The following is a 56,514-nucleotide window of genomic DNA, read 5'->3' as shown; positions in this document are numbered from 1 at the left end:
AACTGAATTCTCTACAAAATCTACTGAACCGGTTGTAAGACTGGATGGAACTTTTGTAGAAGTCGATTTAATAAGCTGGGGAAATAGCTGTTTCAGATATCAAGTGAGGATTGTAGTTGTGCATGAAGGCAGAAGGAGTATAGGGCATTCAGCTATTATTCAAACAGGAGCAGGGTGTGATGAAGAAGGCTTAGTTACTAATAGTTACGAAGGCGATTATAAAGGCGATTTTATTATTAAAGATGAGCTTCCTACGGGACAACCAATAAGAACTTACTTTGACAATAATCAGGATGTTTACCAAGACTATGTGAATGAGAGAGATAAAGTAATTGCAGATATAAGGTAAGCTTTAAACAAAATACAAATAATAAAAAGGATAGCTATCAGCTATCCTTTTTTTATCAATAATTTTCCTTATTTTCGACCCTATAAAAATTATGATATGCTCGTAAAAGTTTTCGGGAGCGCAGTGTTTGGTGTAGAAGCCACAACCATTACAGTAGAGGTAAATATTGATAAAGGCATTGGTTATCATTTGGTAGGACTGCCCGATAATGCTATAAAAGAAAGTAGCTACCGTATTGCTGCCGCTCTAAAAAATAACAGTTACCAGCTTCCCGGAAAAAAGATTACCATAAACATGGCTCCTGCCGATTTGCGTAAAGAAGGCTCTGCCTACGACCTCACGCTTGCCATAGGCATACTCGCAGCGAGCGGGCAGATAAAAGCCGATGAGATAGACAAATATATTATAATGGGTGAACTTTCGCTTGATGGCGGTTTGCAACCCATAAAAGGAGTATTGCCTATTGCCATAAAAGCAAAAGAAGAAGGGTTTAAAGGCTTTTTTCTGCCAAAGCAAAATGTAAAGGAGGCTGCAATAGTAGCAGGTTTGGATGTGTATGGCGTAGAGAATGTAACCGAAGTGATTGATTTTTTTGAGGGCAGGGGTACACTCGAACCTACTATTATAAATACTCGCGAAGAGTTTTATAAAACTATCGATTTTCCTGAGTTTGATTTTAGTGATGTAAAAGGACAGGAAAGTATAAAGCATTGTATGGAAACAGCCGCTTTAGCGGCTGTTTTTTAACTTTACCAGGACTTACCATAAACTTTTTCCCTCTCTCCACCAGACACCACCCATTCATTATAGGATAATTCAATAGGCTGAAATTCAATACCAGTACAACCGGCATCTTCTATTTCCTTTTTAAGTTTTTCAGATACCACGAAACTTATACCTCCAAAAGTTCTTTGTAACACAAAAAAATCTTTATCCAAACTCTCTTCTTTTAGATATATTTTCTCTATAGTCACAATCTCTATCTTTTTATCTGCCTCTTCTATTTCAGAGTTAAATTGATTTAAATCTTTTACCTCTAAATCTTCTACATATGTTCCGCCTCCAACTTTTTTTCTTCTGATTATTATTTTACTTTTATTAAAATCTACAAATTGATTTAAACTTTCGTATGGATTTACCACCCAATACTCCTCATCCTCAATGCCTTTATGAAAGACTGAGTTCCTGAAATACTGAATTCCATAATCATTTTTTTGAAGATAACTTTTAAGTTTGGTACTTATCAAAATTTTACGCGATAATTGTCCACCACCTTCAATTAAGTCTGTTTTGTTAGCCTTAGCAAATAATACCGGATTAACAGGAATGGGCTCAAAATCTACTTTCTCGAAATGTATTCTCCCTATAAATTTAGGATCTTCAATACTCCCATGATAGATATACTCTTTTATTGTGCTGTTACCCGCTCCTCTAATTTTTGTATTGAGGGTATAATTTAATCTAAAATATTTCATACCTAAAAATTTAAATTAATGAAGATTGGTAAAAACAGCCGCCGAAGCGACTGTTTTTTAATCTACCAAGACCTACCGTAAACCTCATCTCTAGGTCCGTCTCTTTTTACCCATTCGTGATATGATAACTCGCTGGATTGAAATTCAATACCCGTACAACCGGCATCTTCCATTTCTTTTTTTAATTTTTCAGAAACAAAATAACCAGCCCCTCCTTCTATATATCTAAGAATAAAAAAATCTTCTTTTATATCCTTTTTCAGAGAAATTTTCTTAACGTGTAGTATCTCTCTATTAGTTCTAGCTTCCTCTATTCTTTCATTAAAGTTATCAATATCTGAAATGTTAATAATTTCAGGTACTTTCCCCGGTTCTTCTTTTTTTTTCTTCCAAAGAATTATTTCACTACCACTATAATTAATATATTCATTATTTGCAATATACATATTCAATAGCCAGAAATCGTTGTACTCAATACCATTCTGAAATACACTACATTGAAAAAACTGCATACCATCATCTCTATACTGTTCCAAAATGAGTTTTAATTTCCCACTAATTAAGACAGTAAAGGTTGAACCCATACCAAATGGAGCTATTAAATCTGTAAGTATAGCTTTAGGGTGTAAGACCGGGTTAGCAACAACAGGTTCAAAATCAACTTTAGTATAATAAACTCTATCCACAAAGTTATGAGCTTCTACATCTCCATTATAAATAACTTCTTTCACTTGGGGAATTTTCCCCATATGTTTCTCATTAATACTGGATTGAATTCTAAAATATCTCATATAATTTAAAAATTTATTTCATTTAGATGCTTGGTAGGATTATTTATAATCGCAGCTTTTGCTTGTGCAATTATATCTGTTAGCTCATCATAACATTCTGCAGGAGTAGCACTTGGATTTTCTTGAAGATATGTCTGTAATTTACCATAAATTTTATTGTTATATGCCTGATGGTTGGGTTGATTACGCCATGCCGCTACAGGTATCCCATTAAGAGCACTATCTATATGAAAACCTTCATTACCTGTATGTTTTGCGGCACGTTGTACCACAGGATGCCCTGTTATAATATCAGCCCTTGATATAATATGGTGTGCCTGCCGTGGGTCGCCCGGCACCAGCCCACAGGCTTGCCTAAACTTTTTACTGTTTCGCGCACCAAAATCGATAATATTGTCAGCACCTTTTACTAAAAACAGCAACCCGTCAGCCCGCTTTGCCATTTTTACCCCTGCGGCAAACCACCCCGCAACAGGTATAGCCGAGGCATAACTTAGCGAAGCATTAATACCATCGCCCTCTATGGTATAAATAATGCCGTTGGCAACATCGGCAATTTCGCCATAAACAGGAACAAAACCAACAATATCGAGTGCTAAGTGCAGCATTTCTTTAGTAGCTTCCAAATATACCCTAACAGTAGAATATTCCGGATGTTCCAGCTTTATTTGGGCACAATATAATGTAAAATAAAAGTCAAATCCGGGACTAACCGCACTATTTGAAAGGTCAGCATCAATATAAGGGTCTATAATACTATAAAAATCATTATCTATCGGGTTGGTAAAATACCCATTAGTCAATACCTCGGTTGCAGCCTGAAATGCCAGCAAGTTATCCGCATCAGTAAGGTCAATAGCTACAGCCGTTTCCAAAAATTCTTTTGCAAACTGTTTACTTTCCACACTAAAATTCTCATTATCTAAATAGGCTGTTATGTCATTATAAGTCGCTTGATTAGCTAATGCCCATTGTTGCTGCTGGGGGCTAAGCTCTGAAAAAAACGTTTGATACAAACTTACTAATACCGGTTGTGTAACGATGGTTTGTCCCTCTACAAAGCTATAACTGGGGTCAGGTTGAGAACCGCCAGAGCCACTTCCGCCTCCGGTGTTACCTCCATTATTCCCAGAACCATCATCGTTTCCTGAACCACCACCCGAACCACCTGAACCGCCTGAACCACTACCTCCGGGACCGCCGATAGCATTACCGTCACAACCTACATATACATAGCTTAATGTTGATTCCTCAATAACCCATGTACTGCCTCCTACCTGGCAATTAGGATTTCCGGGTTCATGTTCATTCCCCGCTTCGCATCGCCATTTCCCCACATAGTTTTGTACTGCTTCAAAACAACTAATGTTAATTAGTCCGCCTCCGTTTCCTGATACTAAAGGAACTATTTGAGTTTTGGAAAGTATGGTTTCAGTAGGTAGTTTATCCAATTCGGCAAGTTCTACGGTGGTAAAATCATACTTGAAATAATATCCGTTATACTCCCCATCAGCAGGGCGATATTCTAAAACTATATTTTCAATTTCGTTACTTGTTCTAATATCTCTGCGGGTGTTAAAAGTAAAGGTATGTTTCCCATCATACTCTGCATAGAGTGCTACCTCATCTTCGATATAAAGGTCAGGGTCAATATTTTCTTTTAATCGTGTTAACTCTTGGTTTACAACCGCTGAATTGGGGTAGTTTTCTTTATTTAGCTTTTTGTAAACAATTTCACTTGCCGGGAGCGATTTTGGTTTAACACCAAATTGTCGGGCTTCGGGGGTTACATCATTATTATCTGACGAACAAGAAAAAAATGATAATGCTGCCGTGCCTAAAAGCACAGATAAAAGGAATTTTTTCATAATTGTTAATAATTAATTGGTTGATAAATACTTAAGATAAAGCATGATAACTTTATCTGCCACAATAATAACAAATAAAATTCTAAAATAGTATTTACAATCAAAAATTGTATTACCAAACAAATGTTAATCCCTATTAATGGGTATAAAGGCACAGTTCATTAAAGCCCATTTTTATATGGAGCGATTAAACCTCTCGGCTCGTGCTTATGACAGAATATTGAAAGTGAGTCGTACTATTGCCGACCTTGAAGGGGTTGAAAGCATTGCTTCGCACCATATATCAGAGGCAATACAATATCGTAGCTTGGATAGAGAAGGGTGGCTGGGATAATATTTAGATGTTTTATATTCGATTAATTAAAATTCATCCAGTATCAGTCATTGTACTAATTGATTATTTTTTTAGAAAGAACATATTAATAATATCTGTTATTGCACGTTAGTATATATCATATCAACAGCAGCACATCTAACGATTTTTTTAAATCATTAATTTTTCTGGTAATATATTCTTTGATCAGTATATTATCACTACTATCATTTATAACTTCATTCAAAATCATGTTCCAAACTTCAATTTTTTTTTGAATACTGTTTATAGCTTCTGTTTTATAATTTTTTGCGTACATTATGGTAATATTTAGCTTTTTAAATCGGAATACAAATATATTAAAAACAGTTAAATATGACTGGATAAAAACGTTACTGCTTTTTTATTATTGGAATGATATATTTGGGTATGGCAAGAAAAAAAGAAATCCCCGAAATCGTTATCCACATAGGAAAACGGATAAAAGAAGTAATACAGGAAAAGGGACTGAAAGTGAGACATGTGGCTGCCGATGCTGATTTGGACGTGGAAGCATTAAGGCGGTATATGGCTGGCAAACAAGTTATGGGGATTGATAAGCTAATTATGATTGCTAATGCTTTGGGTATTGATGCAGGGGAGTTGCTTAAATATAAAAATTACTAACTGTTAAAAATAATTATGATGTTTAAAAAAGAGCTTGGAGAATTATTTAATGATATGCCCCAACCGGTAAAAGATAAATTAAAACCTGTAATGGAAAATATTTTAGAAAGTGCAGGGGAGTATGATAAGTATAAGGGCGAAGACCCTGAATATTATGAAGAAGAAAGAGAGCTTATCATGAAAGAGGTACATAAAGTAAAATATCTAAATGACCAATGGCAGATTATGAATTCTAAAAAAAAACAATTAAAAACGGTAAAACAGTAAATAGTTTTAATTATATTTAACATACTGAAATAATTACTGATATGAAAAAAATATTTTATTTATCTTTTACTTTTATAACTGTTATGGTATGCTCTTGCAGTACAGAAGATACAGCATCTGAAACCGAAATACAGACAGTTGTTGACAATCAAGAAACGGTTGTTGCAGAGAAATTTGATAAAGATGCTTTAGCAAAAGCTTTTGCATCGGCATGGGAAAATTTAAATATAGATTTTACTAAACTGTTTATTTATGCCACGACCGAAGAAGCCAATAAAGAAATTCAGGAATTTTTATTGAATGTGCAGCAAGAAGCCAAGTGGGGGATAGAAGAATGTCAGGGTAGTGATACTATGGTTTTTCGGTTTAGCTTACAAAAAGGTGTAGGCAGAACACGAGAAATCCATTTCATTAATATACAAAATAATAAAGTTATCAAGTCAATAATCAATGATGGGGAAAATAACTTAAAAGAAAAGGAAATTGCAGGCAGTATAAACCAAATAGGTCTTAACCGGAATACAACAGGTTGGTTTGCTGTTGATGTCAATGATGCGAACCTTTCTGGTTATACACAATTTGAAGTTATTGCAGATGCTAATTCCGTACAGGTATTTGCTGCCCAATAACCGCTTTATTAAGATATTATTAAACAAAAACAGCCATTTTAATGGCTGTTTTTGTTTGTTTTACAATTTATAAGTGTTTAAAAACCAACTCGAAAACCCATATAAGCATCTGCCTGATTAGTATCGCCAAGCATTGCCGAAAGTGCAGAACCTGAACCGATAAAGAACCCTCCGAGCCTTACGCCTATACCTGCTGTAAATCCTGAAATTTCATTGTCGGCAAGAGGGGTATAAGCTTCAAAAAAGCCTGTAGAATAACGAGGTGTAATACTTATAATGTTTTGTACCGCTATTTGGTCATTATCATTATCTTCATTCATCCGTTGCTGTATGTAGGCTGTTGCATACCAATTGCCATAGATGTTTACATCGGCATAGCCGGATAATATAGCAGGTAGTTTTACTTTAAAATCCTTGCTTGCCTGCTCCATAGTCAAGTAGCCGCTTGCTAAAAGTATATCTTCCACATCCTGAATACTTTCAGCATCTTCAAACTGATTTAGGTCTAAATAACTCCCTGCAGGAACATCAAGACTATAGTTAGTCGATTCATTATTATCATCTTTAAAGGTCATACTGCCCAAATTGCGTATTGCCAGCCCTGCATTAAGCTTATACCGGGTAGAGTCTATAGCTTTCCATTGATAATTAACCCCAATATCAGTAGAGAAACCATTAAGTCCTCCGGCAAAGAATTCGGTAAAATTGCCAGTTTCAGAAAAATCGCCTGCTAAAGAACCGGAGTATGCAAAGTTAACTTCGGCATTTGCATCGGTAAGTCTTACATCGCCAAAATTATTCTCTATAGTACCTTCAAATTCACTTGCTCCCATATTGGCATAAGTACCGGGAAATAACAACTTAAAAGTGGCTCCGACAGAAATGCGATGCTCTTCTGTATCATATACTTCTCTGGCTATAGACAGTCCTATTTCGCCCCATGATGTTCCTGTGGCTCTTTGATTTTCGCTTGCAAGTATCTCATATACTTCGCTAACGTTTTCTACACCACCATTCGTTACGGCATTACCAAGAGTAGTATTAACATCTACCAATGAGGCCTTTATTTTAGCGGAAGATGATATGGCAAATGCCCATTTTTCATACCTGAAAGCAAAAGCAGGGCCTAATATTTCTACATCGGCACGCATATTAAGAGGTTCGCTTCCGGCAAAAAGCATTTCTTCAAAATTATCATTACCGCCTACAAGGTCGCCAAAGGTCATCTTATTATTTGCTACATTGACACTAAAGTTAAAAATATTAACCTCATATTTACCTTTTAGGCTGGTAAGTTGTGCCGGGTTAATTTCTGCGTTTAGTAATCCTACTCTTCGTGAGGTATTGATACCCGAAAAATGCTCTTGAGCAAATACAGATGTTCCTAAAATAGCAAAAATAAATAGTAGAGTTCTTTTCATATTGTTTATAAATGTTTATTAAAATAAGCAAGCAGTTAGTGATAGATACCATAAATTTAATAAAAATAATATTGAATTGCTAATATCTTATTACTGTTGCAAGAATATATATTGCAAATTTATATTTTATAAATAAATATCGAAATACCTATTGTTGTGTATTTATATGGCATTCCATACCACATCGTCAGGCGTAGGGGCAGTAAGTATAAGCTCCTCTTTTGATACCGGGTGAATAAAAGACAATTTACGAGCATGCAGGTGAATGCCTCCATCAGGGTTGCTCCTGTCAAAACCATACTTTAGATCGCCTTTTATGGGAGAACCTATAGCGGCAAGTTGCGCTCTAATTTGGTGGTGTCGCCCTGTATGTAGGTTTATTTCTAAAATACTATAGCTGTTCAGTACTCGTATTACTGTAAAATCGAGGCTGGCTTTTTTGCTGTTGGGCACTTCTTTAGGATGAGCTTTTGAGGTATTATTTTTTTCATTGCGAACAAGATAATGTACAAGTGTACCATTTTCGGTATCAGGTTTTTTCTTTACCGCAGCCCAGTATGTTTTTTGAGTTTCTCGATTTTTAAATAAATCATTTAGCCGTGTAAGTGCTTTTGTTGTACGCGCAAAAACGACTATGCCGGTAGTGGGGCGGTCTAACCTGTGTACAACACCCAAAAAGACTTCTCCCGGCTTGTTATATTTATCTTTAATGTACTCTTTTACAACATCACTCAGCGGTTTATCTCCCGTTTTATCGCCTTGCACAATATCGCCTACACGCTTGTTTACAGCAATAATATGATTGTCCTCATAGAGTACTTGCAGATTGTTTTTATTTGAGAACTCTTTCATTAAGCTATTAATACTGCTCCGTTTCGTTAGGAAAATCTTTCGATTTAACATCGGTAACATACTGTGATATAGCCGTTGTCATACCTTCAAATAGATTCATGTATCTGCGTAGGAAACGTGGATTAAACTCGTTATTCATACCCAGCATATCGTGTATAACAAGTACCTGTCCGTCAACACCACCACCTGCACCAATACCTATTACAGGAATAGAAATGCTTTCGGCAACTTTTTGAGCGAGCTGTGCCGGTATTTTTTCGAGTACTATGGCAAAACAACCTATTCTTTCCAGCATTTTGGCATCCTCCATGAGTTTTTCGGCCTCAGTTTCTTCCTTAGCCCTTACGGTATAAGTACCAAATTTATAAATAGATTGCGGTGTTAAACCTAAGTGCCCCATAACGGGTATACCCGCATGAAGTATTTTTTTGATAGAATCTTTTATTTCACTTCCGCCCTCCATCTTAACAGCATGTCCGCCACTTTCTTTCATAATACGGATAGAGGAACGAAGCGCTTCTTTAGGATCAGACTGATAACTGCCAAAAGGAAGATCAACCACTACAAGTGCTCTTTGAGTAGCCCTTATTACCGATGAGGCATGATATATCATTTGGTCTAACGTTATGGGTAACGTTGTTTCGTGACCTGCCATTACATTAGAAGCCGAGTCACCTACCAATATAACATCTACTCCGGCGGTATCTACTATTTTTGCCATAGTAAAATCATATGCCGTGAGCATTGAAATTTTTTCGCCATTGGTTTTCATTTCGATTAACGACTTTGTAGTAACTCTTTTATAATCCTTTTTCGCGGTTGACATATCTGAAGTTTTTAGAGCCGTAAAAATACTAAATTGTGGGAAGAATAAAGGAAATACATATGTTTTATTGCTCTGATAGTGTAACACAATCACCCTAATCCGTACTAACTTATTATATACTATAAATAACTATACACATATGAAAAGAGTAATATTATTATCTGTACTTTTTATCACTACACTATTAAGTGCGCAGGAAAGTGATGTTAAAAAAGCAATTATTACTTTTTTTGAAGGTATGCATACTGCCGATACTCTAAAAATGAAATCGGTGTGTGCCGAAGGGCTATTGCTACAATCTGTAGCCGAAGCAAAAACAGGTAATAGCCTTACTACAGATACTGCTCAGGAGTTTTATAAATCAATAGCTACAATTCCTTCCCATATAAGGATAGAGGAGAGGCTGTTAAGTTATGATATACAAATTGATGGTGCCATGGCACACGCTTGGACACCTTATGAGTTTTATATTAATGACAGATTAAGCCACGGCGGCGTAAATTCCTTTACGTTATTTAACGATAATGGTACTTGGAAAATTATCTATATTATAGACACCCGGCATAAAAGTAATCCGGACTAAAGCTTATTAACAGTCAGAAATATTTACTGCTACCGCCAGCCCGCCTTCGGATGTTTCTTTATACTTATTGTTCATATCTCTGGCAGTTTCCCACATGGTGTTTACAACCTTGTCAAGAGGCACTTTTACATTTTTGGGGTCAGTTTCCAGAGCCAGCTCAGCAGCATTAATAGCCTTAATCGCTCCCATAGTATTACGCTCTATACAAGGCACTTGTACCAATCCGGCAATAGGGTCGCAGGTAAGCCCTAAATGGTGCTCCATAGCAATTTCAGCAGCTATAAGGCATTGTTCGGGTGTACCGCCCATAACTTCGCAAAGTGCAGCAGCAGCCATTGCCGATGATACGCCTATTTCTGCCTGGCACCCACCCATTGCTGCCGATATAGTAGCTCCTTTTTTAAAGATACTGCCTATTTCTCCCGCTACCAATAAAAATTGTTTTATCTGTCCTTCGTTAGCATCATGGTTTTCTATAACCATATAATACATCAGTACCGCAGGTATTACCCCCGCACTACCATTGGTAGGTGCAGTTACTACGCGTCCCAAAGCTGCATTAACCTCGTTTACCGATAGAGCAAAACAAGAAACCCATTTTAATATTTGTCTGAATTTTACTTCGGTTTTACGTATTACTTCCAGCCATTCCTGTGGTGAGTTGTAAGGCAAGTCGCCTATCATTTTTTGGTGCATATCATAGGCACGTCGGCGCACATTCAGTCCGCCGGGCAGTGTTCCTTCGGTATGACAACCAATGTACATACACTCCAGCATCGTGTTCCATACACGCATTAATTCGTTATGGATTTCTTCCTCACTGCGTATAGATTTTTCGTTTTCGTAAACAACTTCCGAAATATTTTTATTCAGCGTTCGCGTATAGTTTAATAACTCATCAGCTTTTTCTATAGGATACGGAAAAAATCTTTTTAATTCTTTTTTTTCTTTGGCAACGGTGCGCTCTTCTTTAACTACAAAACCACCACCGATAGAGTAGAATGTAGAAACATATTCTTTATCATCCGTATAGGCTGTAAAAGTGAAGCCGTTAGCATGAAAATCAAGGAAATCTCTGTTAAAAACAATATCTGTTGCAGGAGTAAACGAAATTTCTTTATCGTTACCTAATAGTAGTTTATTAGTATTGGTAATGGTTTGTATAATACCATCTATATCCTCAACAGGAACATATTCAGGGTCGGCACCGCTTAGTCCCAGCATAATAGCCAAATTAGTAGCGTGTCCTTTACCTGTAAGGGACAGCGAACCATATAAATCTACTTTTATGCGATTTACAGCTTCAAAAATTCCTTCTTCGCGAAGTTCTTCAAGAAAGCGTTCAGCACCACGCCAAGGTCCTAAGGTATGTGAACTTGACGGACCCACACCAATTTTAAGCATATCAAAAACGGAGATACATTCGTTCATAGCAATACTGACTGTTTTTGCAAAGTTACTTTGTTTACAATGCGCAAAGGTAAATAAATTGCTATTACTACAACGTTTTAGTGTAAAAATTGTTGATACTTTATAAATAATTGCTAAAATGTAATAAGCATTAGAAAAATAAAAAAAACCTCCCGATAAGGAGGCTTATATATCTTTAACTATAAATAACTTAGTTTACAATCACTTTTTTAGTTGCTGATTGATTGCCCGATGTGACTTTAAGGATATAAAACCCTTGTGGTAAATTATCAAGCGTATATGTGTTATTCTCGGCTTTTGGTTGCTGTATGTATTGTATTAGCTGACCGTTAAGGTTTATAAGCTGAATTTCTTCAAGCGTTGTTTCGCTGTATATATTAACCTCATGGTCTGTAGCAGGGTTAGGATATACCGAAAGTTGTGCGGTAAAAACTTCATCTGTACCGGCAATACCCCAACGATCTTGTGCTACCGGGCCTCCCCATATCATTGTGGCAAGATACGGATTGTCGATAAACGGGTTACGGTTACCCTGCCCGTAAGCATTGTTTGCATTACCCAGATAGGCATTCCTGTTATCTTCATATTCCGATACCGGGTCTTCGGCATTCCACTCCAAAAATAAATCTATCATATTAGCGTCAGAAGCTACAGGTGTACCAACGCCTACATTTGTGGGTAAACATTGCGAGCCGTAGCGAAGGTACATATACATCATCATACGGGCAATATCGCCTTTCCATTCATCTCCCGGATACCAAAACTGTCCGCTTTCGAATGAATTTCCTGTACCGTCAAAATATTTATTGTTATCCCTGCTGGCATTACGCTTTTTATCGCTCGCTCTCACATGGTGCGCATCAGCACCTGGACCACTGGTGCCTAAATCAGGATTACCAAGTGCTCTGGGGTAAGTATGTTCTCTGTTCCAAAGGCACGGAGAGGCTGTGCCGTCATCATCCATGTTTTTATTTCTTCTTCTGTGGTCTTCGTCATCACCGGTTGATGCAGGACACATAGTATCACTAAAACCGTATACCAGAAGTAAGTTGGTATTGGAATTATCCTCAGGATCAAGATCTACTACCATTAATGCATTTTCCACCTCTTGGTAGGTAAGTAAATTCACATGGGTAGTAGTTATTTTGTTAGCCAGTGCATTTTTTAAAGCTGTTCCTGTCTGTTCAAAATTAAATCCGTTATAATAAGGAGTTGCAGGAGCGCCATCTTGTGCAAAAACCGTAATGGCGACCAGTGCCAGTGCCAGGGTGTAAAATTGTTTCATATCATAAAAATTGGGCTGCTAATTTAGGCTGATTATTTTTAAACGCCTTGCAATTTAACACCCCGGTTATGTTAAAGTTATTTTTTCCTTTCGAGCAATGCCATATAAAAGCCATCAAAACCTGACTCTGAAGCCAGTATTTTACTATCTTTTACAAAACTGAATTGCTGCCCTGTTTCTGTAGTAAGAAAATGTTTTATCTGCTCCTGATTTTCAGAGGGCAGTACAGAGCATGTAGCATATACCAGTTTACCGCCCGGTTTTACTATTTTAGAATAGTTTTCCAATACCTCAGCCTGCGTTTTCTTGATGTTATCTATAAACTCGGGTTGCAATTTCCATTTGCTGTCAGGGTTACGTTTCAGTACCCCCAGCCCGCTGCAAGGGGCATCTATAAGCACCCTGTCGGCTTTTTCATGCAGTCTTTTTATAACCTTAGTATTATCTATAATGCGGTATTCAATATTAAAAGCACCATTTCTTTTGGCACGCAGTTTTAGTTGCTTCAATTTACTTTCATAAAGATCCATAGCAATAAGCTGTCCTTTATTTTCCATAAGCGATGCCATATGCAGTGTTTTGCCACCGGCACCGGCACAGGTATCTACCACGCGCATACCCGGCTCTACCTCAAGAAAACGTGCTACCAGTTGTGATGAGGCATCCTGTACTTCAAATAAACCATCTTTAAACGCTTGGGTAAGAAAAACATTAGACCGCTCTTTTAATATGAGCGCATCCGGATACTCCGCAGGCATTTCGGTATCAATATCCAAATCCATTAGTATGGATCGTAGTTTTTCTCTTGTAGTTTTTAAGGTGTTTACCCTAAGTATTACTCTGGCTTGCTCGTTTTGTGCAGCCAGTTCTTTTTCCCATTTTTCTTCGCCAAGCTCTTTCACAGCCAGTTCATCCATCCAGTCAGGTATCGATTCTCTGTATTTTCGTATCTTGGATAGCTCATCAAAACGCCCTTTAATACGACGAATTGGGGTTTCTTCAAAATATTTCCAATCAGGCAGGTTATACCCACGCAATACTGCCCATACGGCAAAAATGCGCCATAGGTTATCGCGGTTATAGGGTTCTTTAACCTCTGCTATTTCGCCATAAAGACGTTTCCAGCGTACTATTTCATATATGGTTTCGGCTACAAACTTCCTGTCGGCACTGCCCCAGCGTTTATCCTTCTTCAAGGCACGCGCTACTACTTTATCGGCATACTCTCCATCATTAAATATAAAGCCCAGCGAGTCTATAACCGTAAATACTAAATTTCTGTGTAATCTCATTGTAAAAAATTGAGGGGCAAAGGTACTGAAATTTACGGAGATAAAACATTCTATTACCCTTTGCTGTAGCGTTCTAAAAATGCCGAAGGAGTTTCGGCTGTTTTCTTCTTAAATAATCGCGAAAAATAGGCGTAATCCTCATAACCTAAAGTATATGCAATTTCGGTAAAGTTTTTTTGCTGTAGTACCAGTTCCTTTTTTGCTTCCAGCAGTACCCGTTCCAGTATAACATCGGTTGCTGTTTTTCCTGCCACTGCCTGTGTAATGCGGTTTAAGTGTTTCGGGCTGACGTTAAGCATGGCAGCGTATGCTGAAGGCAATTTCTCTGTTTTATAATACTTTTCTATAAATTGTTCCAGTTGGCGAAATTTAATATAATAAGTGTTTTTGTTTTGGGTATCTACAGGGTTTAATTCTAAGTATATTCGGGTACTTTCTATATATATTAAATTGATGAGGCTCAACATCCGTTGCCTTTTTAAAGACTGGTCGGTATTATTTTCTTCATATACTTCCCGAAACAGGTTTTGTATTATGCCGAACTCTTTTTCCTTTAAATACAAAACGGGCAAATTGTGCATACTGTAAAAGAACGGAAATCGGTTGATGGCAGCTTGAGTATATTGCATATCGTAAAAATCCTGTGTATGGAAAAACACATAGCCCTGTACATCATCTGATAATTCCCAATGATGGGTTTGTCCAGGATTTAAGAAAAATAAACTGCCGGGCAGTACATCATATACTGTAAAATCAACCTCATGAATCCCTTTGCCGTGCGTAAATAAAATAGCAAGGTAAAAATTGTGCGAGTGGGGCAGGGCAATGTCCTTATGGCTGGTAATTAAATGATCTTCAAGTGTGTTGGCATAAAAACCTTCAATATTACTTTGCCTTAGAAATTGACCGATGTTGAGTATGGCTACTTTTTTCATATACTGTATTATGTCCTAAAAGTACAAATTATTGAGTATATAAGCTATTGCATTACTATGTATATGGAATGTAATTTTGCAGAAAATTTTTAGGTATGTCACAATTTGCAGATATAATTACAGAAAAATGCCCGATATGCGGAGAAGGGCATGTATTTACTAAAAAAGGAAATCCCTTATTATTCAGGATGCCGAAGATGAACGCGGAATGCTCTGTATGCGGTCATAAATTTGAAAAAGAGCCCGGGTTCTTTTATGGGGCAATGTATGTAAGCTATGGTATTACTATTATAGAAATGGCTCCCATATTCCTGATATCACGGTTTTTTGTAGAAAGCTATGAAGCTACCATAGCTATAATAGCGGCATCTGCTTTTTTACTGAGTACGTTTAATTTCAGGCTTTCGCGCATGATATGGATATATATGTTTGACGGAGGTAAACGTCAGGTGCAGAATTAAATTTTTACCGCTATTTTAAAATAAAGTTCCCCCAATTTTACTTCCGGCTGATTGTTTTTTTATAAAAATGCAATCAGCCGGATTTTTTCATTTTATATGCTATATTAGCGTATAAAATAGGCTGAATATGAAAAAATATATTTTGGTTGCTGTATTACTGACTTTTATTATTTCCTGTAAAAAGGAAGAAGAAAAAAAAGAGATGAAACCCTCTTTTGAAACTGTAAGTATAGATACATTATTGCAAGATAAAATCAGCATACGCGCATTAACCATAGATGGAGATAAAGCATGGTATGCCGGCAGTAACGGTAAATATGGATGGGTTTCGCTTAGCGGAGGCAAGAACTTTAACGGGGTAATAAGCACTGATACCATACTGCCTGAATTTAGAGCCATTGCTCAAACTAAGAGCGATGTATTTATACTCAATGTAGGGTCGCCTGCTGTACTTTACAAAATAACTAAAGACGGTAAAACAGTACGTAAAGTATATGAAGAGAGTGGCGAAAAGGTTTTTTATGACAGTATGCAGTTTTATAATGATAATGAAGGTATGGCTATGGGCGACCCTACGGACGGTTGCCTATCGGTAATAAAAACTACGGATGACGGGGAAACATGGACAAAATTATCTTGTGATAATTTACCAAAAGTTGAAGATGGCGAAGCTGCCTTTGCGGCGAGCAACACCAATCTGGTTGTAAAGGGAAATAATGCCTGGATGGTTTCGGGAGGTAAAAAGTCGAGGTTATTTAGCTCATCTGATAAAGGTAAAAGCTGGAAAGTTTATAATACCCCGATAGTACAAGGAAGCGAAATGACAGGCATTTTTTCGGTTGATTTTTATGATGAAACAATTGGTTTTGCTGTTGGTGGTAATTATGAACAACGGGATAAAAATTCAGGTAACAAAATCCTGACTACAGATGGTGGTAAAAACTGGGAGTTAATAGGAGAGAACTCTGGGTTTGGTTATGCATCATGCGTGCAGTTTATGCCCAACAGTGATGGTAATGAACTGGTAACTTGCGGATCATCGGGAGTTTTTTATTCTTATAACAGGGGGCAAAGCTGGAAAAAAATACATGATGATGCTTCGTTGCACACACTCCGTTTTGTTGATAATAAAACGATTATTGCAGCGGGGCAAGATAGAATAATACGATTGAGGTTAAAATAACTAATGATAGTTTCAAGTTAAAGAAAGTATGCCACACTGTAAGAGAGTAAAAAATAACAGTATTATTGTATAAAGGATATAGTTACCAAAAATAAAAGCAACAAAAAAGTATATGTTTTCATGATAAATATAATTTTTATTATCCTATATCTAAATCAAAAGTTGTACGCAATAATTCCATCAAAGGATTAATCGCTTTTAGTCGCTCAAATTTTTCCTGTGGTGTAAAAGCGTGTTTCTTGGCAACAGTTTCGTTTACATGGGTTTCTATAACAATATCGTGATTGTGCAGCTTACCGCGCATATAGCCCAATAACTCCAGTTTATTGTTATCAAAGTCTATTTTAGAACCTTCATTAGGCAATTCCAGCTTTATGGTGACACCATCTTTTTCGAGAACAGGATCGTTAATTTGCATATAGGTAGCCATAATTTTCTGACCGCTATCACTAAGGCGTTGTGCAAATTTATTCCACATCAGCAGCATATCCGTTTCGCTGAAAGGCTCTTTTGGCAGTTCATCATGACTTTTTTGTTCTGCTTTTTGGCTTTCGGCGAGTTCCCGTTTCTGTTTAATGCTCGATAACGAAAATGCCGAAACTTTTGGCTTGCCGTCATCTTCCTGTTTTTGTATAACAGGCTGTTTTACAGGTTCAGGTTGTTGCACAGCAGCGGCTGGGGTAGTGGCTGCGGGTTTTTCCTGTATTACAGGGGCATTTGTTTCTGCTGCATTAGTTGTATTGACAACTTTTGGAGCAGTAGGATTTTTAAAATAATCAGGTGGAATTATAAATTGTTCAGCTTTTTTTTTTCTCCATCAAAGTTGATAGAGGCAAGCTGCATAAGGCAAAGCTCGACCAGAAGCCGTTGGTTTTGGCTGCTTTTATATTTTAAGTCACAATCATTAGCAATAGCTATACCTTCCAGCAAAAAATGCTGACCGGCTTTTTGAGCTTGTGCACCATACAGTGCCTGTGCTGCTTCGCCCGCTTCGAGTAATACCAGTGTTGCAGGGTTTTTACATACTAATAAATCCCTGAAATGCGAGGCAAGCCCCGCTACAAAATGGTGTCCGTCGAAACCCTTGGCAAGTATATCATTATAAGCTAATAACAGTTCGGGTATATTGTTGTCTAACAGTAAGTCAGTTACTTTAACATAATATTCAAAATCCAGTACATTCAGGTTTTCCGTTACTGCCTGTCGGGTAAGGTTATTTCCGCAATAGCTTACTACTCGGTCAAATATCGACAGCGCATCGCGCATGGCACCATCTGCTTTTTGGGCTATAATATGCAGTGCATCGTCTTCAAAAGTAATCCCCTGATTGGTAGCTACTTCCGCAAGATACGCTTTGGCATCTTTAACAGTTATTCGCTTAAAATCAAATATTTGACAACGCGACAGTATGGTAGGTATTATTTTGTGCTTCTCGGTAGTGGCCAGTATAAATATGGCATGCCTTGGCGGTTCTTCCAGTGTTTTCAGGAAAGCATTAAATGCTGCCTGAGATAACATGTGTACCTCATCTATAATATATACTTTGTATTTTCCTGTTTGCGGAGGGATACGTACCTGGTCGATAAGGTTACGAATATCATCTACCGAGTTGTTTGAAGCTGCATCGAGTTCAAATACATTAAAGGCAAAATCCTCATTCGGGTCATCATAGCCTTCCTGATTTATTTTTCGTGCCAGGATGCGCGCACAGGTTGTTTTGCCCACACCACGCGGACCTGTAAATAATAAAGCCTGCGCCAAGTGGTTGTTTGCTATGGCATTGAGTAATGTATTGGTAATAGCCTGCTGCCCCACAACATCCTTAAAGGTTTGCGGGCGATATTTTCGGGCTGATACAATAAATTGTTCCATAGGGTATAGTGAACAACAAATATAATAATTGCCAAAGCAATAGCAATGTAATTCACTTTCAAAATATATAAAACTTATTAACGAAAGGCGGGTATTGTTGATAATCAGGTGAGTACTTCGGCAATACTCTCGTGGGTCAGTAATTTGAGTAATGCTTTCTCTTCGGCGCTATGGTCGGCATCTTTTGTTTTACGGGGTTTATAGTTCCATATAGCACCTTTTTCGTAAGAAGCAATTACAGTAGGGTGTACATAATATTTTTTGCACACCGTGCGGGTATTGCCCAGTTTTTTAGCCACAGTATCCAGTACGGCTACAATTTTCTTTTTGCAGTCCGCATCACTGCAATGTTTGCCTATTTCAAGAAAACCGCACAGGGCATTAATACTGCCTGCCCAAGCCCTGAAATCTTTAGCTGTAAAATCTTCTCCGGTAATATTTTTTATATAATTATTTACATCGGCAGAGCCTATACTGTGATGGTTTCCCTCATCATCATAATACTGAAAAAGTTCATAACCCGGTACTTCCTTACAGCGTTGTACCAGTTTGGCAAGCCTGCTGCTTTGCAATTTTATTTTGTGTTTAATGCCTTTTTTACCTGTAAATTCAAAATTAACGGTATTGCCTTTAAACTTTACGTGTTTATCTCTGAGTGTTGTTAAACCGAATGAGCCGTATAGTTTTTTGTAGGCATCGTTACCGATGCGTATATGGGTAAGCTCTATTAGTTTTACAACCAAAGCCACTACTTTTTCATAAGGCAGTCCTTGTTTCCGCAAGTCCTTTTCTACCTGTTGCCTAATTTTGGAGATGGCAAGACCAAAACGCCTGAGCCTGTAAAATTTTGACTGATTTCGAATTGTATTCCAGTCCGGGTGATAACGATATTGTTTGCGTCCCTTTGCATCAATACCTGTAACTTGAAGATGCCCGTTAGGGTAGGGCGATATCCAGACATCAGTCCATGCAGGCGGAATTACCAGTTTTTTAAATCGTTCGCGCAGTTCTTTATTTTTAACGGTATTGCCCTCATGGTCAGTATAAGTAAAGCCGTTGCCTTTACGTTTCCTGTAATATCCTTTATCGGACTGCAGTGCATAACGCAAGCCAACGGCTTTGGCGGTAACCTTTGGGTTACTGCCTATTTTTTCAAGTTTTTCGACAGTTGTATTCATGCATTACAAGCAGCATTACTCTTCTTTTTGATCCCTGTCTTTTATAGTCATTTGATGAAGTACCATAGCAGCACTTTTTTCACTATAAGCACCATGACCTGCTACAAAAACACCTTTTTCGCCATCGCTCGATTTTATGCCATATACAGTAGCTTCATCCGCAGGGTCGGTTTCTCCTTCATATCGGTACACTTCTTCTATCACAAAATCGGTATAATTATTTATAATACGGGCTTCCTGAAGGTTAAAATCGGTAGTGTATCCTTTTTCTTTTAATTCTGTTAAGGCTTTGGCTACCGGGGCATAGTGATACATTTGTCTGTCCATGATTGTCGTTTTTTAAGTGAGTTGTTTTTATAAAATTAAATTTACGTATTCAAGATTATAACTGCTGCCAATGAAGTGTTAAACATGAACAAGTCATAAAGTTTGTATAGTCGTAAAGTTGGAAAGTCTTAAAGTGGAAAGTCTTAAAGTTTTGATGTTGAATAATATTATAATTTATTCATAGCAACGGCAAACTGTGACTGCTAATTGCGACTGTAAACTGTTACTGCAAACTTTATGACTTTATAAACTTTCCAACTTTAAGACTAAAAAAACTATCTTTGCCCTCGCAGGTCGCCTTATCGCTCCGCTTTGCGGGGAGGAAAGTCCGGACACCATAGGGCAGCATAGCGGGTAACGCCCGTCACCACGTTTAGGCGTGGGAGGACAAGTGCAACAGAAAGGATGTACAGGTAATGCTGTAGTGAAATCAGGTAAACTCTATGTGGTGCAATGCCAAGTAAACCGGTTGTTAAGGGCTGCCCGCCCAATGCCGGAGGGTAGGCAGATAGAGCGTAACAGTAATGTTGCGCCCAGATAAATGATAAGGGTTTCTTTTAGAAATACAGAATCCGGCTTACAGACCTGCTTTATTTTTAATAAAAAAGCTAAGAGATTTGCTCTATCTTTACAGCGATGCCAAGTACAAAAGCTATTACTCCTAATCCAAAAGTAATGGCATTGATTTTTAGTATGGAATGACTGACTATTAATCCTTTTTTGAATCGAACTTTTTCTTTTTCTTTTTTATCTTCATCAACTTTTCTTAGATAAGAGATATAACAAGCCATCGAATCGGTAGCAAGGTATCGATGAAAGAGAGAACAACCTATTGAAATTGCCAAAATTACAAATGATATATAAAATGAAATCAATGAGTTATGCGGTATAACTTCATCGCATTTGGTTTTAAATATTGTTAATGCACCCATTGAGGTAATGAGTAAGATAGAAATACGCATTAATTCGGAAGAATAATTTACATATTTATCTAATAACTCAAAATCCGGCTTATATTGATTTTCGTTAATTTCGTTCATTTTTTATAGTAAAGATATTAAAACAATTCATACATTTTACTACAGTATTTCTACAATTCCTCCACATCAGGGTCTTCGTTAATATTTTCTTCGGTTTCATCTTTATCAAATTCAAAGAACGAAAAAATAGAACCGCCATATTTTTTACTGAACGACCAGTTCATCATGTGTTCCAGCGTGGTGTGTTTGGAGTGCTCTATAATCATCATACCCTCTTCGTGCAACAGGTTGTTGTCAAAAACCAAAGTTACTACCTGTTCAAACTCTTTTTGTGCGGAGTTATACGGAGGGTCGGCAACAATAATATCATACGAAGCCTTATGTCCTGCCAAAAATTTATATACATCGCTTTTTATAGCCGAGATATTAAAATCAAACTCTGTGGCGGTTTGCTTGATGTATTTTATACACCCAAAATCAGCATCTACCGATGTTATGCTCTCTGCTCCGCGCGAGCCAAACTCATAGCTCAGGTTGCCCGTTCCTGCAAACAAGTCCATTACTTTAAGTCCTTCAAAATCAAAACGATTGTTCAGTATATTAAACAACGACTCCTTACTCATATCGGTAGTGGGGCGTACGGGCAGGTTTTTTGGCGGGCTTATCCTGCGACCTTTATATTTACCGGATATTATTCTCATGCGTTAAGTAGTATGAAGTGTTGTATAGCATCATTGCTGTTAAGTTTGTATTTTTCTTGTAATGCTTCGGTATCGTAAAAAGAAATGTTCCTGATATAGGTATATGCCAGCGTGTAGCAGGGGCTGGTTTTGGCTATTTTTCCCAGTAGTATAACCTTTACCGTTTCGGGGTTTAGCGTTAGTTGCTCCAGAGTAAACAATAGATAATATAAAAAATCTTCGGGGGTATTATACTCAAATGAGTTATATAATAATAACTTTTGGTTGTGTGCTGTAACTATTTCAAAATGATTGTTTTGTAAGTGTACAAAAACTTGTTTTTCATCAATGTTTTTAGAGGCTTCCAACAGTTTTGCTACCAGTATGCTGTTGGTATTTTTATAGTCAAATTCGCCAAACCTGTCTATAAGATAGTTGTTAATATTTACCTGAGGCACATATACATTGTTCATCTCATAATTGTCAATGGCATCATGAGCAAAAAAATCGGTTTCAAATACCTTAGTGTTGTATTGCAGGTAACTGCCCAAAAAGTTTTCATCAAATAAGGCTTTAGGTACAAAGGTATTCAGGTTATTATCGTGCAGCACCACAATTTCGTCATAGTCCATTTTCAGTTCCGGATGTTCTACAAACAATTTCCACAATGCATCTTCTATAGGCTGAAATTTAGAAAATTCACTGCTGTTTATCTTGGATATTGCAGTATTTAGCGTATCGAAAACACAAAACGACATACCTCCAAGACCTACTTGCAGTACGAGTTTTTTATAATTCCTGGTGGTAATTGCAGTGTTCATGAGCTATGGGGTTATGGTCGCAAATTTACATCTTTTTTGAGATAAGGCGGGATACTCTTTAAAATCATGTTATCTTTGACTTTTATAAATCAGTATTGATATTACTTCATGGATTCAGGCTTATTTTACAAGATATTACGCCAAAAATTCCCGTTTGAACCTACATTAAAACAGGATATTTTTTTACAGAAGATATCCGTTTTTATTACTAACACCAACAAAGATGAGATTTTTGTTTTAAAAGGCTATGCCGGAACAGGAAAAACAACAATTATTTCAACTATTGTTAACCACCTGCGTGATGCCGATAAAAAATATGTACTGCTTGCGCCTACCGGAAGGGCGGCAAAAGTAATATCGGGCTACTCGCAAAAACCGGCTTTTACCATACATAAACGTATCTATTTCCCGAAAAAAAAGAGTGGGGGCACAGTAGGGTTTACCATGCAGCCCAATAAATTTAAAAATACCATATTTATTATAGATGAGGCCTCGATGATTTCGGATGTCGCAACAGAGTCTAAAATGTACGAAAACGGTTCGCTGCTCGACGACCTGATGCAGTATGTATATTCGGGACAAAACTGTAAAATGATTCTTATTGGCGATACGGCACAGCTACCACCCGTAAATTCTGACATCAGCCCTGCTCTGAATATCGATACGCTGGGCATTCATTATCAAAAAGACGTGCAGCAAATAGAGCTTGACGAGGTAATGCGACAGGAAAATAATTCGGGCATACTGTATAATGCTACTGAATTGCGTGAAATATTAAAATCGGTATTTGTAGATACCTTTCAGTTTCATATAAAAAGCTTTAAAGATATTGTGCGCCTTACCGACGGTTATGATATTGAAGATGCTATCAATCAGGCTTACAGTAATTACAGTATTGAGGATACCGCTTTTATAGTACGGTCTAACAAGCGCGCTAATCAATACAATCAGCAGATACGTTATAAAATATTAGGTAGAGAGAGCGAGCTATCGGCAGGAGATTTCCTGATGGTAGTAAAAAATAATTATTTTTGGCTTAACGAAAAGTCCGAAGCAGGATTTATAGCCAATGGCGATATTATTGAAGTGCTGGAAATTTTCAGGATAGAGGAACTGTATGGCTTTAAATTTGCGAGGGTAAAAATACGTATGGTCGATTATCCTGATCAAATACCTTTTGAAACGGTACTATTGCTGGATACCATAACCAGCGAATCGGCTTCGCTTTCGTATGAAGAGTCAAACAAGTTATATGAGGAAGTACAAAAAGATTATGAAGGAGAAACCAGTTACAAGAAATTTTTGAAGGTAAAAAATAACCCTCATTTTAATGCCTTGCAAGTTAAGTTCTCTTATGCCATGACCTGTCATAAATCGCAGGGAGGGCAGTGGCACACTGTTTTTGTAGAGCAGCCCTATTTACCCGAAGGTATAAACAGAGATTATATTCGATGGTTATATACCGCAGTAACCCGTGCCAAAGATAAATTGTACCTGATAGGTTTTAAAGATGAAAATTTTGAGGAGTAGCCTCACCCCAACCCTCTCCACAGGAGAGGGAGAAACAAATAAATTGAAAGTATTATGAAAATTATAGCCGTTATACCCGCACGATATGCCAGTACCCGTTTTCCCGCTAAGTTAATGCAGGACTTGGGCGGAAAAACAATTATAACCCGAACGTATGAAGCTGCTGTAAATACAGCACTTTTTGATGATGTTTTTGTAGTAACCGATTCGGATATTATTTTTAAAGAAATAATTGCGCATGGCGGTAAAGCCATAATGAGCATAAAAGAGCATGAAAGTGGCAGCGACCGTATAGCTGAAGCGGTAGAGCACATGGATGCGGATATTGTAGTAAACGTGCAGGGCGACGAACCTTTTATAAATAAAGAACCGCTTGCCGATGTACTGGAAGTTTTTAAAGGCGATATGGCTCATGAAATTGACCTAGCATCGCTTATGATGCACGTTACTGACGAGGGAGATATTGAAAACCCGAATAATGTAAAGGTAGTAGTCGATCAGAAAAATTTTGCACTTTATTTTTCCCGTTCGGTAATACCCTATCCAAGAGAAAAAGGAGTAGGAGTGAGGTACTTTAAACATATTGGTATTTATGCTTTTAGGAAACATGCTTTGCTCGATTTTTACAGCTTGCCCATGCATTCGCTCGAAGCATCCGAAAAACTGGAGCAACTGCGTTATCTTGAATATGGTAAAAGAATAAAAATGGTAGAAACCAGCCACGCAGGTATTGGTATAGACACTCCCGAAGATTTAGAAAAGGCAAGAAAAATGCTGTAATTGTTTTTTGCTTATTTCAATTTTTTGATGGTGAACAACTCGTTATGGTCTTCTATTTTAGGATAGGTTCTTACCGAGTAGTTTTCATCAAATCGTGTGCGGTAGCGTAAATTTCGATCTTTATCTTTTTTATTCAATGTCATGGTATTAAACAGTATAAAACCATTTACATTTAACAGAAAATTGATTCGGTTTATAAAAAAGTCTTCAAACAAAAAATTCGGCATTACCGTATCCTGAAAAATATCAATGATAATAAGGTCGTATTTTTCCTTTGTTTTCAGTACAAACTCAAAAGCGTCGTCAATAACAATTTCAAGATTTTCAATTTCGTTTAATTCGAAATACTTATAAGCTATTTCAATTACCTGCGGATCTATCTCTACACCTGTTATTTTACCTTTAAACTGTATTTCGTCAACCAAAGTTTTTATAACACTTCCTCCGGCAACACCCAGCACGAGTATGGTATTAAATTTTCGTATTCTGTCATAACCTATATAGCTCAGTCCCTTTCGCAATACGCGTTGCAGGCTGCCATAGGAGTAGTTTGTGTTTCGGGAGTCCAGTACCAGTTGTCCGTTATTCCAGGTAACTTCAAGATTTTTGCTAATGCTCGATTTCTTCTTGTGTATGTTAACAGGTATAAAGTAACTTAATATTCTCTTCAGCATCGGCAAATGTTTTCTAATCGTAAATATATACTATTTTTATACCTGATTTTTTATACAATATATGAAAAAAATATACCAATTTTTGCTTTGTACTGTAATGGGCTGGCGCATAAAAGGTTCTATGAGTACCAATGTAAAAAAGTGTGTCATTATAGTAGTGCCACATACCAGTTGGGTAGATTTTGCCATTGGTGTTATGGCGCGGGGTGCTATAGGATTGGAAATGAATTTTGTAGCCAAGAAAGAACTTTTCAAATTTCCTTTCGGAGGATATTTCAAGTGGATGGGAGGCACACCCCTAAACCGACATAAAAATGAAAATAAGGTAGATGCCATAGCGGCAATTTTTAGGGAAAAAGAAGTCTTTCGTTTAGCAATAGCCCCCGAAGGTACACGCAAGAAAGTAGAAGAGTGGAAAACAGGTTTTTATTACATAGCGCTAAAAGCCTGTGTTCCTGTTATTGCTGTGGCTTTTGATTATGGAAAGAAAGAAGTTAAACTGGCAGAACCCTACTATTTGACAGGAGATAAGGACCTTGACTTTGCTGCTTTAAAAAAGCATTATGAAGGGGTAACAGGTTATGTAAAGGAGTATAGTTATGAGGCATAACATTAAGAATAGTTTAACGGTATATACTTCATTTTTAACAAATTAGTTTTGTAACTTTATCATGAATGTTAAATGTTATTGTACTGATAATACACACAGAAAATAGTTTTTGCTTTATCTGAATAGTGAAAGATAATTTGTGTTTGTTTTATTGGTTAATGAGCCCCGAAAATATCTTTAATAAGGTGTTTCGGGGTTCTTTTATTTAGGAATGTAATTTTTAAAAGTTCCGTTTTTATAAAAAATTACTATTCGTTCTATTTCTATACCATCTTCTGTTATATCATCTTCATTTTTTTCAACCTTTTTAAAGTCTGCTTCTTTTTCATTTTCCTCATTAGAAGAAAAAAGATCATTTGCAATAATATCCTGTTTATTAACAGATGGGGCAGGAGAGGTAGTATTTATATTTTTATCTGTTTCCTGTTTCGGGAAATTTCCCTTACCGTTAAGAAGCCAATACAAATCTACTTCGGGAAAACTATCTACTAATTTTAAAACAAAATCTAAGCTTGGCTTATTTCTGCCGGATAGTAAATGTGACAGCCCGGAGCGTTGCACCCCCAGCTTATCGGCAAATACTGATGCTGACATATTGTAATAGTCGAGTATAGTTTCAAGGCGCTTTAAAAAATCGTCGGTGTTTACCATTGTAAATTAATATATACTTTACAAATGTAAACAATAATATGATAGATAGCAAATAAACAGTATAAAAGATATAATTATAGTAAACTAATAATACAGGTAATTTAGTTTAATTAATTGATAATAAATTAATTAAAATATTAATCACGTAAAAGAATATAATTATTAATAGTTAGGATAAACGAAGTTTACAAATGTAATATAACTCACTAAATCTATTGTTTACAATTGTAAAAAAGATGTTGTTTACTTTTGTAAACTAAATAAAGATTCATGAATTTAGAATTATTATACCAACAATACAAAGAGCATACTCTTGAAAAGCGATATATAACCAACACTCATATAGAGCCTGTATTAAGTAAACTAAAAACTTCTTTTGAGGTAGATGTCTTGAGCAAGTCTGTTTTAGATAAACCGATATACAGTATTACTGCCGGTAAGGGTAAAACAAAAATTTTGATTTGGTCGCAAATGCATGGTAGCGAATCTACAACCACCAAGGCACTATTTGATATGCTCAACTGGTTAAATGGCGATACCAAAGAAGCGAAAGTTATAAAAGATAACTTTACATTATGCATAATACCTATATTAAACCCTGATGGAGCAAAGCTATATACCAGGGAAAATGCCAATAAAGTAGATTTGAATCGTGATGCTGTTGCGCAATCCCAACCGGAAAGTAAAGCGTTACAACAAGCATTTAATGCTTTTAAACCTGATTTTTGCTATAATATGCATGATCAGCGTACTATATTTGGTTTAGAATCAGAGGGCAAACCCAAGCCTGCTACAGTTTCTTTTTTAGCACCCGCCTACAACGAGGAACGTGATATTAATAATACTCGACAAAAAGCAATAAACCTTATTGTAGCAATGGCTGAAACCTTAGAGCGTTATATACCGGGGCAGGTAGGGCGTTTTGATGATTCTTTCAACATAAATTGTGTGGGAGATTATTTTCAGGCAGCAGGAGTACCCACGGTATTATTTGAGGCAGGACATTATCAGCAAGATTATGAAAGAGAGGTAACAAGGAGATTTATCTTTTTTGCATTATTATCGGGATTTTATTCAATTTACGAAAACGTTATAGTTGTTGATGAAAATGAGAAATATTTTAATATTCCTCAAAATAAGAATGTATTTTATGATATCATGTATAAAAATGTTAATATAAATTATGAAAATAAAGAAAAAATCACGATTTTTGCCTCTCAATATAAAGAAGTTCTGTTTGAGAATTATGTAATGTTTCAAGCATTTATTAAAGAAATAGACAATTTTGATATTGCCAACGGACATGCAGAATATGACTGTAACGGAGGGAAGTATGTAGGAAAAGACGGTAAAAATTATCCAGTATCTGATACAAAAGCCGATTTTTTTATTGAACCCGACAGAAAGTTTATAAATGGAGTAGAAGTTGAATAGTGCTTTTTGATATTGTATATACAGTATAGTAATGAACTAAATATAATTACACAAATAAAAAAACACATTTATGAGTAAGTTTCGTTTAGATGAAGTTGATCACCAGATATTAGATATGCTGATTGACAACACCAGAGTTCCCTTTACGGATATAGCAAAAAAGCTATTAATATCTGCAGGAACTGTACACGTTAGGGTTAAAAAAATGGAAGATGCCGGTATTATAATGGGATCATCATTAACGCTCGATTATGAAAAACTGGGGTATTCTTTTATTGCCTATGTGGGTGTATTTCTTCACAACACATCGCAAACTAAATTTGTGTTAGAGCGCATAAACGAAATACCGTTTGTTACCGTTGCTCACGTTACCACAGGTAAATTCAATGTATTTTGTAAAATAAGAGCACGAGATACCAAACACGCAAAAGAAGTTATTTTTATGATAGATGATATTGAAGGTGTGTACAGAACCGAAACCATGATATCACTTGAAGAAAGTATTAATGATAAAAAGCGCTTAATGCATACTATTTTTAAAGATATGTAATAATTTTTATCAAAAGTTTAATACCCTCATGCCAATAACATGAGGGTTTTTTATTAATTTCAATAAAAAAAATAATATATGTATCCTGCAACCCGAATAGAACGTTTTAATGAAAATGTAAAACTTAAATATCAGTTGTTTAACAGTATATTTATGACACTCCCTTTTGATGCCATCGGCAACACCGGTGTGTTACTGCCCTTGTTTTCAGAAATATGTGACGACGGATATAAAAATAACAAAAGCCCGAAAGAAATAATCGATGCTTTTTCGGACAAATACCTGCAAGGCTACCCTGAAACACAAAAAATAGACTTATTGTTTCGCTTTATTCAATATGTAGAGCGACAGGTTGTATTATTTGATGCAATAGAAGATGCCGCATTTGATACGCTTCATAATCTGGATGGAAGCGGGTCGTTGCTCGAAAGCAAAGAAAGAGCAGAAAATCAAAGCCTTACAGAAGAGTTAAAAGCATTTTTAAGTGACTATCAGGTTAGAACAGTACTCACAGCACACCCTACACAGTTTTATCCCGGCGCTGTACTGGGTATTATTACCGATCTTACCCTTGCCATACGCGACAATAATTTATCACAAATAAAAACACTGTTGGCGCAACTGGGTAAAACACCATTTATTAAAAAAGAGAAACCCACGCCTTATGACGAAGCGGTTAGCCTGTTATGGTATTTGGAATATGTTTTTTATCCCACCGCAGGAGATATGGCATCCTACATACAGGATACTGTATATAGAGGTGAGCCTCTGAATCATGGAGTTTTATCATTCGGTTTTTGGCCCGGAGGCGATAGGGACGGAAACCCTTTTGTGACTACTGAAATTACACTGAAAGTTGCCGACCGATTAAGAACATCAATATTAAAGTGTTATTATAATGATGTAAAAAAATTAAAACGCAAACTTACCTTTACAGGAGTACATACATTAGTTGCAGATATTGAGCAAAAGCTATATCGCTCTGTATTTTATTCGGATGGCGATGTATATATCTCATTACAAGAATTACAGACAGGATTAAAAGCGATACGCAATATTATAATCGATCATCATCAATCATTATACCTAGATGAGATAGACAATCTTTTAAACAAAACAATAATTTTCGGTTATTACTTTGCCTCTCTGGACATTCGTCAAAACAGTCACATACACGATACCGTTTTTAGCGATGTTATTGCTGAACTTGCAAAAAGGGGAGACGCTTCCTTAAAAAATTATGCAGCTTTAAACGAAGATGAAAAACTTAAGGTTTTAGAAAATACCAGGAGCAGAGTAGAGGCTTCGTGGTTTGAAAACGAAAATGCGCGCCTTACACTCGAATCCATTACGGCAATGAAAACCATACAGGAACAAAATGGCGAAAATGGGTGTAACCGATATATAATAAGCAATAATGAAAGTGCGCATAATGTACTGGAAGTATTAACATTATTTGAACTATTAGGTTGGGAAAACCCAACAGCCGATATTGTACCGCTGTTTGAAACGGTTGACGATCTTAAAGATGCCCATAAAGTAATGCAATCGTTATATGAAAACCCAAAATATGCAGCGCATCTTAAAAACAGAGGCAACAGGCAAACTATTATGCTCGGTTTTAGCGACGGTACTAAAGATGGAGGCTACCTCATGGCAAACTGGAGTATTTATAAAGCTAAAGAGAACCTAACCCTTATGGCTCGCCAGTATGGCATTAAAGTAATCTTTTTTGATGGCAGGGGCGGACCTCCTGCACGCGGTGGCGGTAAAACCCACAAGTTTTATGCTTCGCAAGGGCAAACTATAGAGAATAACGAAATACAGATAACCATACAGGGACAAACCATCAGTTCTAATTTTGGTACGCTCGACTCGTGTCGTTACAATTTAGAAAACCTTTTGAGTGCGGGTATTACTAACGGAGTATTTAATAAGGATAAAAAACAACTTACACAGGCGCAAAGAGATGTGTTTGACGATTTGGCAACACTGAGTTATGAAAAATATGCAGCTTTTAAGGCACATCCTAAATTTTTGCCTTATTTAGAGCATATGAGTACGCTTAACTATTATGCTAAGACTAATATAGGCAGCCGTCCTTCAAAACGAAGCAAATCGGCACAATTAGATTTTAATGACTTGCGTGCCATACCCTTTGTGGGTTCCTGGAGTCAGTTAAAACAAAATGTACCCGGCTTTTTTGGTCTTGGTCATGCATTGGGACATTTGGAACGAAATGGCGAATGGGATAAGGCAGTCGATTTATATGAAAACTCATTGTTTTTCAGAACTTTGATAGAAAACAGTATGATGTCATTAACCAAATCATTTTTTCCGCTTACCGCTTATATGAGAGAAGATAAAGAATTTGGCGAGTTTTGGCAAATCATCTACGATGAGTTTAAAGAAACCAAACGTTTGCTCCTGAAAATTTCGGGTTATAAGCAACTCATGGAAAATTACCCTGATGGCAGGGCATCAGTAAAAATAAGAGAACAAATAGTGCGTCCCTTGCTTACTATACAGCAGTATGCCCTGCATAAAATAAGAGAAATTAAAAACGGCAATGAGCCTGATGCATTGCTGGAAGTATATGAAAAAATAGTAACCCGTTCCCTTTTTGGGAATATTAATGCCAGCAGAAACTCTGCTTAGCGTATGAGAATAAGCCAATTACAAACCGATGAATATGCACCGTATCATGGTGCTTATTTACCAAATGTTGATGATACCTGGACACTTGTTGAAGGTCTTGAAGTAAGTGTACATGAGTTTATAAAATTTGTACAGGATATACCTATGGGTAAACACGATTACCGCTATGCCGAAGGTAAATGGACAATAAAAGAGATAATACAACACCTGATAGACTCCGAGAGGGTGTTTAGCTACCGCGCCATGCGTTTTTCGCGTGGTGATAGTACCGCGCTACCCGGGTTTGATGAAAACAGTTATGTTGATAATGCGCATGCCAATGAAAGAAGTTTACAATCGTTACTGACAGAAATGTCGGCACAGCGACATGCCTCTTTGTTACTCTTTAAATCATTTACTGAAGATGATTTGATGAAAAGGGGAGTAGCATCAGGATACAATGTAACGGTGCGCGCTTTAGGCTTTTTAATTATTGCGCATCAAAAGCACCACACCAAAATTTTTCAGGAACGCTATTTATAAAATTATGTTTTAAATTTTTGAGGTTGTTCTCTTCTAATTTCTTGTGTAACTGAATCAAGCATTTCCACTCCCCATTTTTTAAGAATCTTATCTTTCATTTCGTAATATTCTCTATTTTGCTCATAACTAATAGCCATCAATTCTGATAAATGTTCCCATTCCTTAATAGCTTCTCCATAACTTTCAAAAAAGGTAGTGCTTAAATTTTCTTTTATCCAAGGTAATGGATACTTAGTATTAATTAGAGCCATTGATTTTTCAGGGTGGTTCATTTTTCTTACGAACTCTTTAGATAAATCCATTATCCTGTAATGAATATCTGAATCAAGTTTATCGATATAAAGTTTTTTAAAAGCATTGAATGTAGAATCGTACTCCTGTTTATTAGCTTCATTTCTCGAAGATGGGTTATATTCTGTATTTTGTGCTATAGATACTAACGAGCTTAATAGTATTATTGCAGCAATTATGTTTGGATATAATTTTTTCATACAATAATTATGAATTTATCCGTGTCACTTTTACTGTTAAAGGTGACACGGAATAAAATATTATAAATTTAAATTTATGCAGCGCAACAATCAACATATTCATTGTCACATTCCTCATTATATAAATCTGCACCAATCTCAATAGCAATCATTTGATTATTAAAATTATTTGTTGATTCAATACTGGGAGATACCCATTGAGCAGTAGCTTCTGCTACAGCATAATGATACCAAGAACTAACCCAATCTCGACAACTATTTAGTGATGCTCCACAAATACTTGGGCAATCATTTGATAATGGTGTTTGCTCATACATCAAATCAAATAAGCCAGAAGTACCTTCAATTTGTATTGTTTCATAAAACAATTTATTATCATTTAATGAAATCAAACCTAAACTTTTTAATTCATCATACTCATCGATTGCAGTTGTAAAATCTGGAAAATCAGTTAATCCGATATTGTTATAAATCCAGTCTTTTATTTTTGCTTCGGATTCGATATCGGCTCGATCTCCTTTAAAATTCATCTTATCCACAAATGCATCATGGGCTGCCTTATAGTTGATATAGCTTTGTGAAGAAATCATCATTTGATGTAACGTTTTTAAATCTAATGATGATTTAGTGCTAAAGTTAATCGAATCTGTTTCGTTGACCATTGTTGTTGATTGTTCGGAATCATTAGAACAGGACGCCATAACAGCAACTATTGCTACGGCAAAAAGAAATTTTTTCATGTTTATAATTAAAATTAGATGGATTTTACCTACTCCTTTCTTTAAAGTCTTTTTTTCGGTTTATTCAAGACTAATGTTATTGTACATATAACTATTAACAAATAAACGATTTTTTTACATTTTTGCAATTTTTAAGCAGGTTAATTTTTCGTTAACTCATGTAATTAAAAGTGTTGACAATATGTTAGTAAAGCCTAAATAAAAAAAAAGCCCCTTTAAAGGGGCTTTTTTTTATAATGCAATATTATTCTTCTTCTTCATCTTCCTCTATATTGTCAGGAGCATCATTATCATCGATATCGTCATCGGCTTCGGCATCATCTGTAATTTCCAAACCTTTTAAAGCGTCCATATCATCCGATGGTTCATCAACAAGATCATCATCTTCAAAATTTTCAATTCTGTCAGCAAGTTTAGTACTTACTTTAACCAAATATATGGTATCTTCGGTACGCACTTCTACTGCTTCAATAGTTTCATTTTTAGCATTTTTAAAACGAATGATGTCAGAATCATCATATCCTTCAGGGAATTTTTCAACCAACAGGGTTAAAATTTCATTAGTCAATTTGGCGTAGTCAACTATAATTCTTTTCATACAATTTATTATAAATCTAACAGGTAAGCAAATATAAGTGGCGCAACGATTGTTGCATCAGATTCAATTATAAATTTAGGGGTGGTTATATCCAATTTACCCCATGTTATTTTTTCATTAGGCACCGCACCTGAGTAAGAACCATAGCTGGTGGTCGAATCGGATATCTGACAGAAATAACTCCAAAAAGGAATATCATGCATTTCCATATCCTGATACAGCATGGGTACCACACATATAGGGAAATCTCCCGCTATACCACCGCCAATCTGGAAAAATCCTATACCATTACTGTTATTTTTTATATACCAGTCAGCCAGGAAAGTCATATATTCTATACCCGATTTCATGGTAGAGGCTTTAAGTTCTCCTTTTATAACATAGGATGCAAATATATTACCCATAGTACTGTCTTCCCATCCCGGTACTATAATAGGCAGGTTTTTTTCTGCTGCTGCATACATCCAGCTATCCTTAAGATCTATTTCGTAATATTCTTCCAATACGCCTGAAAGCAGCATTTTATACATAAATTCATGCGGAAAGTAACGTTCTCCGTTATCATCAGCTTCTTTCCATATTTTATGGATGTGTTTTTGCAAACGGCGGAAAGCTTCATGCTCCGGTATGCAGGTATCGGTAACTCGGTTTAATCCTCTTTCCAGTAAGTCCCATTCTTGCTGGGGGGTTAAATCTCTGTAGTTAGGTACTCTTTCATAATGTGAGTGAGCCACAAGGTTCATGATATCTTCTTCCAAATTAGCCCCTGTACAGGAAATAATTTGTACTTTATCTCTGCGAATCATCTCGGCAAAACTTTTTCCAAGCTCTGCTGTACTCATAGCTCCTGCAAGCGTTACCATCATTTTAGCTCCGCTTTCCAACTGCTTTTCATAGCCTTTTGCGGCATCCACCAACGCTGCCGCATTAAAGTGCAGGTAATGTTTTTCTATAAATTGGCTAATGGGTCCTTTGCTCATTTCGTTGTAGTTTTTTTATTCAAGTTTATTGTTGTTCTTTATCGTAGCCTAATATTTTGAGTACTTCCTCAGCTTTTTGTTGTTCAGAAAATACCTCTGTTGCCAAAATTCCGTTCTCATCTCTGTCTATCAATATATGTTTAGGTTGTGGGATAAGACAGTGGTGTAACCCGCCATAGCCACCTATGGTTTCCTGATAGGCTCCTGTATTGAAGAAGCCAATATACAAAGGTTTTTCTTTATTATACTTTGGCAAATATATAGCATTTAGGTTTTGCTCGGAGTTATAATAATCGTCACTATCGCAGGTAAGCCCGCCAAGCAATATCCTTTCATACGGATCGTTCCAACGGTTTATAGCAAGCATTATAAAGCGCTTGTTTATAGCCCAAGTATCCGGCAGGGTAGTGATGAAAGACGAATCTATCATGTTCCATTTTTCCCTGTCGTTTTGTTGTTTTTGATATAATACTTTGTATATAGCACCACCGCTTTCGCCTACGGTAAACGAGCCGAACTCAGTATAAATATTAGGTACATCTACTTCTGCCTCATCACAGGCTATTTTTATCTGATTGATTATTTCATCAATCATGTACTGATAGTCATATTCAAATGCCAGTGAATTTTTTATTGGGAATCCGCCGCCTATGTTAAGACTATCCAAAGTAGGACACTCTTTTTTAAGGCTAATATATACTTTTAAACACTTTAGCAGCTCATTCCAATAGTAGGCTGTATCTCTTATGCCGGTATTAATAAAAAAGTGGAGCATTTTAAGCTCTACATTTTTATTTTCATGTATTTGCCTTCTGTAAAAAGGTAGTATGTTACGGTAACCAATACCTAATCGAGAGGTATAGAACTCAAATTTAGGTTCTTCTTCGGCAGCAATACGGATACCTATTTTGAATTTTCCTTTTATTTCTTCCTGCAATAAATCCAACTCTTCATAATTATCAATAATAGGTATCGTGCGGCTATGCCCGTTATTGATGAGCCTCGCTATGTTGGTTATATACTCGTCTCTTTTAAAACCGTTACAAATAACATAGGTGTTTTTGTTTATTTTACCTGATTCTAAAAGTTTTTCAACAATATTAATATCGTATGCAGCAGAGGTTTCAATATGAATATTGTTTTTAAAAGCCTCATTCATAACATATTCAAAATGAGAGCTTTTTGTACAGTAGCAATAAAAATATTTGCCTTCGTACTTGTTTTTTTCTATTGCCGACCTAAACCACTCTTTGGCTTTGTGAATGTTATTGGAAATTTGCGGCAGGTAGGTAAACTTTAGCGGAGTACCATACTGCTCTACCAGTTTCATTAAGTCGATATTATGAAACAGCAGGTTATCTTTATTTAGTGTGAATTCTTCCTGTGGGAAGTAAAAAGTCTGATTTATTAAGTCGTAATATTTTGTATTCATTTAATGTAGAGTTTAACAGATTATAAAATTACTATTAGGCAATATATAATCGTGGCTCAAACTCTCAAATTGGCATACATTATCTGTAGTTCTTCATGCTGATTACCAATGCATAAAAGCACACTTGTGGCTATAGCAATATACAGCAATAACAGAAGCTGCTTAGCATCTGCTAAAGTCTTGTATTTGCTGATAATGTAACGGCAAGGAAACGTATTGCTTATTTTTTTCATTGCGACAAATGTAAAAAAATATACTTCGTATTTAAAAACAAATTTCTTAAAAAATTGTTAGGTTTGATAATCTTCAAAAGCCTTATATATCAATGCATTTTCTACGGTCTGATTTATTACTGCATTGCCTATGTTTTGCAACAATACAAACTGAATCTTTCCAAACTCATTCTTCTTGTCATGTATCAGTATTTTTAATATTGCTTCTACATCAGAATTAGTAAATATAACTTTTTCAAAAATACCAAGCATTATTTTTTTTATATTGTTATATTCTTCCTCAGCCAGCATACCTTTTTGCATAGATATGTGCGCTTCCAGTATCATACCTATAGCTATAGCTTCGCCATGCAATAAGGTTTTCTTTTCGTCATTTTCAAGATAGTATGATTCTATAGCATGCCCTAATGTGTGCCCGAAATTTAATTTTTTACGAATGTTTTTCTCGGTAGGATCTTCAAGTACAATCTTGTTTTTTATATAAACAGATTGTTTAATTACACTATCTAAATCATCATTAATTAAATTAGTTACATCTACAACAGTTTGCCAATATTTTTCATCTGTAATCAATCCGTGCTTTAGCATTTCGGCAAAACCGGAGCGTATTTCTTCAGCAGGTAATGTACTAAGGTAAGCAGTATCAACTAAAACAGCCACAGGATTATTTATTACACCTATCTGGTTTTTTAAAGCTCCTAAATCAACACCTGTTTTACCGCCTACGGCTGCATCTACCATAGCCAGTAATGAGGTAGGGATATTAATAAAATCAATCCCTCTTTTAAAAGTAGATGCTGCAAAACCGCCAAGATCAGTTACCATACCGCCACCTAAGTTAATAACTAAACTCTTTCGGTCGCATTCCAGTTCGGCAAGTGTATGCCAAACCTGTATGCAGGTATCTATGTTTTTATTAACCTCTCCCGGTTCCAGTTCTATAACTTCAATGGCTACGTCTGTTTCAAGTTGCTGAAGAAACAGCGGAAGGCAATGTGTTGCCGTATTGGTATCGACTATAATGAAGATTTTAGAATACCTGTCCGGCATTACATTTTTATACAACCACACATAGCAGTCATTATTAAAATATATACTATATCCTGATGCTTGTATAGCCTCCATTTTTTAATGATTTTAAATATTCAGCAAAATAAAGTATTTTATATTATTAATTCTTGAACAGTATTTATATTTGCACAAATTTTTTTAAGGCAATGGAAAAAATCTTCAATAATACCGAAACTGCTTTTTCTTTAAAAAGTGATACTGAACTGGACAGGGCGTATTTTCTTTTTAAACTTATAGCTTCTCAACCGTTAGTACGTATAGGTACAGCAGTTACTAACTTTGCCTTAAAGGCACACCTGCCCGTAGAAGGGCTTATAAGAGCTACTGTGTTCGACCATTTTTGTGGCGGTACTACAGAAGAAGACTGCCTGCCGGTAGTAGAGAAAATGTTTACTAAGGGCGTTTCGTCAGTATTAGATTACTCGGTAGAAGCCAAAGAAGATGAATCTGAGTTTGACAAAGCTCTTGAAAAAACATTAAAAACGATTGTTTTTGCTAAAGAAAAAGATGCTATTCCGTTTGCAGTATTCAAGCCGACAGGTTTCGGGCGCTTTGAACTGTATGAAAAGCTGGGAGAAGGAAAAATACTGAGTGCTGAGGAAGCTAACGAGTGGAGCAGGGTAGTGGAGCGTTTTGAAACCGTATGTAAATCGGCTCATGATAACGATGTAGCATTGCTTATAGATGCTGAGGAAAGCTGGATGCAGGATGCTGCTGACAACCTTGTTGCCGATATGATGAGGAAATACAACAGAAACAAGGCTATTGTTTTTAACACCCTGCAAATGTATCGTTGGGACAGAATGGATTACCTGAAAAAACTACATGCCCAGGCAGAACAGGATGGTTTTTATATAGGTATGAAAATAGTGAGAGGCGCTTATATGGAAAAAGAGAATAAACGTGCCGAAGAAAAAGGCTATCTTTCGCCTATATGTATATCCAAGCAAGCCACAGATGTAAACTATGACGAAGCTGTTGCCTATATGATAAAGCATATCGATAAAATGGCTATTTTTGCGGGTACACATAACGAAGAAAGCTCTTATAAGCTGATACAGCTAATGACTGATAACGGTATTGCCAAAAATGATGAAAGAATGTGGTTTGGACAACTGTATGGCATGAGTGATAACATCAGTTTTAATCTTGCCAATAATGGTTATAATGTAGCTAAATACCTGCCTTTTGGTCCTGTTAGAGATGTTATGCCATACTTAATACGCAGAGCCGAAGAAAACACATCGGTTGCAGGGCAAACCAGCAGGGAGTTAAACCTGATAGCCGCAGAAAGAAAAAGAAGAAAACTTAATTAACACATTCAGAATGAATTTTAAATACAGGTTGGCATATTTCCTTTTTGGTTTAATGATAGGGGTAATGTTCCTAATGTTTTTTTTAGGTAACAAAAAAACGGAATTTTGCTACTTACCCAACTGCCGTGTACTGAAAAACATAAGAAGTAAAGGCATGACAATTTCTCCGGAAGCACAGAAAAAACTGGATGAAAAATGGATTACTATGGATGATATCAAATCCTGTACAGAGGATGGAGATGTTGATTTTTCGCGTAGTAAGGAAAAATACAAGGGAGGTACTATCTATATTGTTGAAGGCGAAAATACTAAAGGAGAACCTATTGAGGTAGAATTTGTAAATTATGAAAATAAAGTACTCCTGAAAGACGTGAAAAAAGTATAAAATAATTGTATTGGTTGCTTGTAAATATCAATAGTAAGCGTATATTTGCACTCGCAATAACAAACAAGGTTATTCCTGAAAGTTAAGCAATATAAGGGCGATTAGCTCAGTTGGTTCAGAGCATCTCGTTTACACCGAGAGGGTCGGGGGTTCGAATCCCTCATCGCCCACCAAAAGTAAGCTTTAGATCACTATAAAGTAAGTTAAATCACAGAAAACCTGCACTTTACGAAGTTGCAGGTTTTTTTATTTTACCCCTGCACCTATCAAAATTTTCAAAAATCCACAAAGTTTTTGTGGCAAATCTGTGGCAATTTCAAATTCAAAAAAAATTGCCTTTATCGCTCCTGTAAAAGCCCCTGCTTTATGACCGAACATTTCGCTCTCCAATAGGTCATGGCTAAAGGCAGAACAGTTTATGGCAATAAAACTGTTATCTTTTCTCTTACCGGATTGGTGTATTGCATTGGCAAAAACCTCTTTACCTGTACCTGTTTCGCCTGTAAGCAGTACAGTAGTGTCTATAGGAGCTACTTTTTTAGCCAACTCTATGGCTTCTGCTAATTTTTTAGATTCACCTATTATGCCTTCAAAAGAATACTTGGTTTCTACACGGCTTTCAAGGTCAATGATGCGTTTGGTTAGCCTTCTTTTATCTATAGCTTTATTTATCAGCGGAATAATCTTGTTATTATCATCACCTTTAACGATGTAGTCAAATGCCCCGTTTTTAATTGCCTGAACGCCATCCGGTATATTACCATAAGCGGTAAGCAGGATAATTTCTGTTGCGGGATATTTTTCTTTCAGGACGGAGGTTAACTCCACTCCGTTTCCATCGGGAAGTTTAACATCGCATAAAATGACATCAATATCATTTTGTTCTGTCGTTCTTAAAGCAGATTTGCAGTCAGCCGCCTGTAATACTTCAAATCCCTCAAGGCTTATAATGCGAGCCATGAGCGTTCTAAGTTTTTCTTCGTCGTCAATAATAAGAATTTTGCTCACAAAGAGTAATTTTTAAGCAAAGATAGCAAGTATAATCTGTAAAATATGAGATTGCTTACACCAGAGGTGTGTATTTATCTTTTTTACGAGTTAGTTAAACTAAAAAGCTCCAAATCAAATGATTTGGAGCTTTTTGTAAGTGACCTCGACTGGATTCAAACCAGTAACCTTCTGAGCCGTAATCAGATGCGCTATTCAGTTGCGCCACGAGGCCTTATGAGCTATAAAATGCCTGTTTTATCAGGTATTTAGTTAGCCTGTTTGCGGGTGCAAATATAGTTAATTATGATTAACTTGCAAACCTAAACCATACAAAAAATATAAAAAAATGGAATTGAGCAAGTATATACGTGACATTCAGGATTTTCCGAAACAGGGAATAATTTTTAAAGATATAACGCCGCTTTTATCTAATCCCAAAGCTGTAAATAAATGTATGGAATTATTTATGGATAACTTAAAAGATAAAAATATAGATAAAGTAGTAGGGGTAGAGAGCAGAGGTTTCTTTTTTGCTACACTGCTGGCAAATCGGCTTAATGCAGGTTTTGTTCCGGTGCGCAAGCCTAATAAGTTGCCTTATGAAACAGTTTCGTCATCTTATGCATTAGAATATGGTACAGATACTCTGGAAATACATATAGATGCTATAAAACAAGGGGAAAGGGTGTTGATACATGATGACGTGTTGGCAACAGGCGGTACTGCCAAAGCCGTGTGCAGTTTAGTTGAAAAACTGGGAGGTGAAATCGTGCAATGTAACTTTTTGATGGAACTATCTTTCCTTAAAGGGCGTGAAAAAATAAATCAGTATGATATATATGCACCTTTAGTGTATTAATCCAGCGCGTGGGTGGTAACATAATACTTCCATGCTATAATTGCTTTTTGCAGTTTAGTAGCCCGGGCTAAATCTAATTGCTTTTTTGTGTAACTGGGCAATAGCTTTTTATTAAGTTTGGCTAAAAATTTAAACATAACTTTCTCTATTTTAAGTACTTTAAAAATACAAAAAAAGACGGTGTTATTGCCGTCTTTTTAATAATAAATTGAGAATTTATTATAGTTGGGTGTATTAACTAACTCACCTTTATTCTTCTTGTATTGCTTTGTTTTGCTCTTGCATAATATGTTTTCTAACCTCTCTTTCTTCATCCATCAATTGCCTCTTTTCGTTCATTTCTTCTATATGTTTTCTTCTCTTTTCATTAATTAATTCTCGTTTAACACTCAACTCTTCTCTTTTGGACGCTAATTGCTCTCTTGCTTCTGCCATGTGACGCCTGGCTTCGGCAAATTGTTCTTCGTTAAACCTGAATGCATCTGCATTACCATCAATGCCTCTTATTTTTTGAATTTCTAACTGTGCTTCGCCTAATCGTTTTTTTAATGCTGTTATATCTTCTTTGGTCATACCTCTTAACATCTTAAACTGATTTATGTTTTCGGATGTTATATTTTCAAAATCAATATTAGCAAACTGTCTCATAGCAGCTATATCGGCATGCATATCGTCATAGTCAATACCACTGTTTCCTATGGATATTTTCGATGTGCCATTATTTTCTATAGTGTGTACAGAATAGCGAGAAGTAACTTTCTTGGTTGTTATTTCTACAGCGCCTTTTTTACCATCTTTGCCATATTTCTTTTTGGCATCTTTTTTATCGAGGAAATTCATTTTGTCAATTTCCGTGTTTAACGGTAACTTTATAGATTCGCCTTTTTCCTGCTTAACTCCGTTAATAACAATCAGCATATCTTTATTATCTATAGCAATGTTGTTTACCGACCAATTACCCTGCAGTGGGGCAGGAGGGGCAATATGTTTTATATTCGGAGAAGAAACAGTTTTAGGCCTTATTCGGTTATCAGATATTCTTATTTCCTCATCGCTTGTATATCTGATTATACTATCATTACTTTGATGAAGTTTTACATTGCCCTTAGCTCTGATATAAGAGGTAACCCCGAAAGATATTTCCTGATTGCCTTTATCATCTTTTTCTACTTCAACAGTAAATGGCTTGATGGGTATTTGCCCTGACGATTCATAAACTCTACTTTGGTTGGCATCCTTAACAACAATTTTTAGTCCTGTTATCTCGTCTTTTTCGTTTCGGGTAATGTTAGAAAAAGTGACATCAGCATCAAATTCTTTTTTAAAGAGATCTTTTTGGGCTTCCAGTTCTTCGTTTTTAGAATCTTTGGTAATTTTAAGTTCTTTTTTTAAAGATTGATGGCCTGCAATTTTTGTTTCAGGAGCTTTCTCTTGAGCTGTTACTTTAAGCTGAAAACAGAACATAAAAGCGACCAACGCAGGTACTACCACAGCATACTTCCATGAATTTCTGGTTTTAGATTGTTTTTTGTTTAACATAACGATTCGTTTTTTGATTAATGATTGATAAAAGTGATTGATGATTACAGTACACTCAGGCTGTACTGTTATTTTTAATAATGTTTTTTGATAGGATTTAATATCTTCAATTTCTTTTGTAGCTTCTGCATCGGCAATAAATTCAAGGTTTTGCGAAACAGCTTTTCTGTAAGCCCACACAAACGGGTTGAACCAAAATGCAATACAAAATAACTGACTGATAATCATATCGAAAGAGTGTTTTTGTGCGCTGTGCACTTTTTCGTGACTCAATATATTTTGAAGCTCCTGAGGACTTAAGATAATAGAGTTGTAAACAATATAATTAAAGAAAGAGAAAGGCGATTGTACTGCCTCAGAGTCAATGTATTTAAAGCCGTTTTTATACACAATTTCTTTACCTCGAAGCATTTTTACTATAGCTTTAATATCTATATAAAACCGAATAAGGAAAAAAAGCACTCCGGCAACATAAACAAATCCGGTAATACTGTACCAATTTATACTTTTAGCAACATTGGCTTCCATTTGCTGTTGTATCGCCATTAGTTGTGCTATACTCATCTCCTGCATTGCGGCTTGCGGAGCAGCCTCTACCCAAATAGTACGGGTAAGTACCAATAACGGAAAGATAGCCGAAGTAATTAATCCTGCGAGTAAAAACTTGCGGTTAGAGTAAAAGAATGTTTCTTTTCTTAACAGGGTATAGTAAGCAATATAAAATACTGCCAATAACCCTGATGCTTTGATAAGATAGATAATGAAATTTTCCATATTATTTCTTTTTTTCAATCATATCCAAAATTTCCCGAAGCTCCTCAGCACTTATTTTCTCTTCTTTAGCAAAAAAAGATATCATGCTTTTGTAGGAGTTATTAAAGTAATTTTCAATAGCATTATTCATAAACCCTTTTCTGTATTCTTCTTTGGCTATTAATGGGTAGTACTGATGGGTATTACCATAGGCATTGTGCCCAACATAACCTTTTTCTTCAAGATTACGAATAATGGTAGATAGGGTATTATAATGCGGTTTGTCTTCCGTTATTTCGGCAAGTACATCTTTTACAAAAGCTTTTTCAAGCTTCCAAAGTATGTGCATTATCTCTTCTTCCTTGTTGGTTAATTTTTGCATGACATCTGATTTATATACACAAAGCTATAACTACTATTTTAGTTTACAAACTAATTTTATAGTTTAATAACTAAAATAGTAGTTGTATTATTGTGTAAGTCAGCAAAAATTTTAAGTATTTTCTTTATACAGCATCCTTTGAAGTACTAATAAACAGCCAACTGACAACATTCCGGCAGTACCCATTACAATCCAGTTAGTATTGTAGCCCCATCGTGCAATAATTTCCATACCGCTTTTTGCACTCACTATATGTGCGGCACTAAACGACATGGTGTAGAATGCCATATAGCGCCCTTCGTGTCCTTTTGGAGCACGCCCCATGGCAAATGAGTTAGAAAATGGAAAGCAAAACATTTCGCCAAAGGTTAAAAACACAAGACTTATTAAGAGTATGCCAAGCCATAAATGGATAACTAATACATAAAAGCTAAGCGACATGAGTAATGCACCCCAAATAATTATTTTAATTTTTGGGACGCCTTTTCGCTCAAAATAGCCCACAAAAGGCATTTCCATAAAAAATACCATTAAGCCATTAAACGACATGAGTAAACCCGTGTGAAATTCGGTAAGGTTGTAGGCTTCTTTATGGTAGAGTGGGAGTGTGGTAAACAACTGGAAGAAAAGAACGGCTGTAACAAAACTGCTGAAAATGAAAAGCCAGAAACTGCCATCGTTAAAAACAGAGCGTTTTTTTGTAGTTCCTTCGGCAGGTTTATCTTCTTTAGCAGGTTCTTTTTTCTTTTCTTTTATTAAAGCCCAAAATATAAGTATGGAAACAATACAGGTTATGGCATCTGCCCAAAACAGCCCTTTATAACCAATACCTATTATAATAAGTCCGCCTAATGCAGGACCGGCAGCAAAGCCTAAGTTTACCGCAATTCTTACTAATGTGAGTGCTCTGGTTCTGTTTTCAGGTTTTGCATAGGCGCTAATTGATACAAACATGGCAGGACGGAACATATCAGCAATTACCATGATACCGAACATAGCGGCACACATACCCATAAAAGTAGTTACATACTGTATGATGAAAAACAAGATTCCTGTGGTAAAAAGACTGAAAATCATTATTTTGTAAAAGCCGATTTTATCGGATAGCTTACCGCCCAGCCAGGAGCCTAATAAAGACCCCAAGCCAAAACACATCATTACTGTACCTACCTGATTGTATGAAAAGCCTAAATCCTCTTTAAGATATTTAGAGAGGAAAGGCAGTACCATAGTACCGGCACGATTGATAAAAGTAATAATGGTAAGTATCCAGATTTCCCGGCTAAAGCCCCTAAAATTATTAATGTAACGTGTTAATGCCAGTCGAAGCATAGTGCAAGAAAAGTATTAGCTGCAAAGGTAAGTATTTTAGCATGTAAATACTGATAAACTGTTTTTCAAAGTCATAGTGCACTTATGGTTCAAAGTAGATAACATATACGCTTATCGCGGGAAAAGAAATGAAAATAAAAAATGTAGACAATATGCTAATAAAAAACGCAAAACAAGATATTTCAGATTAAAGAATATTAAAAAGTTAGATTTTTATACTGCTGATTTAAAAAAAACATCAGTATAAAATAGTATATAGTTACCTAAATTAAAATCCAAATTTATTTTTTTATTAATTTTTCACAGTATGGATTATTAAATCTTATCTGTGCAATATAATCACAAAATACTTAGAGTCTTTCCTGAATATTATTAAATATATTTTGCCATAATTTTATTTCTCCGGCACTTCCTTTAAGCACCCAAATTCTATCTTCTGAAACATCAGCTTCACCAATCCAAATTTTAGGAATCAATACTACCTTTGTTCGGTTTGGACTAAGAGATTCAAAAACAGCGGTATATTGCCTGTAATTTGTACGAAATTGTGCAGTGCCAACTCCAGCAAATCCTGATTCACCTATAACTTTCTTTTTTGTGATTATTTTTCCTTTTTCCAAATTTTCATAGTCAATTTCATAATTATTACTTTCTAAAACTTTTTTCACAAGGCTGAATATTTGTTCTTTAGGAGCTTCAAATATTTTTGTCCCATATTCATCAATAACTTTTTGAGTCATTTTTTTTTGGGCAAATACAGAAGTTGTCAATAAAATTAAGATAAATGTTGGTGCTAATTTTTTCATGCTTATTTACAATTAAATTTATATGAGGTACACTAAATAGGAGTTACTTGTTTGCTACAAATCTATTAATTAAATCAAATGAAATTTTTTTACAATTAATTTTTTTTATATTATTTAATACACCTGAGACAGTGTTATAAAAAGTATTGCTGCCAGGGCTAAAAAGATACCTGCATAATTTAAAATAGACATCTTTTCTTTAAAAAGAAGTACGCCTGCCAAGCTGCCCAAAACAATTACACCAATATTCATACTGGCAAAAACCGTTGATGGATTTTCTGAAAATGCACGATGGGCTTTCAGATAAAAAAGTATGTTTGCAAAATTGAATACTCCTATCAACGCTCCAAACAGTATGTTTTTAATAAGTATCTTGGTTTTACAGGTTATTACATCATTAACTGTAAATAATATTGATGTTACAAGTGCCCCACAAAAAACGATGAATAATGATGTGGTATAAGACACTTTAGTATAAAGTGCTATTTGCTTAAACAGTATATCCACTACACCAAAACCTATCAATACTACCGCAGGGAATATCCACTTTTTATTGTTTTGGTTATCACTTTTACTCAGAATCAATATAATAGCAGGGAAAGCTATAATAAGCCCTATTAATTTAAATATATTAAAATCTTCCCTGAAAATAAAATAAGCTGCCAGCACAGGTATAATAAGAGAAAGCCGTTGAGCAGCATCGGTTTTTACAATACCCATGTGCCTGATAGAAGCTGCCAAAAATAAAAATATGGTAGGCAGCAATATGGCTAACGAGATATAGATAGCCCAGGGAGCGCTTTTATCTATGGTAGAAACATCAGGAACAAAAGCAAAGTAACAGAACGACAAGGCAAATACATAATTCCACATAACAATTTGCATTACCGATATGGAATATCTCCTTGCAATTTTGAAAATAATTCCGACAGTAACACTGCTTATAATGCTTAAAATCAGGTATATCATATATTAAAATTTATCGGGCAAAAATAATATGTTTTCCCACATATACAAGAATTATAACGTTGTATCTTTTTTGTATCTTTGAAAACGGCGACAAAAAAGAGCATTATTATTACGCAAAACACTAAGTATTGGTTGAGTTTTTGACGATTTTTAATTTTAAAAATAATTTTTATTTTTTTATCTTAAGTTAAGAGTAATAAGCCGGTTTTTGAAGCTAAAAGCTCACAGATAGCTTAAATCTGCATGAAAAAATTGCATTAATTATGAAAAATATTTTTCTATTCCTGTTTTTTATATCATCAGGTATAATGTTGGCACAGGAAGACGCCTGGGTATATTTTACAGATAAGCCTGATGCGGAATATTACTTTGCCAATCCGCTTGAAATGCTTTCGCAAAAAGCTCTTGACAGACGCGCGAATCAGGGAATAGCCCTTGATGAAACAGATGTACCGCTGCATCAGCCCTATATTACAGATGTAACACAGGCAGAAGGTATAACTGTTATGGCAAAATCTAAATGGATGAACGCCCTGCACATACGCGGTACGGAAGAAGATATAAATGCACTCAGCGATTTTGAATTTGTAGATTATATTGATTTTGCCAATAAAATGCTTAATACACAAGGCAGAACATTACAGCCTGTACAAGTAAATAAAATACTGGAAGCCCAAGCAAATTTTGATTACGGTTTATCGTCTAACCAAATAACTATGCTTAACGGCGACCAACTGCACCAGCAGGATTATACAGGCACAGGTATTACCATAGCGGTGCTCGATGCCGGTTTTCCCGGAGTAGATACCGCACAGCCTTTTCAGCGACTTTTTGATAACAACCTCATAGTAGGAACTTATGATTTTGTTACCGATTCGGAAAATGTATATACTGCCGACTCTCATGGTACAATAGTGCTTTCGGCTATTGGCGGTTATACAGAGGGGGAGCTTGTAGGTACTGCTCCCGATGCTTTTTATTACCTTTTCAGGACAGAGGATGCTACGAGTGAGAACCCTGTGGAGGAATCGTATTGGGTAGAAGCTGCGGAGGTAGCGGACAGCCTTGGTGTAGATGTTATTAACACCTCTTTAGGGTATTTTCATTATGATAACCCGAATTATAACTATACCTATGAAGATATGGACGGGCAAACTGCATTCATATCCAGAGGGGCTGACATTGCCTTTTCACGAGGTATGATATGCGTTACATCAGCAGGGAATTCCGGAAATTCAGCCAATCAAAACATAGGTGTTCCGGCTGATGCTGTTAACACACTTACTGTTGGGGCTGTAAATGGAAATGAAGAATACGGAAGTTTCAGCTCTATAGGACCAACTTATGATATGCGTGTAAAGCCCGATGTTATGGCACGTGGTGTAAATACGATATGTTCAGATACTTCGGGTAATATTACAGCAATATCAGGCACCTCACTTTCCAGCCCTGTAATTACGGGTATGGTTGCATGCCTGTGGCAGGCGCTGCCCGATATGACGAATGCCGAAATAATACAGCTTATTAAAGAGTCATCAGATCGTTATAACAACCCTAATGTACAATATGGTTATGGTATCCCTGATTTTGCACTTGCGCTTGGCAGTGCCTTATCGGTTAATGATATTGATACAACAACATTTACCTTATACCCGAATCCTGTTGAAAACAATATAAGTATCACTTTAATTAAAGAAGGGCAAATGACCACAATATCAATATTTAACAATCTGGGACAATTAGTACAGCAAGGCAATTTATCTGTAAACAATCCTTCACTTTCTCTGCTGTCACTATCATCAGGGCTATATACTTACCAATTAGTATCAGGAAAAAATATACAAACAGGAAAACTCATTAAAAAATAGTAAAACCAGAAAGCATTACATGAACAGAATTACACAACTATTTAATATAGAATATCCAATAATACAGGCAGGAATGATATGGGCAAGCGGTTACAAACTGGCAAGTGCGGTGAGCAATGCAGGAGGTCTTGGACTGATTGGTGCAGGCTCTATGTATCCTGATGTGTTGCGTGAACATATACAAAAATGTAAAAAAGCAACCGATAAACCATTTGGGGTAAATGTACCCATGTTATATCCTAATATTGAAGAAATTATGGATATAATAGTAGAAGAGGGGGTAAAGATTGTATTTACCTCGGCAGGAAACCCTAAAACATGGACACCTTTTTTAAAAGAGCACGGTATTACTGTGGTGCATGTAGTGAGCAGTGTAAAATTTGCTCTTAAATCGCAGGAGGCGGGGGTAGATGCTGTTGTTGCCGAAGGCTTTGAAGCCGGAGGGCATAACGGCAGGGAAGAAACCACTACCTTTACCCTGATACCTATGGTAAAAGAACAGTTACAAATACCACTTATTGCTGCGGGAGGTATAGCCACAGGTCGTGGGATGCTCGCTGCTATGGTACTTGGTGCTGACGGCGTCCAGATAGGCAGTCGGTTTGCTGCTTCGGTAGAATCGTCATCACATGATAATTTCAAGAAAGCAATAGTAGAAGCTAAAGAAGGAGATACCCAACTTACTTTAAAAGAGCTGGCTCCTGTACGACTTATAAAAAATAAGTTTTTTCATGATGTTATGGACTTATACGCCAAGTCGCCAACGGTTGATGACCTCAAGGCTTTATTAGGACGTGCCCGCGCCAAAAAAGGTATGTTTGAAGGCGACCTTGACGAGGGAGAGCTTGAAATAGGGCAGATAGCAGGACTGATTCATGATATTAAACCTGCTGCTGAAATACTGAAAGAAATCATTGCTGATTTTGAAGAGGCTAAGCGTGAAGTTGTAAATCTATAGAGTATTTATATAACCTTCATAGCCGCTATCTTTATAAACTTGCTCAATAGGCATGGTATAGATTTCTTTCCAGGAATCTGTACCATTTTTTTTTACATAAAACTCTATTATCCTGTATCCTAACCAATAGTTGAGGGAACGAGGAGCATCAGAAAATATTTTATATTGGTCATTTCGCAACAGCGGATTATCTCCGCTTTCATCATAGAAATAGGGTTTACATTTTGTGAAAATCTCTTTTTCGTGCTGCATATACCAATTCCAATCTTTCTCGCTCATATCTTCTACAGCTTCTTCGGGAGATAACTCCAGATTGAAGAAAACGCGCGTAAAATAGCAGGCAAAACCTTCATCAATAGTTTGCGCTAAAGCAGTTTGGGTATAAGGGTCTTTATAGCGAAACGGCTCATAGGCAAGATGGTTCAGTTCATGCGGTATGCCTTTTTCCATACTGTATTTTATATCAAACTCGGGATTGTTTAGCTCATATACAAATTGGTCGCTACTACAACCGCCAAAACCAATACCCTGAAAAGGCACAAAAGCGATACTTATTCTGGAGGAAATTTTATAGGGTACTAAATTATTAAAGTGTTTGAGATTGGTTTGAAATAAAGAGTCGATATTTAAAGATAATAATGTTTCAGCCTGCCTATCAAAAAATATCCTGTTATCGGGATATAGGGTTTTATTCCATTGTATCATTCCTTCAGGGTTGTTGAATTTTGTGGCATTTTCCTCGCCGAATATCATCCCATAGCAGTTATCCCAAAGCGTTTGATGCGGTTTATATACCTTATTAGCTATAAGTAAACTATCATATTCATTATTTTTATGAGCCAGTATTTGATGTTTAAATGTGTTATATATAACTATATCTTCAATTTTCATACTGTCGGGCAGTTGTTCTAATTGTTTTTCCAGTGTTAAAGGTATTTCTTCTTTCTGTTTTTTGTTTTGACAAGATAAGGTTACACAAATTATAATGAACAGAAATAAAATTTTCATGACAGATTGATTTTTAATGGAATAGCAATATAAAAAAATGCTCGAAATAATCGAGCATTTTTTTATCGTGATGTGATAGTAATATCTTAGAATTTATTTTCTACTTCTGCTGCTTGTAGCATCAGGTAATGCAGGTCGGTATTTTTTACGAAAGGTTTTAATAACTCACTGCCCGGACCAAACATAGCCAATTCTACATGGTCTGCTGAGTGCTCCATGCTAATCCACCCTACAGAATTGTATTTTTTCTGTATTTGAGCAAAGACTTCAAAAGGAACTTTTTTATAGTTATATAGTCCGTCCTGCTTACCGAAAGTACCTGTATAGTAACTCAAAATAGTTTTTGCCTCTTCTTCGGTTATTGCCGTTGCATTACCATATTCAACAATTTCACGAACCTGCGCTACACTTGAAGTAGGCTTAATTTCATTAAGTATCCACTCATTGGTTTGTGTATAGTTTTGCAGGCTGTCAAAATTAGCATCAGCCTCTTTTCCGTATATAATACCGGGATTGGCATTACCGTGGTCGGTAGTAATAATTACCAGTGTTTCACCATCTTTTTCAGCAAAGTCGATAGCTGTTTTTATAGCTTCATCAAAAGCTATCTGGTCGTATAATAAAGCCCCAATATCATTAGAGTGTGCACCCCAGTCCACTTTACCGCCTTCTACCTGTAGGACAAATCCATTACTGCTGCCTTTCATGTGGTCTATAGCCTTTTTTGTCATTTCGGCAAGGGTAGGGGTAGTGTCGCTTAATTCTTTACTGCTTTTGCGGTCTATACTGTAAGGCATGGCATCTTCCCCAAAAATGCCCAATACAGGCTTATTGTCAGTAGCGTTTACCATTTCCTGTTTAGTGCGGGCTATTTGCCAACCTTTGGCTTTATAGGCGGTATATAAATCCTTTTTATCTTTTCTGGTTTCTGCGCTAAAATATTTGTTACCGCCACCCATCATAATATCAAAACCTATTGTCAAGTAATCTTCTGCTATTTCGGGTTGGGAGTTACGACTGTCATTGTTTACACAAAAGCCTGCGGGTGTAGCGTGGGTAATAGGCACAGTAGTAACACAACCTACTTTTTTACCTGCCTTTTTAAATTTTTGCAGTATAGGTAAGTGCTTTTCGCCATTCGGACCAATATTCAGCGAACCGTTATTTACCCTGAAACCACCGCCCCATGATGAAGACCCTGCTGCCGAATCGGTTGCAATAGAGCTTGCCGAAGCGGTATCCATCAGGGCACGTGTTACGCGTTGGTCTTTATATAATTGAATCCAATTGGAACTTCTTCCCATTTTTCGGTTCAGGTATAAGTCAGCCATATTAAGCGTCCCCGAGCTCATACCATCGCTTACCAAGAATATGATATTTTTGGCTTTCTTTCCTTTTCCGGAAAGATTGATACTATCAAAATTAAATAGTTCCTGCTCTGTTCTAAAAGGGTTTAATACGGTTGCACCTATGGCAGCGAGTGAACCATTCCTGAAAAATTTTCTTCTGTCCATCAGTATAAATGTAGTTTTTCCAAAAATAGAAACAAATTGTCAAACATTATTATTACTCAATGTTATTTTAAGGTTAGCCAAGCTATAACTACTTTGTATTATATTTGATATAATTTATGTATTTATCTATGGATGCACTTTACCATTATTTCCTGCAATCGGGTTTTTCGGCAGATGAAGCTGTTACTATTCGCAATACTTTTACAAGATTAAAAATTAAAAAGAATGATTTTTTTTTTAGAAGAGGGAAAAGGAAGCAAACATCTTGCATTTATAGAAACGGGTATTTTCCAGTATTATGTTATTACTCCGGATGGTGTAAACAGGACAACTTACGTAGCACACGAAAATAATTTTTTGGCATCGTTACTTAGTTTTTTAAATGAAGTACCCTCTCGTGAATATATTAAAGCGATGACTGATGCTGTAATACACGTTATTGATAAAAAGGATTTACAGCAGTTACTTTTGGAAATGGACAGTTTTAAGTACTTTTATATTCGCTTATTAGAGTGGCAACTGGTTTGTATTGATAAGAGCAGGCTGGATTTATTATTACTTTCGCCTGAGCAGCGTTATGAAAACATAATGCGCGATGAACCGCACTTACTGGAAAAAATACCGCTTAACTATCTTGCCTCTATATTGGGAATAACGCCAAGGCATTTGACACGAATACGAAAAAAAATATAAGTTTTTCTTTTTAAGACATTTGTCTACTGTAAATATTGCTAATCTGCCTGAATTTTGCACCATCAAAATAAAAACAAACAGGTAATGCAAAAGTTAATTACAGTAGTCGTATTTTTAATTACGATGCCTTTCTTCGGGCAGGAAAAATTCTCTGAACACGAATTTAGTTTAAATGGTTTTCGCAATCCTTCAATAGGAGCAGAGTATCGATACAAACGTGTTTCTGTACATGCAGGATATTATCCTACTAATTTTGAGTCGGGAGTAACTACCGAATTTATCCGCACAGGACTTACTTACTGGTTTTTACCTGTAGGGCAAAAGGAGAACCCCCTCATCATTCTATGCTTCGGTTTCGTATGCACGGGGAATGAGCAGGGATTATAAAGATGAAAATGCTGCTATGACCGAGATTGGTTTTAGATGGATGGTGTATAAGGGACTTAATTTAAGGATTGGCGTTGCGGCACTTGCTGCAAATGATAAATCGTTAAAAGTTAATCCTACGCCCGGCATCAGCTATTCGTTTTTCTTTTAAACAGAGAAAATCGTTTTGATAAATCCTACTGCTGATTGCGATAATTACAAGATACTTCATCTTATTTGCAGTATAAAAATAAACCAGTCAGTATTTCCTGACTGGTTTATATAATTTTTATTGTAAAACTTGTTAATCTATTTTAGGACTTTTCAATTACTTAATTACCCGGTTCATATATGAGTCTTAAAAAGGTGCTGAAACGTTCTTTTTCTCTGTTAACAGGTATTCCGGTTACGATACCAATCATAAGATTTTCGGCAAAACTCACGCGCATTTGTGGTCTTATAGTCATATCAAAATCGTTTTCAGCCAGTTTTTTATTGAACTCTATACCCACAAAATTCCTGGTTTCGGGAATCATATAATGAAAATTTGAGTTTATTTCCCATTCCATTTCTATTTCAGGGTTATTAAAATGATGAAAAAACTGTGGTCCTGTATAAAGTAGGGTATGAATACCTTTGCCCCAGTTTTTAGCTGCTATAAAAAAAGGGTTGTATATATTTCCGGTTACAAATTTACTACTATCATAATTTTTAAACTCAGTTAGTTCAAATTCATGGATATAACCGATAGCCATAGAAGTTTGTAACTTTTCGGAAACAAAAAAGCTGTATTGGGTGGCTAGTTTAAAACTATTCAGTTTATTACCGGGCGCAGCCATATTTGCTCCGTTGGCAGGATAATATAAGGAAAAAGGAAGTTCTACTTCAAACCCCAATCTGTCTATAGGAGCCCATTCATATTCTATCAAGGCAACATATTCATCATAATCGTTATTATCTGTAAGCCCCATACCTATATTCCATTCTTTTTCGCCTTTTCGGGCACCTAAGTCCCTTATCAGGTCAATATAAAGTGGCTCGGCGTGTAATATCTTAGTGGGTAGGCTATCATCCTCATTATTATGTTTTGTGTTTATACTATTACTATTTTCGTTTTGGGAATAAACTCCCATAGGTACAATGCAAAAAGCAAAGACCAAAAATGATATTATAAATTTCATTTGGATTGTAAATTTGATTTGATAAATAAATTATCCTGTGGTATACAGGATTAAAAAATTGCATATTAAATCAAACTGTCAGGTGGAGGGGATGGAATTTTAAAATAGATATTTTTAATTTTCTCACTGATGCAAGAAAAATTATTATGGTTATGATTGTTTATTTTGGTATAAACTGAGTACTTGGAATATAATATATAAAGGTCAATATTATTTTTACCTTTTTTGAAAGAGCATTCGGCATCATCTTCATCATACTCAACAATTGCATTATCAAACTTAAAAACTTTTTCAATAAGTATCTCTAATATACTTTCCTGATCGTTTATAAGTAAATTATCCGTTAACCTGTAATTGTGAGTATCAGGCGAATCTACACTTAAGTTAAGTATGTATAGTGCCAGAAAGAAACAAACTTTTTTATATAGTTTTATGTTTAATTTTTTACTCACTTATAGATATGCAAATTTAAGCGACAAAGATATAAATTTGATTTCGAAGATAAACTAAAAAAATCCCGCTTGTAATGAGCGGGATCTTTTTCAATAACAATTTATATAACCTGCATATTTGTGATTAGACTGTAACCGGAGCAGTGTCAAAATCCATTACTACCTGCTTACGGATAATATCATCAAACGTTTCTCTTTCGCGTATTAAATGTCCTTTACCTTCATACCATAATACCTCGGCAGGGCGGGTACGCGAATTATAATTACTTGCCATCGAAAAACAATAAGCTCCCGCATTACGAAAACATAATATATCGCCTTCGGTTATCTCTGGTATTCTTCTGTTCCCTGCAAAAGTATCGGTTTCACAAATATAGCCTACCACACTGTAAAAGCGCTCTTTACCTTTTATATTAGATATATTTTCGATATGATGATATGAGCCATACAGCATGGGACGAATAAGGTGATTAAAACCACTATCAATACTTGCAAATACTGTAGAGGTGGTTTGCTTTACTACATTTACTTTAGCTAAGAAATAACCCGCTTCGCTTACAAGAAATTTTCCCGGTTCAAAACATAAGGTTAGGTCGCGCCCATACTCGTTGCAAAAACTATTAAAACGCTTTGAGAGTTTTTTACCCAGTTCCTCAACATTAGTTTGTATATCATCTTTTTTGTAAGGCACTTTAAAACCACTGCCAAAATCAAGAAATTCCAGATCTTTAAAATGTAACGCAGTATCAAACAATATCTCGGCAGCATATAAAAACACTTCAATATCCAGTATATCCGAACCCGTGTGCATGTGTATGCCGTTTATGTGCATTCCTGTATTCTCTACAATGCGCAAAAGGTGTGGCATTTGGTGTATGGATATACCAAATTTACTATCAATATGCCCTACAGAAATATTACTGTTACCGCCTGCCATAACATGCGGGTTGATGCGTATGCACACAGGGGTAGTGGGGTGTTTAGCACCAAACTGTTCCAGTATGGATAAATTATCTATATTTATTTGTACGCCAAGAGCAGCAACCTCTTCTATTTCTTCCATAGAAACACCATTAGGTGTATAAATTATCTTCTCAGGCAGATATCCTGCCATAAGTCCCAATTGTACCTCTTGTATAGAAACGGTATCTAAACCGGAACCTAATTGTTTTAATAATTTTAATACTGATATATTGCTTAGTGCTTTTACAGCATAATTGATACGCAAAGTGCTTACTTTGCTGAATGCTTTTTCCAACCTGTGGTATTGCGATTGTATCTTCTCGGCATCATACACATATAAAGGGCTTCCAAACTGTTCGGATAGCTCCAATAGCTGATTCGTTTCCATTTTTCTCATTAAGTTATTTATGCAAAAATACTTCTGAAATACTCTCAAAACAATAAACCCTTAACAGTATAACAAAATATAACAAAATGTTATATTTTTATTTTAAAGTTCTCCCGGGACACGAGAAATAAACAATTGATAACCGTTTTCAACGTTTTGCGTAAGTATAGTACCTTGAGTTTCGGTTGTATTCCAACAATCGAAAACAATATTATTTATGGTAAACGTACCGTTACATTCGCCGGTAGCTGTATTTTCATCATATACATAATTGTATGTACCACCGGGTAAAAATGTATTTACATTTTCAAGAGAATTGTGATTATTAATTACAACAGAACCATTGTTTTTTA

The 56,514-nt window shown here is 36.0% G+C and carries 60 protein-coding genes, 2 tRNA genes, 1 other RNA gene and 3 pseudogenes (2 of these 66 only partly in view); 26 read left to right on the top strand and 40 right to left on the bottom strand.

The window, feature by feature from the left end; genetic code table 11:
* Together E0W68_RS08460 and E0W68_RS08455 are read left to right on the top strand one after the other, a co-directional pair.
* Positions 1-349, top strand: partial view of a hypothetical protein gene (locus E0W68_RS08460; RefSeq protein WP_135218989.1) — the 3' portion only. It extends 134 nt beyond the left edge of the window; the window shows 349 of its 483 coding nt (coding positions 135-483); its start codon lies off the left edge, out of view; the stop codon is at positions 347-349.
* 96 nt (positions 350-445) lie between these two features.
* Positions 446-1,078: pseudogene (locus tag E0W68_RS08455) on the top strand (magnesium chelatase domain-containing protein); the annotation flags it as partial.
* A 20-nt stretch (positions 1,079-1,098) separates the two neighbouring features.
* Here E0W68_RS08455 and E0W68_RS08450 read toward each other — a convergent pair.
* The 3 genes from E0W68_RS08450 to E0W68_RS08440 all read right to left on the bottom strand — a co-directional run bounded on the left by E0W68_RS08450 (position 1,099) and on the right by E0W68_RS08440 (position 4,483).
* The gene (locus E0W68_RS08450; protein WP_135218988.1) at positions 1,099-1,824 is read right to left on the bottom strand and encodes an imm11 family protein; all 726 of its coding nucleotides are present in this window, start codon (positions 1,822-1,824) and stop codon (positions 1,099-1,101) included.
* A gap of 62 nt (positions 1,825-1,886) precedes the next feature.
* Positions 1,887-2,615 (bottom strand): imm11 family protein, encoded by a 729-nt coding sequence (locus E0W68_RS08445; protein WP_135218987.1) that lies wholly within the window; start codon positions 2,613-2,615, stop codon positions 1,887-1,889.
* A 5-nt stretch (positions 2,616-2,620) separates the two neighbouring features.
* Positions 2,621-4,483: an AHH domain-containing protein gene (locus tag E0W68_RS08440; RefSeq protein WP_135218986.1), complete on the bottom strand. Its 1,863-nt coding sequence runs from the start codon at positions 4,481-4,483 to the stop codon at positions 2,621-2,623.
* Between the two features lie 178 nt (positions 4,484-4,661).
* Here E0W68_RS08440 and E0W68_RS08435 point away from each other — a divergent pair.
* From E0W68_RS08435 to E0W68_RS08420, 4 genes and pseudogenes are all read left to right on the top strand, one after another.
* Positions 4,662-4,817: pseudogene (locus E0W68_RS08435) on the top strand (magnesium chelatase subunit ChlI family protein); the annotation flags it as partial.
* 408 nt (positions 4,818-5,225) lie between these two features.
* Positions 5,226-5,462 carry a helix-turn-helix domain-containing protein gene (locus E0W68_RS08430; protein WP_162845818.1) on the top strand — a complete coding sequence of 79 codons (237 nt, stop codon included), beginning with the start codon at positions 5,226-5,228 and terminating at the stop codon, positions 5,460-5,462.
* Between the two features lie 15 nt (positions 5,463-5,477).
* Positions 5,478-5,729 carry a hypothetical protein gene (locus tag E0W68_RS08425; protein ID WP_135218984.1) on the top strand — a complete coding sequence of 84 codons (252 nt, stop codon included), beginning with the start codon at positions 5,478-5,480 and terminating at the stop codon, positions 5,727-5,729.
* A gap of 41 nt (positions 5,730-5,770) precedes the next feature.
* Positions 5,771-6,358: a hypothetical protein gene (locus tag E0W68_RS08420; RefSeq protein ID WP_135218983.1), complete on the top strand. Its 588-nt coding sequence runs from the start codon at positions 5,771-5,773 to the stop codon at positions 6,356-6,358.
* Positions 6,359-6,435: 77 nt separating this feature from the next.
* On the opposite strand, the gene E0W68_RS08415 is transcribed toward E0W68_RS08420, so the two are convergent.
* The 3 genes from E0W68_RS08415 to panB all read right to left on the bottom strand — a co-directional run bounded on the left by E0W68_RS08415 (position 6,436) and on the right by panB (position 9,457).
* The gene (locus E0W68_RS08415; RefSeq protein WP_135218982.1) at positions 6,436-7,779 is read right to left on the bottom strand and encodes a hypothetical protein; all 1,344 of its coding nucleotides are present in this window, start codon (positions 7,777-7,779) and stop codon (positions 6,436-6,438) included.
* Positions 7,780-7,941: 162 nt separating this feature from the next.
* Positions 7,942-8,631 (bottom strand): RluA family pseudouridine synthase, encoded by a 690-nt coding sequence (locus E0W68_RS08410; RefSeq protein WP_135218981.1) that lies wholly within the window; start codon positions 8,629-8,631, stop codon positions 7,942-7,944.
* Positions 8,632-8,638: 7 nt separating this feature from the next.
* Complete coding sequence (gene panB / locus E0W68_RS08405; protein ID WP_135218980.1) at positions 8,639-9,457, bottom strand: 3-methyl-2-oxobutanoate hydroxymethyltransferase; 819 nt, start codon at positions 9,455-9,457, stop codon at positions 8,639-8,641.
* Between the two features lie 139 nt (positions 9,458-9,596).
* On the opposite strand from panB, the gene E0W68_RS08400 reads away from it, so the two are divergent.
* Complete coding sequence (locus E0W68_RS08400) at positions 9,597-10,040, top strand: nuclear transport factor 2 family protein (RefSeq protein ID WP_135218979.1); 444 nt, start codon at positions 9,597-9,599, stop codon at positions 10,038-10,040.
* Positions 10,041-10,046: 6 nt separating this feature from the next.
* Here E0W68_RS08400 and E0W68_RS08395 read toward each other — a convergent pair whose 3' ends face one another.
* The 4 genes from E0W68_RS08395 to E0W68_RS08380 all read right to left on the bottom strand — a co-directional run bounded on the left by E0W68_RS08395 (position 10,047) and on the right by E0W68_RS08380 (position 14,983).
* On the bottom strand, positions 10,047-11,471 hold the full coding sequence (locus E0W68_RS08395; RefSeq protein ID WP_135218978.1) for an L-serine ammonia-lyase: 1,425 nt from the start codon (positions 11,469-11,471) through the stop codon (positions 10,047-10,049).
* A 190-nt stretch (positions 11,472-11,661) separates the two neighbouring features.
* A complete protein-coding gene (locus E0W68_RS08390) occupies positions 11,662-12,756 on the bottom strand; it encodes an endonuclease (protein ID WP_135218977.1) in 1,095 nt (364 codons plus the stop codon).
* A 77-nt stretch (positions 12,757-12,833) separates the two neighbouring features.
* Complete coding sequence (locus E0W68_RS08385; protein ID WP_135218976.1) at positions 12,834-14,048, bottom strand: RsmB/NOP family class I SAM-dependent RNA methyltransferase; 1,215 nt, start codon at positions 14,046-14,048, stop codon at positions 12,834-12,836.
* Positions 14,049-14,101: 53 nt separating this feature from the next.
* The gene (locus E0W68_RS08380) at positions 14,102-14,983 is read right to left on the bottom strand and encodes an AraC family transcriptional regulator (RefSeq protein ID WP_135218975.1); all 882 of its coding nucleotides are present in this window, start codon (positions 14,981-14,983) and stop codon (positions 14,102-14,104) included.
* A gap of 95 nt (positions 14,984-15,078) precedes the next feature.
* Here E0W68_RS08380 and E0W68_RS08375 point away from each other — a divergent pair, with 95 nt between their 5' ends.
* Both E0W68_RS08375 and E0W68_RS08370 read left to right on the top strand, forming a co-directional pair.
* Positions 15,079-15,444: a DUF983 domain-containing protein gene (locus E0W68_RS08375; RefSeq protein ID WP_135218974.1), complete on the top strand. Its 366-nt coding sequence runs from the start codon at positions 15,079-15,081 to the stop codon at positions 15,442-15,444.
* Positions 15,445-15,571: 127 nt separating this feature from the next.
* Positions 15,572-16,627 (top strand): WD40/YVTN/BNR-like repeat-containing protein, encoded by a 1,056-nt coding sequence (locus E0W68_RS08370; RefSeq protein WP_135218973.1) that lies wholly within the window; start codon positions 15,572-15,574, stop codon positions 16,625-16,627.
* Positions 16,628-16,766: 139 nt separating this feature from the next.
* On the opposite strand, the gene E0W68_RS08365 is transcribed toward E0W68_RS08370, so the two are convergent.
* The 4 genes from E0W68_RS08365 to E0W68_RS08350 all read right to left on the bottom strand — a co-directional run bounded on the left by E0W68_RS08365 (position 16,767) and on the right by E0W68_RS08350 (position 20,004).
* Positions 16,767-17,294, bottom strand: a complete 528-nt coding sequence (locus E0W68_RS08365; protein WP_202922679.1) for a DNA polymerase III subunit gamma/tau — start codon at positions 17,292-17,294, stop codon at positions 16,767-16,769.
* Positions 17,295-17,413: 119 nt separating this feature from the next.
* Complete coding sequence (gene dnaX / locus E0W68_RS08360; protein WP_135218972.1) at positions 17,414-18,499, bottom strand: DNA polymerase III subunit gamma/tau; 1,086 nt, start codon at positions 18,497-18,499, stop codon at positions 17,414-17,416.
* A gap of 104 nt (positions 18,500-18,603) precedes the next feature.
* Complete coding sequence (locus E0W68_RS08355; RefSeq protein ID WP_135218971.1) at positions 18,604-19,677, bottom strand: DNA topoisomerase IB; 1,074 nt, start codon at positions 19,675-19,677, stop codon at positions 18,604-18,606.
* A 15-nt stretch (positions 19,678-19,692) separates the two neighbouring features.
* Positions 19,693-20,004, bottom strand: coding sequence for a hypothetical protein (locus E0W68_RS08350; protein WP_135218970.1), 312 nt, complete (start codon positions 20,002-20,004; stop codon positions 19,693-19,695).
* Between the two features lie 286 nt (positions 20,005-20,290).
* Here E0W68_RS08350 and rnpB point away from each other — a divergent pair.
* Positions 20,291-20,600, top strand: an RNA gene (gene rnpB, locus E0W68_RS08345) — RNase P RNA component class A.
* A gap of 12 nt (positions 20,601-20,612) precedes the next feature.
* Here rnpB and E0W68_RS08340 read toward each other — a convergent pair.
* From E0W68_RS08340 to E0W68_RS08330, 3 genes are read right to left on the bottom strand one after another with little or no spacing between them, the layout of a single operon-like run.
* Positions 20,613-21,044: a hypothetical protein gene (locus tag E0W68_RS08340; protein WP_135218969.1), complete on the bottom strand. Its 432-nt coding sequence runs from the start codon at positions 21,042-21,044 to the stop codon at positions 20,613-20,615.
* Between the two features lie 50 nt (positions 21,045-21,094).
* Entirely contained in the window at positions 21,095-21,685 is a 591-nt protein-coding gene (gene rsmD / locus E0W68_RS08335) for a 16S rRNA (guanine(966)-N(2))-methyltransferase RsmD (protein ID WP_135218968.1), read from the bottom strand.
* On the bottom strand, positions 21,682-22,485 hold the full coding sequence (locus E0W68_RS08330) for a DUF3822 family protein (RefSeq protein WP_135218967.1): 804 nt from the start codon (positions 22,483-22,485) through the stop codon (positions 21,682-21,684). Before E0W68_RS08330 ends, rsmD begins: the two co-directional genes overlap by 4 nt.
* Positions 22,486-22,593: 108 nt before the next feature.
* Here E0W68_RS08330 and E0W68_RS08325 point away from each other — a divergent pair, with 108 nt between their 5' ends.
* On the top strand, positions 22,594-24,015 hold the full coding sequence (locus E0W68_RS08325; protein ID WP_135218966.1) for an ATP-dependent DNA helicase: 1,422 nt from the start codon (positions 22,594-22,596) through the stop codon (positions 24,013-24,015).
* 54 nt (positions 24,016-24,069) lie between these two features.
* Complete coding sequence (gene kdsB / locus E0W68_RS08320; protein WP_135218965.1) at positions 24,070-24,795, top strand: 3-deoxy-manno-octulosonate cytidylyltransferase; 726 nt, start codon at positions 24,070-24,072, stop codon at positions 24,793-24,795.
* 11 nt (positions 24,796-24,806) lie between these two features.
* Here the strand turns inward: kdsB and E0W68_RS08315 are convergent, their stop codons facing one another.
* Entirely contained in the window at positions 24,807-25,469 is a 663-nt protein-coding gene (locus E0W68_RS08315) for a spermidine synthase (RefSeq protein WP_135218964.1), read from the bottom strand.
* Between the two features lie 61 nt (positions 25,470-25,530).
* On the opposite strand from E0W68_RS08315, the gene E0W68_RS08310 reads away from it, so the two are divergent.
* Positions 25,531-26,079, top strand: a complete 549-nt coding sequence (locus E0W68_RS08310; RefSeq protein WP_135218963.1) for a 1-acyl-sn-glycerol-3-phosphate acyltransferase — start codon at positions 25,531-25,533, stop codon at positions 26,077-26,079.
* A 201-nt stretch (positions 26,080-26,280) separates the two neighbouring features.
* Here E0W68_RS08310 and E0W68_RS08305 read toward each other — a convergent pair whose 3' ends face one another.
* Positions 26,281-26,730, bottom strand: coding sequence for a helix-turn-helix domain-containing protein (locus tag E0W68_RS08305; protein ID WP_135218962.1), 450 nt, complete (start codon positions 26,728-26,730; stop codon positions 26,281-26,283).
* A gap of 270 nt (positions 26,731-27,000) precedes the next feature.
* On the opposite strand from E0W68_RS08305, the gene E0W68_RS08300 reads away from it, so the two are divergent.
* The 4 genes from E0W68_RS08300 to E0W68_RS08285 all read left to right on the top strand — a co-directional run bounded on the left by E0W68_RS08300 (position 27,001) and on the right by E0W68_RS08285 (position 31,894).
* Positions 27,001-28,164 (top strand): M14 family metallopeptidase, encoded by a 1,164-nt coding sequence (locus E0W68_RS08300; protein ID WP_135218961.1) that lies wholly within the window; start codon positions 27,001-27,003, stop codon positions 28,162-28,164.
* Between the two features lie 70 nt (positions 28,165-28,234).
* Positions 28,235-28,714 (top strand): Lrp/AsnC family transcriptional regulator, encoded by a 480-nt coding sequence (locus E0W68_RS08295; protein ID WP_135218960.1) that lies wholly within the window; start codon positions 28,235-28,237, stop codon positions 28,712-28,714.
* A gap of 78 nt (positions 28,715-28,792) precedes the next feature.
* The gene (locus E0W68_RS08290) at positions 28,793-31,372 is read left to right on the top strand and encodes a phosphoenolpyruvate carboxylase (protein ID WP_135218959.1); all 2,580 of its coding nucleotides are present in this window, start codon (positions 28,793-28,795) and stop codon (positions 31,370-31,372) included.
* A 3-nt stretch (positions 31,373-31,375) separates the two neighbouring features.
* On the top strand, positions 31,376-31,894 hold the full coding sequence (locus E0W68_RS08285; RefSeq protein WP_135218958.1) for a DinB family protein: 519 nt from the start codon (positions 31,376-31,378) through the stop codon (positions 31,892-31,894).
* 2 nt (positions 31,895-31,896) lie between these two features.
* Here E0W68_RS08285 and E0W68_RS08280 read toward each other — a convergent pair whose 3' ends face one another.
* The 7 genes from E0W68_RS08280 to aroB all read right to left on the bottom strand — a co-directional run bounded on the left by E0W68_RS08280 (position 31,897) and on the right by aroB (position 37,493).
* Complete coding sequence (locus tag E0W68_RS08280) at positions 31,897-32,385, bottom strand: hypothetical protein (protein WP_135218957.1); 489 nt, start codon at positions 32,383-32,385, stop codon at positions 31,897-31,899.
* A gap of 74 nt (positions 32,386-32,459) precedes the next feature.
* Positions 32,460-33,125: a hemerythrin domain-containing protein gene (locus tag E0W68_RS08275; RefSeq protein ID WP_135218956.1), complete on the bottom strand. Its 666-nt coding sequence runs from the start codon at positions 33,123-33,125 to the stop codon at positions 32,460-32,462.
* A gap of 244 nt (positions 33,126-33,369) precedes the next feature.
* Positions 33,370-33,723 carry a DNA primase gene (locus tag E0W68_RS08270; protein WP_135218955.1) on the bottom strand — a complete coding sequence of 118 codons (354 nt, stop codon included), beginning with the start codon at positions 33,721-33,723 and terminating at the stop codon, positions 33,370-33,372.
* Between the two features lie 8 nt (positions 33,724-33,731).
* Positions 33,732-34,703, bottom strand: a complete 972-nt coding sequence (locus E0W68_RS08265; protein ID WP_135218954.1) for a deoxyhypusine synthase family protein — start codon at positions 34,701-34,703, stop codon at positions 33,732-33,734.
* A 25-nt stretch (positions 34,704-34,728) separates the two neighbouring features.
* Entirely contained in the window at positions 34,729-36,135 is a 1,407-nt protein-coding gene (locus E0W68_RS08260; RefSeq protein WP_135218953.1) for an arginine decarboxylase, read from the bottom strand.
* A 56-nt stretch (positions 36,136-36,191) separates the two neighbouring features.
* Complete coding sequence (locus E0W68_RS13840) at positions 36,192-36,368, bottom strand: hypothetical protein (protein ID WP_162075809.1); 177 nt, start codon at positions 36,366-36,368, stop codon at positions 36,192-36,194.
* A gap of 57 nt (positions 36,369-36,425) precedes the next feature.
* Positions 36,426-37,493 (bottom strand): 3-dehydroquinate synthase, encoded by a 1,068-nt coding sequence (gene aroB, locus E0W68_RS08255; RefSeq protein WP_135218952.1) that lies wholly within the window; start codon positions 37,491-37,493, stop codon positions 36,426-36,428.
* Positions 37,494-37,585: 92 nt separating this feature from the next.
* Here aroB and E0W68_RS08250 point away from each other — a divergent pair, with 92 nt between their 5' ends.
* The 3 genes from E0W68_RS08250 to E0W68_RS08240 all read left to right on the top strand — a co-directional run bounded on the left by E0W68_RS08250 (position 37,586) and on the right by E0W68_RS08240 (position 39,313).
* Complete coding sequence (locus E0W68_RS08250; RefSeq protein WP_135218951.1) at positions 37,586-38,755, top strand: proline dehydrogenase family protein; 1,170 nt, start codon at positions 37,586-37,588, stop codon at positions 38,753-38,755.
* Positions 38,756-38,765: 10 nt separating this feature from the next.
* Positions 38,766-39,140 carry a DUF4258 domain-containing protein gene (locus E0W68_RS08245; RefSeq protein ID WP_135218950.1) on the top strand — a complete coding sequence of 125 codons (375 nt, stop codon included), beginning with the start codon at positions 38,766-38,768 and terminating at the stop codon, positions 39,138-39,140.
* A gap of 95 nt (positions 39,141-39,235) precedes the next feature.
* Positions 39,236-39,313, top strand: a tRNA-Val gene (locus E0W68_RS08240).
* Positions 39,314-39,476: 163 nt separating this feature from the next.
* Here E0W68_RS08240 and E0W68_RS08235 read toward each other — a convergent pair.
* Together E0W68_RS08235 and E0W68_RS08230 are read right to left on the bottom strand one after the other, a co-directional pair.
* Positions 39,477-40,148: pseudogene (locus E0W68_RS08235) on the bottom strand (sigma-54-dependent transcriptional regulator); the annotation flags it as partial.
* Between the two features lie 140 nt (positions 40,149-40,288).
* Positions 40,289-40,362, bottom strand: a tRNA-Arg gene (locus E0W68_RS08230).
* Positions 40,363-40,476: 114 nt separating this feature from the next.
* On the opposite strand from E0W68_RS08230, the gene E0W68_RS08225 reads away from it, so the two are divergent.
* Positions 40,477-40,989: an adenine phosphoribosyltransferase gene (locus tag E0W68_RS08225; RefSeq protein ID WP_135218948.1), complete on the top strand. Its 513-nt coding sequence runs from the start codon at positions 40,477-40,479 to the stop codon at positions 40,987-40,989.
* Here the strand turns inward: E0W68_RS08225 and E0W68_RS08220 are convergent.
* The 6 genes from E0W68_RS08220 to E0W68_RS08195 form a co-directional block, all read right to left on the bottom strand.
* Positions 40,986-41,126, bottom strand: coding sequence for an SsrA-binding protein (locus tag E0W68_RS08220; protein WP_135218947.1), 141 nt, complete (start codon positions 41,124-41,126; stop codon positions 40,986-40,988). The genes E0W68_RS08225 and E0W68_RS08220 overlap by 4 nt on opposite strands.
* A gap of 112 nt (positions 41,127-41,238) precedes the next feature.
* Positions 41,239-43,302: a M56 family metallopeptidase gene (locus E0W68_RS08215; RefSeq protein WP_135218946.1), complete on the bottom strand. Its 2,064-nt coding sequence runs from the start codon at positions 43,300-43,302 to the stop codon at positions 41,239-41,241.
* 1 nt (position 43,303) lies between these two features.
* Complete coding sequence (locus tag E0W68_RS08210; RefSeq protein ID WP_135218945.1) at positions 43,304-43,663, bottom strand: BlaI/MecI/CopY family transcriptional regulator; 360 nt, start codon at positions 43,661-43,663, stop codon at positions 43,304-43,306.
* A gap of 111 nt (positions 43,664-43,774) precedes the next feature.
* Complete coding sequence (locus E0W68_RS08205; RefSeq protein WP_135218944.1) at positions 43,775-44,995, bottom strand: MFS transporter; 1,221 nt, start codon at positions 44,993-44,995, stop codon at positions 43,775-43,777.
* Between the two features lie 350 nt (positions 44,996-45,345).
* Complete coding sequence (locus E0W68_RS08200; protein WP_135218943.1) at positions 45,346-45,801, bottom strand: hypothetical protein; 456 nt, start codon at positions 45,799-45,801, stop codon at positions 45,346-45,348.
* Positions 45,802-45,915: 114 nt separating this feature from the next.
* Positions 45,916-46,770: a DMT family transporter gene (locus E0W68_RS08195; protein WP_135218942.1), complete on the bottom strand. Its 855-nt coding sequence runs from the start codon at positions 46,768-46,770 to the stop codon at positions 45,916-45,918.
* Positions 46,771-47,033: 263 nt separating this feature from the next.
* Here E0W68_RS08195 and E0W68_RS08190 point away from each other — a divergent pair, with 263 nt between their 5' ends.
* Together E0W68_RS08190 and E0W68_RS08185 are read left to right on the top strand one after the other, a co-directional pair.
* The gene (locus E0W68_RS08190) at positions 47,034-48,638 is read left to right on the top strand and encodes a S8 family serine peptidase (RefSeq protein WP_135218941.1); all 1,605 of its coding nucleotides are present in this window, start codon (positions 47,034-47,036) and stop codon (positions 48,636-48,638) included.
* Between the two features lie 19 nt (positions 48,639-48,657).
* Positions 48,658-49,596, top strand: a complete 939-nt coding sequence (locus E0W68_RS08185; RefSeq protein WP_135218940.1) for an NAD(P)H-dependent flavin oxidoreductase — start codon at positions 48,658-48,660, stop codon at positions 49,594-49,596.
* On the opposite strand, the gene E0W68_RS08180 is transcribed toward E0W68_RS08185, so the two are convergent.
* Both E0W68_RS08180 and E0W68_RS08175 read right to left on the bottom strand, forming a co-directional pair.
* Positions 49,591-50,604: a DUF2268 domain-containing putative Zn-dependent protease gene (locus tag E0W68_RS08180; protein ID WP_135218939.1), complete on the bottom strand. Its 1,014-nt coding sequence runs from the start codon at positions 50,602-50,604 to the stop codon at positions 49,591-49,593. The genes E0W68_RS08185 and E0W68_RS08180 overlap by 6 nt on opposite strands.
* 86 nt (positions 50,605-50,690) lie before the next feature.
* Entirely contained in the window at positions 50,691-52,118 is a 1,428-nt protein-coding gene (locus E0W68_RS08175) for an alkaline phosphatase (protein ID WP_135218938.1), read from the bottom strand.
* Positions 52,119-52,343: 225 nt separating this feature from the next.
* Between E0W68_RS08175 and E0W68_RS08170 the strand changes: the two genes are divergently transcribed.
* From E0W68_RS08170 to E0W68_RS13905, 3 genes are all read left to right on the top strand, one after another.
* Entirely contained in the window at positions 52,344-52,811 is a 468-nt protein-coding gene (locus E0W68_RS08170; RefSeq protein ID WP_135218937.1) for a Crp/Fnr family transcriptional regulator, read from the top strand.
* An 84-nt stretch (positions 52,812-52,895) separates the two neighbouring features.
* The gene (locus E0W68_RS08165) at positions 52,896-53,198 is read left to right on the top strand and encodes a hypothetical protein (protein WP_205435326.1); all 303 of its coding nucleotides are present in this window, start codon (positions 52,896-52,898) and stop codon (positions 53,196-53,198) included.
* On the top strand, positions 53,182-53,349 hold the full coding sequence (locus tag E0W68_RS13905) for a hypothetical protein (RefSeq protein WP_205435325.1): 168 nt from the start codon (positions 53,182-53,184) through the stop codon (positions 53,347-53,349). The genes E0W68_RS08165 and E0W68_RS13905 overlap by 17 nt, the downstream gene beginning before the upstream one ends.
* A 160-nt stretch (positions 53,350-53,509) precedes the next feature.
* Here E0W68_RS13905 and E0W68_RS08160 read toward each other — a convergent pair whose 3' ends face one another.
* From E0W68_RS08160 to E0W68_RS08145, 4 genes are all read right to left on the bottom strand, one after another.
* Positions 53,510-54,310: an HAEPLYID family protein gene (locus tag E0W68_RS08160; protein WP_394346284.1), complete on the bottom strand. Its 801-nt coding sequence runs from the start codon at positions 54,308-54,310 to the stop codon at positions 53,510-53,512.
* Positions 54,311-54,423: 113 nt separating this feature from the next.
* On the bottom strand, positions 54,424-54,810 hold the full coding sequence (locus E0W68_RS08155) for a hypothetical protein (RefSeq protein ID WP_135218935.1): 387 nt from the start codon (positions 54,808-54,810) through the stop codon (positions 54,424-54,426).
* A 124-nt stretch (positions 54,811-54,934) separates the two neighbouring features.
* Positions 54,935-56,161, bottom strand: coding sequence for a diaminopimelate decarboxylase (gene lysA, locus E0W68_RS08150; RefSeq protein ID WP_135219022.1), 1,227 nt, complete (start codon positions 56,159-56,161; stop codon positions 54,935-54,937).
* Between the two features lie 102 nt (positions 56,162-56,263).
* A protein-coding gene (locus E0W68_RS08145; RefSeq protein WP_135218934.1) for a hypothetical protein crosses the window boundary here: on the bottom strand, positions 56,264-56,514 show its 3' portion. 172 nt of this gene lie beyond the right edge of the window; the window shows 251 of its 423 coding nt (coding positions 173-423); its start codon lies off the right edge, out of view; it ends in the stop codon at positions 56,264-56,266.

It is taken from the genome of Flavobacterium salilacus subsp. salilacus, from assembly GCF_004634195.1.
GTDB classification, from domain to species: Bacteria; Bacteroidota; Bacteroidia; order Flavobacteriales; family Flavobacteriaceae; genus Flavobacterium; species Flavobacterium salilacus.
This window is presented reverse-complemented; position numbering and strand designations above follow the sequence as displayed.

Coding starts and splice junctions, on each gene's coding strand:
- E0W68_RS08450 (WP_135218988.1), bottom strand. CDS start 1,824: ATGAAATATTTTAGATTAAATTATACCCTCAATACAAAAATTAGAGGA.
- E0W68_RS08445 (WP_135218987.1), bottom strand. CDS start 2,615: ATGAGATATTTTAGAATTCAATCCAGTATTAATGAGAAACATATGGGG.
- E0W68_RS08440 (WP_135218986.1), bottom strand. CDS start 4,483: ATGAAAAAATTCCTTTTATCTGTGCTTTTAGGCACGGCAGCATTATCA.
- E0W68_RS08430 (WP_162845818.1), top strand. CDS start 5,226: ATGGCAAGAAAAAAAGAAATCCCCGAAATCGTTATCCACATAGGAAAA.
- E0W68_RS08425 (WP_135218984.1), top strand. CDS start 5,478: ATGATGTTTAAAAAAGAGCTTGGAGAATTATTTAATGATATGCCCCAA.
- E0W68_RS08420 (WP_135218983.1), top strand. CDS start 5,771: ATGAAAAAAATATTTTATTTATCTTTTACTTTTATAACTGTTATGGTA.
- E0W68_RS08415 (WP_135218982.1), bottom strand. CDS start 7,779: ATGAAAAGAACTCTACTATTTATTTTTGCTATTTTAGGAACATCTGTA.
- E0W68_RS08410 (WP_135218981.1), bottom strand. CDS start 8,631: ATGAAAGAGTTCTCAAATAAAAACAATCTGCAAGTACTCTATGAGGAC.
- panB (WP_135218980.1), bottom strand. CDS start 9,457: ATGTCAACCGCGAAAAAGGATTATAAAAGAGTTACTACAAAGTCGTTA.
- E0W68_RS08400 (WP_135218979.1), top strand. CDS start 9,597: ATGAAAAGAGTAATATTATTATCTGTACTTTTTATCACTACACTATTA.
- E0W68_RS08395 (WP_135218978.1), bottom strand. CDS start 11,471: ATGAACGAATGTATCTCCGTTTTTGATATGCTTAAAATTGGTGTGGGT.
- E0W68_RS08390 (WP_135218977.1), bottom strand. CDS start 12,756: ATGAAACAATTTTACACCCTGGCACTGGCACTGGTCGCCATTACGGTT.
- E0W68_RS08385 (WP_135218976.1), bottom strand. CDS start 14,048: ATGAGATTACACAGAAATTTAGTATTTACGGTTATAGACTCGCTGGGC.
- E0W68_RS08380 (WP_135218975.1), bottom strand. CDS start 14,983: ATGAAAAAAGTAGCCATACTCAACATCGGTCAATTTCTAAGGCAAAGT.
- E0W68_RS08375 (WP_135218974.1), top strand. CDS start 15,079: ATGTCACAATTTGCAGATATAATTACAGAAAAATGCCCGATATGCGGA.
- E0W68_RS08370 (WP_135218973.1), top strand. CDS start 15,572: ATGAAAAAATATATTTTGGTTGCTGTATTACTGACTTTTATTATTTCC.
- dnaX (WP_135218972.1), bottom strand. CDS start 18,499: ATGGAACAATTTATTGTATCAGCCCGAAAATATCGCCCGCAAACCTTT.
- E0W68_RS08355 (WP_135218971.1), bottom strand. CDS start 19,677: ATGAATACAACTGTCGAAAAACTTGAAAAAATAGGCAGTAACCCAAAG.
- E0W68_RS08350 (WP_135218970.1), bottom strand. CDS start 20,004: ATGGACAGACAAATGTATCACTATGCCCCGGTAGCCAAAGCCTTAACA.
- E0W68_RS08340 (WP_135218969.1), bottom strand. CDS start 21,044: ATGAACGAAATTAACGAAAATCAATATAAGCCGGATTTTGAGTTATTA.
- rsmD (WP_135218968.1), bottom strand. CDS start 21,685: ATGAGAATAATATCCGGTAAATATAAAGGTCGCAGGATAAGCCCGCCA.
- E0W68_RS08330 (WP_135218967.1), bottom strand. CDS start 22,485: ATGAACACTGCAATTACCACCAGGAATTATAAAAAACTCGTACTGCAA.
- E0W68_RS08325 (WP_135218966.1), top strand. CDS start 22,594: ATGGATTCAGGCTTATTTTACAAGATATTACGCCAAAAATTCCCGTTT.
- kdsB (WP_135218965.1), top strand. CDS start 24,070: ATGAAAATTATAGCCGTTATACCCGCACGATATGCCAGTACCCGTTTT.
- E0W68_RS08315 (WP_135218964.1), bottom strand. CDS start 25,469: ATGCTGAAGAGAATATTAAGTTACTTTATACCTGTTAACATACACAAG.
- E0W68_RS08310 (WP_135218963.1), top strand. CDS start 25,531: ATGAAAAAAATATACCAATTTTTGCTTTGTACTGTAATGGGCTGGCGC.
- E0W68_RS08305 (WP_135218962.1), bottom strand. CDS start 26,730: ATGGTAAACACCGACGATTTTTTAAAGCGCCTTGAAACTATACTCGAC.
- E0W68_RS08300 (WP_135218961.1), top strand. CDS start 27,001: ATGAATTTAGAATTATTATACCAACAATACAAAGAGCATACTCTTGAA.
- E0W68_RS08295 (WP_135218960.1), top strand. CDS start 28,235: ATGAGTAAGTTTCGTTTAGATGAAGTTGATCACCAGATATTAGATATG.
- E0W68_RS08290 (WP_135218959.1), top strand. CDS start 28,793: ATGTATCCTGCAACCCGAATAGAACGTTTTAATGAAAATGTAAAACTT.
- E0W68_RS08285 (WP_135218958.1), top strand. CDS start 31,376: ATGAGAATAAGCCAATTACAAACCGATGAATATGCACCGTATCATGGT.
- E0W68_RS08280 (WP_135218957.1), bottom strand. CDS start 32,385: ATGAAAAAATTATATCCAAACATAATTGCTGCAATAATACTATTAAGC.
- E0W68_RS08275 (WP_135218956.1), bottom strand. CDS start 33,125: ATGAAAAAATTTCTTTTTGCCGTAGCAATAGTTGCTGTTATGGCGTCC.
- E0W68_RS08270 (WP_135218955.1), bottom strand. CDS start 33,723: ATGAAAAGAATTATAGTTGACTACGCCAAATTGACTAATGAAATTTTA.
- E0W68_RS08265 (WP_135218954.1), bottom strand. CDS start 34,703: ATGAGCAAAGGACCCATTAGCCAATTTATAGAAAAACATTACCTGCAC.
- E0W68_RS08260 (WP_135218953.1), bottom strand. CDS start 36,135: ATGAATACAAAATATTACGACTTAATAAATCAGACTTTTTACTTCCCA.
- E0W68_RS13840 (WP_162075809.1), bottom strand. CDS start 36,368: ATGAAAAAAATAAGCAATACGTTTCCTTGCCGTTACATTATCAGCAAA.
- aroB (WP_135218952.1), bottom strand. CDS start 37,493: ATGGAGGCTATACAAGCATCAGGATATAGTATATATTTTAATAATGAC.
- E0W68_RS08250 (WP_135218951.1), top strand. CDS start 37,586: ATGGAAAAAATCTTCAATAATACCGAAACTGCTTTTTCTTTAAAAAGT.
- E0W68_RS08245 (WP_135218950.1), top strand. CDS start 38,766: ATGAATTTTAAATACAGGTTGGCATATTTCCTTTTTGGTTTAATGATA.
- E0W68_RS08225 (WP_135218948.1), top strand. CDS start 40,477: ATGGAATTGAGCAAGTATATACGTGACATTCAGGATTTTCCGAAACAG.
- E0W68_RS08220 (WP_135218947.1), bottom strand. CDS start 41,126: ATGTTTAAATTTTTAGCCAAACTTAATAAAAAGCTATTGCCCAGTTAC.
- E0W68_RS08215 (WP_135218946.1), bottom strand. CDS start 43,302: ATGGAAAATTTCATTATCTATCTTATCAAAGCATCAGGGTTATTGGCA.
- E0W68_RS08210 (WP_135218945.1), bottom strand. CDS start 43,663: ATGCAAAAATTAACCAACAAGGAAGAAGAGATAATGCACATACTTTGG.
- E0W68_RS08205 (WP_135218944.1), bottom strand. CDS start 44,995: ATGCTTCGACTGGCATTAACACGTTACATTAATAATTTTAGGGGCTTT.
- E0W68_RS08200 (WP_135218943.1), bottom strand. CDS start 45,801: ATGAAAAAATTAGCACCAACATTTATCTTAATTTTATTGACAACTTCT.
- E0W68_RS08195 (WP_135218942.1), bottom strand. CDS start 46,770: ATGATATACCTGATTTTAAGCATTATAAGCAGTGTTACTGTCGGAATT.
- E0W68_RS08190 (WP_135218941.1), top strand. CDS start 47,034: ATGAAAAATATTTTTCTATTCCTGTTTTTTATATCATCAGGTATAATG.
- E0W68_RS08185 (WP_135218940.1), top strand. CDS start 48,658: ATGAACAGAATTACACAACTATTTAATATAGAATATCCAATAATACAG.
- E0W68_RS08180 (WP_135218939.1), bottom strand. CDS start 50,604: ATGAAAATTTTATTTCTGTTCATTATAATTTGTGTAACCTTATCTTGT.
- E0W68_RS08175 (WP_135218938.1), bottom strand. CDS start 52,118: ATGGACAGAAGAAAATTTTTCAGGAATGGTTCACTCGCTGCCATAGGT.
- E0W68_RS08170 (WP_135218937.1), top strand. CDS start 52,344: ATGATTTTTTTTTTAGAAGAGGGAAAAGGAAGCAAACATCTTGCATTT.
- E0W68_RS08165 (WP_205435326.1), top strand. CDS start 52,896: ATGCAAAAGTTAATTACAGTAGTCGTATTTTTAATTACGATGCCTTTC.
- E0W68_RS13905 (WP_205435325.1), top strand. CDS start 53,182: ATGAGCAGGGATTATAAAGATGAAAATGCTGCTATGACCGAGATTGGT.
- E0W68_RS08160 (WP_394346284.1), bottom strand. CDS start 54,310: ATGGGAGTTTATTCCCAAAACGAAAATAGTAATAGTATAAACACAAAA.
- lysA (WP_135219022.1), bottom strand. CDS start 56,161: ATGGAAACGAATCAGCTATTGGAGCTATCCGAACAGTTTGGAAGCCCT.